General features: G+C 64.3%; 55 protein-coding genes (1 of these 55 cut by a window edge). 19 read left to right on the top strand and 36 right to left on the bottom strand.

The genetic code is table 11. The annotated features are described in order from the left end of the window. Window positions 1-59: 59 nt before the first annotated feature. A complete protein-coding gene (locus FJ867_RS05140; RefSeq protein WP_140665857.1) occupies window positions 60-1,856 on the top strand; it encodes a chloride channel protein in 1,797 nt (598 codons plus the stop codon). A gap of 96 nt (window positions 1,857-1,952) precedes the next feature. After that, window positions 1,953-2,690 carry a DUF4336 domain-containing protein gene (locus FJ867_RS05135; protein WP_140686016.1) on the top strand — a complete coding sequence of 246 codons (738 nt, stop codon included), beginning with the start codon at window positions 1,953-1,955 and terminating at the stop codon, window positions 2,688-2,690. Window positions 2,691-2,743: 53 nt separating this feature from the next. Here FJ867_RS05135 and FJ867_RS05130 read toward each other — a convergent pair whose 3' ends face one another. From FJ867_RS05130 to FJ867_RS04980, 31 genes are all read right to left on the bottom strand, one after another. Next, the gene (locus tag FJ867_RS05130; RefSeq protein ID WP_140522340.1) at window positions 2,744-4,387 is read right to left on the bottom strand and encodes an MFS transporter; all 1,644 of its coding nucleotides are present in this window, start codon (window positions 4,385-4,387) and stop codon (window positions 2,744-2,746) included. Window positions 4,388-4,661: 274 nt separating this feature from the next. Further along, window positions 4,662-4,928, bottom strand: coding sequence for a flagellar biosynthesis protein FliQ (gene fliQ, locus FJ867_RS05125; RefSeq protein ID WP_140496235.1), 267 nt, complete (start codon window positions 4,926-4,928; stop codon window positions 4,662-4,664). 21 nt (window positions 4,929-4,949) lie between these two features. Further along, complete coding sequence (gene flgD / locus FJ867_RS05120) at window positions 4,950-5,357, bottom strand: flagellar hook assembly protein FlgD (protein WP_140513649.1); 408 nt, start codon at window positions 5,355-5,357, stop codon at window positions 4,950-4,952. Continuing rightward, the gene (flbT, locus tag FJ867_RS05115; RefSeq protein WP_140496233.1) at window positions 5,357-5,797 is read right to left on the bottom strand and encodes a flagellar biosynthesis repressor FlbT; all 441 of its coding nucleotides are present in this window, start codon (window positions 5,795-5,797) and stop codon (window positions 5,357-5,359) included. Before flbT ends, flgD begins: the two co-directional genes overlap by 1 nt. Continuing rightward, window positions 5,794-6,141 carry a flagellar biosynthesis regulator FlaF gene (flaF, locus tag FJ867_RS05110; protein ID WP_140496232.1) on the bottom strand — a complete coding sequence of 116 codons (348 nt, stop codon included), beginning with the start codon at window positions 6,139-6,141 and terminating at the stop codon, window positions 5,794-5,796. Before flaF ends, flbT begins: the two co-directional genes overlap by 4 nt. A 30-nt stretch (window positions 6,142-6,171) precedes the next feature. Continuing rightward, window positions 6,172-7,215, bottom strand: coding sequence for a flagellar hook-associated family protein (locus FJ867_RS05105; protein ID WP_140496231.1), 1,044 nt, complete (start codon window positions 7,213-7,215; stop codon window positions 6,172-6,174). A 3-nt stretch (window positions 7,216-7,218) separates the two neighbouring features. Further along, the gene (gene flgK / locus FJ867_RS05100) at window positions 7,219-8,670 is read right to left on the bottom strand and encodes a flagellar hook-associated protein FlgK (protein ID WP_140522334.1); all 1,452 of its coding nucleotides are present in this window, start codon (window positions 8,668-8,670) and stop codon (window positions 7,219-7,221) included. A 28-nt stretch (window positions 8,671-8,698) separates the two neighbouring features. Continuing rightward, on the bottom strand, window positions 8,699-9,955 hold the full coding sequence (locus FJ867_RS05095; RefSeq protein WP_140522332.1) for a flagellar hook protein FlgE: 1,257 nt from the start codon (window positions 9,953-9,955) through the stop codon (window positions 8,699-8,701). Between the two features lie 79 nt (window positions 9,956-10,034). After that, window positions 10,035-10,703, bottom strand: a complete 669-nt coding sequence (locus FJ867_RS05090) for a response regulator transcription factor (protein ID WP_140496228.1) — start codon at window positions 10,701-10,703, stop codon at window positions 10,035-10,037. Window positions 10,704-10,925: 222 nt separating this feature from the next. Next, the gene (locus FJ867_RS05085) at window positions 10,926-11,513 is read right to left on the bottom strand and encodes a transglycosylase SLT domain-containing protein (RefSeq protein WP_181168329.1); all 588 of its coding nucleotides are present in this window, start codon (window positions 11,511-11,513) and stop codon (window positions 10,926-10,928) included. Beyond that, complete coding sequence (locus FJ867_RS05080; RefSeq protein WP_246674986.1) at window positions 11,443-12,441, bottom strand: flagellar hook-length control protein FliK; 999 nt, start codon at window positions 12,439-12,441, stop codon at window positions 11,443-11,445. The genes FJ867_RS05085 and FJ867_RS05080 overlap by 71 nt, the downstream gene beginning before the upstream one ends. A gap of 365 nt (window positions 12,442-12,806) precedes the next feature. After that, complete coding sequence (locus FJ867_RS05075) at window positions 12,807-14,171, bottom strand: chemotaxis protein MotC (RefSeq protein WP_140556607.1); 1,365 nt, start codon at window positions 14,169-14,171, stop codon at window positions 12,807-12,809. Further along, complete coding sequence (locus tag FJ867_RS05070) at window positions 14,168-15,502, bottom strand: MotB family protein (protein WP_140556609.1); 1,335 nt, start codon at window positions 15,500-15,502, stop codon at window positions 14,168-14,170. Before FJ867_RS05070 ends, FJ867_RS05075 begins: the two co-directional genes overlap by 4 nt. Further along, window positions 15,499-16,119, bottom strand: a complete 621-nt coding sequence (locus FJ867_RS05065; RefSeq protein ID WP_140556610.1) for a hypothetical protein — start codon at window positions 16,117-16,119, stop codon at window positions 15,499-15,501. Before FJ867_RS05065 ends, FJ867_RS05070 begins: the two co-directional genes overlap by 4 nt. 3 nt (window positions 16,120-16,122) lie before the next feature. Beyond that, on the bottom strand, window positions 16,123-17,772 hold the full coding sequence (gene fliF / locus FJ867_RS05060; RefSeq protein WP_140556612.1) for a flagellar basal-body MS-ring/collar protein FliF: 1,650 nt from the start codon (window positions 17,770-17,772) through the stop codon (window positions 16,123-16,125). A gap of 124 nt (window positions 17,773-17,896) precedes the next feature. Next, window positions 17,897-18,961: a flagellin gene (locus FJ867_RS05055; RefSeq protein WP_140513641.1), complete on the bottom strand. Its 1,065-nt coding sequence runs from the start codon at window positions 18,959-18,961 to the stop codon at window positions 17,897-17,899. 263 nt (window positions 18,962-19,224) lie between these two features. Beyond that, a complete protein-coding gene (locus FJ867_RS05050; protein WP_140496221.1) occupies window positions 19,225-20,223 on the bottom strand; it encodes a flagellin in 999 nt (332 codons plus the stop codon). Between the two features lie 213 nt (window positions 20,224-20,436). Next, a complete protein-coding gene (gene fliP / locus FJ867_RS05045; RefSeq protein WP_140513640.1) occupies window positions 20,437-21,168 on the bottom strand; it encodes a flagellar type III secretion system pore protein FliP in 732 nt (243 codons plus the stop codon). After that, window positions 21,165-21,659, bottom strand: coding sequence for a flagellar basal body-associated FliL family protein (locus tag FJ867_RS05040; protein ID WP_140556614.1), 495 nt, complete (start codon window positions 21,657-21,659; stop codon window positions 21,165-21,167). The genes fliP and FJ867_RS05040 overlap by 4 nt, the downstream gene beginning before the upstream one ends. A gap of 21 nt (window positions 21,660-21,680) precedes the next feature. After that, window positions 21,681-22,385 (bottom strand): flagellar basal body L-ring protein FlgH, encoded by a 705-nt coding sequence (flgH, locus tag FJ867_RS05035; RefSeq protein ID WP_140513639.1) that lies wholly within the window; start codon window positions 22,383-22,385, stop codon window positions 21,681-21,683. Then, window positions 22,382-22,960 carry a MotE family protein gene (locus FJ867_RS05030; RefSeq protein ID WP_181167714.1) on the bottom strand — a complete coding sequence of 193 codons (579 nt, stop codon included), beginning with the start codon at window positions 22,958-22,960 and terminating at the stop codon, window positions 22,382-22,384. Before FJ867_RS05030 ends, flgH begins: the two co-directional genes overlap by 4 nt. Before the next feature lie 3 nt (window positions 22,961-22,963). After that, entirely contained in the window at window positions 22,964-24,205 is a 1,242-nt protein-coding gene (locus tag FJ867_RS05025) for a flagellar basal body P-ring protein FlgI (protein WP_140522322.1), read from the bottom strand. Next, window positions 24,202-24,726 (bottom strand): flagellar basal body P-ring formation chaperone FlgA, encoded by a 525-nt coding sequence (flgA, locus tag FJ867_RS05020; protein ID WP_140496215.1) that lies wholly within the window; start codon window positions 24,724-24,726, stop codon window positions 24,202-24,204. Before flgA ends, FJ867_RS05025 begins: the two co-directional genes overlap by 4 nt. 5 nt (window positions 24,727-24,731) lie before the next feature. Next, a complete protein-coding gene (gene flgG / locus FJ867_RS05015) occupies window positions 24,732-25,520 on the bottom strand; it encodes a flagellar basal-body rod protein FlgG (protein ID WP_140513636.1) in 789 nt (262 codons plus the stop codon). An 11-nt stretch (window positions 25,521-25,531) separates the two neighbouring features. Further along, window positions 25,532-25,855: a flagellar hook-basal body complex protein FliE gene (locus FJ867_RS05010; RefSeq protein WP_181165227.1), complete on the bottom strand. Its 324-nt coding sequence runs from the start codon at window positions 25,853-25,855 to the stop codon at window positions 25,532-25,534. Continuing rightward, window positions 25,852-26,268: a flagellar basal body rod protein FlgC gene (gene flgC / locus FJ867_RS05005; RefSeq protein ID WP_140496213.1), complete on the bottom strand. Its 417-nt coding sequence runs from the start codon at window positions 26,266-26,268 to the stop codon at window positions 25,852-25,854. Before flgC ends, FJ867_RS05010 begins: the two co-directional genes overlap by 4 nt. Window positions 26,269-26,270: 2 nt before the next feature. Beyond that, a complete protein-coding gene (gene flgB / locus FJ867_RS05000; RefSeq protein WP_140496212.1) occupies window positions 26,271-26,651 on the bottom strand; it encodes a flagellar basal body rod protein FlgB in 381 nt (126 codons plus the stop codon). A gap of 86 nt (window positions 26,652-26,737) precedes the next feature. Next, the gene (locus FJ867_RS04995) at window positions 26,738-27,397 is read right to left on the bottom strand and encodes a hypothetical protein (RefSeq protein ID WP_140566247.1); all 660 of its coding nucleotides are present in this window, start codon (window positions 27,395-27,397) and stop codon (window positions 26,738-26,740) included. After that, window positions 27,378-28,775 carry a flagellar protein export ATPase FliI gene (gene fliI / locus FJ867_RS04990; protein WP_140513634.1) on the bottom strand — a complete coding sequence of 466 codons (1,398 nt, stop codon included), beginning with the start codon at window positions 28,773-28,775 and terminating at the stop codon, window positions 27,378-27,380. The genes FJ867_RS04995 and fliI overlap by 20 nt, the downstream gene beginning before the upstream one ends. Before the next feature lies 1 nt (window position 28,776). Beyond that, a complete protein-coding gene (flgF, locus tag FJ867_RS04985; RefSeq protein ID WP_140513633.1) occupies window positions 28,777-29,499 on the bottom strand; it encodes a flagellar basal-body rod protein FlgF in 723 nt (240 codons plus the stop codon). A 2-nt stretch (window positions 29,500-29,501) separates the two neighbouring features. Further along, entirely contained in the window at window positions 29,502-31,313 is a 1,812-nt protein-coding gene (locus tag FJ867_RS04980) for a DUF1217 domain-containing protein (RefSeq protein ID WP_140816706.1), read from the bottom strand. A gap of 157 nt (window positions 31,314-31,470) precedes the next feature. Between FJ867_RS04980 and motA the strand changes: the two genes are divergently transcribed. From motA to FJ867_RS04950, 6 genes are read left to right on the top strand one after another with little or no spacing between them, the layout of a single operon-like run. Then, complete coding sequence (gene motA / locus FJ867_RS04975; RefSeq protein WP_140496207.1) at window positions 31,471-32,346, top strand: flagellar motor stator protein MotA; 876 nt, start codon at window positions 31,471-31,473, stop codon at window positions 32,344-32,346. A 32-nt stretch (window positions 32,347-32,378) separates the two neighbouring features. Beyond that, on the top strand, window positions 32,379-33,326 hold the full coding sequence (locus tag FJ867_RS04970; RefSeq protein WP_140496206.1) for a FliM/FliN family flagellar motor switch protein: 948 nt from the start codon (window positions 32,379-32,381) through the stop codon (window positions 33,324-33,326). 17 nt (window positions 33,327-33,343) lie between these two features. Further along, window positions 33,344-33,730, top strand: coding sequence for a flagellar motor switch protein FliN (gene fliN, locus FJ867_RS04965; protein ID WP_140496205.1), 387 nt, complete (start codon window positions 33,344-33,346; stop codon window positions 33,728-33,730). A 43-nt stretch (window positions 33,731-33,773) separates the two neighbouring features. After that, the gene (locus tag FJ867_RS04960) at window positions 33,774-34,787 is read left to right on the top strand and encodes a flagellar motor switch protein FliG (protein ID WP_140816704.1); all 1,014 of its coding nucleotides are present in this window, start codon (window positions 33,774-33,776) and stop codon (window positions 34,785-34,787) included. A 9-nt stretch (window positions 34,788-34,796) separates the two neighbouring features. Beyond that, a complete protein-coding gene (gene flhB, locus FJ867_RS04955) occupies window positions 34,797-35,879 on the top strand; it encodes a flagellar biosynthesis protein FlhB (RefSeq protein WP_140816702.1) in 1,083 nt (360 codons plus the stop codon). Then, complete coding sequence (locus FJ867_RS04950) at window positions 35,876-36,310, top strand: hypothetical protein (RefSeq protein WP_140496202.1); 435 nt, start codon at window positions 35,876-35,878, stop codon at window positions 36,308-36,310. Before flhB ends, FJ867_RS04950 begins: the two co-directional genes overlap by 4 nt. Here the strand turns inward: FJ867_RS04950 and FJ867_RS04945 are convergent, their stop codons facing one another. The 4 genes from FJ867_RS04945 to FJ867_RS04930 all read right to left on the bottom strand — a co-directional run bounded on the left by FJ867_RS04945 (window position 36,311) and on the right by FJ867_RS04930 (window position 39,972). Then, on the bottom strand, window positions 36,311-37,081 hold the full coding sequence (locus FJ867_RS04945; RefSeq protein ID WP_140513628.1) for a helix-turn-helix transcriptional regulator: 771 nt from the start codon (window positions 37,079-37,081) through the stop codon (window positions 36,311-36,313). Beyond that, the gene (locus tag FJ867_RS04940) at window positions 37,078-37,788 is read right to left on the bottom strand and encodes a helix-turn-helix transcriptional regulator (protein ID WP_140496200.1); all 711 of its coding nucleotides are present in this window, start codon (window positions 37,786-37,788) and stop codon (window positions 37,078-37,080) included. Before FJ867_RS04940 ends, FJ867_RS04945 begins: the two co-directional genes overlap by 4 nt. Before the next feature lie 476 nt (window positions 37,789-38,264). Then, window positions 38,265-39,296 carry a histone deacetylase family protein gene (locus FJ867_RS04935; protein ID WP_140566261.1) on the bottom strand — a complete coding sequence of 344 codons (1,032 nt, stop codon included), beginning with the start codon at window positions 39,294-39,296 and terminating at the stop codon, window positions 38,265-38,267. Window positions 39,297-39,318: 22 nt separating this feature from the next. After that, window positions 39,319-39,972, bottom strand: coding sequence for a TetR/AcrR family transcriptional regulator (locus FJ867_RS04930; RefSeq protein WP_140560339.1), 654 nt, complete (start codon window positions 39,970-39,972; stop codon window positions 39,319-39,321). A 246-nt stretch (window positions 39,973-40,218) separates the two neighbouring features. Here FJ867_RS04930 and FJ867_RS04925 point away from each other — a divergent pair, with 246 nt between their 5' ends. The 8 genes from FJ867_RS04925 (at window position 40,219) to FJ867_RS04890 (ending at window position 50,833) form a co-directional block, all read left to right on the top strand. Further along, the gene (locus FJ867_RS04925) at window positions 40,219-41,898 is read left to right on the top strand and encodes an amidohydrolase (RefSeq protein WP_140816700.1); all 1,680 of its coding nucleotides are present in this window, start codon (window positions 40,219-40,221) and stop codon (window positions 41,896-41,898) included. A 153-nt stretch (window positions 41,899-42,051) separates the two neighbouring features. Continuing rightward, window positions 42,052-43,146 (top strand): ABC transporter ATP-binding protein, encoded by a 1,095-nt coding sequence (locus FJ867_RS04920; RefSeq protein WP_140816698.1) that lies wholly within the window; start codon window positions 42,052-42,054, stop codon window positions 43,144-43,146. After that, window positions 43,146-44,066 carry an ABC transporter permease gene (locus FJ867_RS04915; RefSeq protein WP_140522306.1) on the top strand — a complete coding sequence of 307 codons (921 nt, stop codon included), beginning with the start codon at window positions 43,146-43,148 and terminating at the stop codon, window positions 44,064-44,066. Before FJ867_RS04920 ends, FJ867_RS04915 begins: the two co-directional genes overlap by 1 nt. Beyond that, window positions 44,059-44,859, top strand: coding sequence for an ABC transporter permease (locus tag FJ867_RS04910; RefSeq protein WP_140496194.1), 801 nt, complete (start codon window positions 44,059-44,061; stop codon window positions 44,857-44,859). Before FJ867_RS04915 ends, FJ867_RS04910 begins: the two co-directional genes overlap by 8 nt. 23 nt (window positions 44,860-44,882) lie before the next feature. Then, window positions 44,883-45,917: an extracellular solute-binding protein gene (locus tag FJ867_RS04905; RefSeq protein WP_140496193.1), complete on the top strand. Its 1,035-nt coding sequence runs from the start codon at window positions 44,883-44,885 to the stop codon at window positions 45,915-45,917. Between the two features lie 64 nt (window positions 45,918-45,981). Continuing rightward, complete coding sequence (locus FJ867_RS04900; protein ID WP_140816696.1) at window positions 45,982-47,178, top strand: serine hydrolase; 1,197 nt, start codon at window positions 45,982-45,984, stop codon at window positions 47,176-47,178. 33 nt (window positions 47,179-47,211) lie between these two features. Further along, window positions 47,212-48,390 (top strand): serine hydrolase, encoded by a 1,179-nt coding sequence (locus FJ867_RS04895; RefSeq protein ID WP_140816694.1) that lies wholly within the window; start codon window positions 47,212-47,214, stop codon window positions 48,388-48,390. Window positions 48,391-48,511: 121 nt separating this feature from the next. Next, window positions 48,512-50,833, top strand: a complete 2,322-nt coding sequence (locus FJ867_RS04890; RefSeq protein ID WP_140816953.1) for a Tex family protein — start codon at window positions 48,512-48,514, stop codon at window positions 50,831-50,833. Here the strand turns inward: FJ867_RS04890 and FJ867_RS04885 are convergent, their stop codons facing one another. Next, a complete protein-coding gene (locus FJ867_RS04885) occupies window positions 50,834-51,745 on the bottom strand; it encodes a LysR family transcriptional regulator (RefSeq protein WP_140496190.1) in 912 nt (303 codons plus the stop codon). Between the two features lie 104 nt (window positions 51,746-51,849). Between FJ867_RS04885 and FJ867_RS04880 the strand changes: the two genes are divergently transcribed. The 3 genes from FJ867_RS04880 to FJ867_RS04870 all read left to right on the top strand — a co-directional run. Continuing rightward, window positions 51,850-53,046, top strand: coding sequence for an acyl-CoA dehydrogenase (locus FJ867_RS04880; protein WP_140496189.1), 1,197 nt, complete (start codon window positions 51,850-51,852; stop codon window positions 53,044-53,046). Window positions 53,047-53,150: 104 nt separating this feature from the next. Next, window positions 53,151-56,510 carry a transglutaminase family protein gene (locus tag FJ867_RS04875; RefSeq protein ID WP_140686577.1) on the top strand — a complete coding sequence of 1,120 codons (3,360 nt, stop codon included), beginning with the start codon at window positions 53,151-53,153 and terminating at the stop codon, window positions 56,508-56,510. A 6-nt stretch (window positions 56,511-56,516) separates the two neighbouring features. Next, window positions 56,517-56,717, top strand: partial view of a circularly permuted type 2 ATP-grasp protein gene (locus tag FJ867_RS04870; protein ID WP_140816692.1) — the start only. It continues 2,211 nt past the right edge of the window; 201 of the gene's 2,412 nt are visible here — the first part of the coding sequence; the start codon lies at window positions 56,517-56,519; its stop codon lies off the right edge, out of view.

Raw genomic sequence — 56,717 nt, 5'->3', positions numbered from 1 at the left:
CTCGGCGTATCAGCACGGCAGTGTTTTCAATGCCTTGCTGATGTCGGCGAGCCGCTCCGGTGCTTACCAAAAACCAATCGCCCAGGAATCAACCGCAAGTCTACGCTCGCCGGCTGCGCGCGGTGCTCATCAATTCGATCCCGCTGCTCGAAGCGCGAGGCATAGCGGTTGTCGTCCTTGCCGGCATCGTCGGCGTGATGGCGGGCATACTGGTCACCGCGATGAGCCAGATCGTGCAGGACCTGCACGGGCTGTTGTTCGGCGTGCAGCCCGGCGGCCGGCTTTCCGGCATGTTCTCCCTCGCCCACCCCATGCAGGCCCTGATCCCGGCGATCGGCGGCATCCTGCTCGGGCTGACGGTGATCTGGCTGAGAAAGCGGAGATTCCGCACGCCTGTCGACCCGATCGAGGCCAACGCGCTCTATGGCGGTCGCATGTCGCTGACCGATACGTTCATCATCGCCGGCCAGACCATGATCTCCAGCGGTTTCGGCGCCTCTGTCGGGCTGGAAGCCGGCTATACGCAGGTCGGTTCCGGCCTGGCTTCGCGGCTGGCGCGGCTTTTCAAGCTGCGCCGCAACGATGTCCGCATCCTGGTCGGCTGCGGCGCGGCCGGCGCCATCGCGGCGGCTTTCGACGCGCCGCTGACCGGCGCTTTCTATGGTTTCGAACTGGTCATCGGCATCTATTCGGTCGCCAATGTGGTGCCTGTCATGACCGCGGCGATCTCCGCCTCGCTCACCGCCGAGATGTTCGGCGGCGTGCCGTTCCCGCTGGAGCTTGCGGGCCTGCCGGCACTCACGGCCAGCCAGTACGTGCCCTTCCTGCTGCTTGGGCTTCTTGGCGGGGCCGCCTCGATCGCCATCATGCATCTGGTGACGCTGGTCGAGCGCGCCTTTGCCAAACTGTCGGTCGACGCCTCGCTGCGTCCCGTCATCGGCGGCGTCATCGTCGGCCTGCTTGGGCTGGTCACGCCACAGGTGCTGTCGAGCGGCCACGGCGCGCTGCATCGCGAATTCGCCATGAACTATGGGCTGAGCGTGGTGGCCAGCGTCTTCGTGCTGAAGCTGGCGGCTTCCGCGATCTCGCTGGGTTCGGGGTTTCGCGGCGGACTGTTCTTCGCTTCGCTGTTTCTTGGCGCCCTGCTAGGCAAGGCATTCGCCGATGTGATGGCTTTCATCTCGCCGTCGACCGGCATCGATTCCGCCGTCGCTGCCGTCGTCGGCATGACATCGCTGGCGGTCGGCGTCGTCGGCGGGCCGCTGACGATGACGTTCCTGGCGCTGGAATCGACCCGCGACCTGACGCTAACCGGCGTCGTCCTGGCGGCCTCGATCATGGCGGCGATCCTGGTGCGCGAGACCTTCGGCTACTCCTTCTCGACGTGGCGCTTTCATCTGCGCGGCGAAACGATCCGCAGCGCCCATGACGTCGGCTGGATGCGCAGCCTGACCGTCGGCTCGATGATGCGCAAGGACATCAAGACCATCAATGCCGACACGACGCTTGCGGCCTTCCGCAAGCAGGTACCGCTGGGCTCGGCCCAGCGCGTCATCGCCGTCGACGCGGGTGACCAGTATGTCGGCGTGCTGATCGTTGCCGAACTGCACAGCGACCTGTCCGACGGCGAGACGGCGGTGCGCGACCTCGCGCAATACAAGGATGCCGTCCTGGTGCCGAGCATGAACGTGCAGTCGGCCGCCGAGACCTTCCAGCGGGCCGGCGCCGAGGAGCTGGCCGTGGTCGAGGATTTCACCGACCACATCGTGCTCGGACTGCTGACCGAGGGCCATCTGATGCGGCGCTATGCCGAGGAGCTGGAAAAAGCGCGCCGGGACTTGTCGGGCGAAGGGTAGGTCGGGCGAAGGTAGGCTGCCGAGCCGGCCTGGCTGAGCTCGTGCAGGGCGAAGCTGCCGTGGCCAAGCTTGTTCTCCGCCCTACTTCAGCAGATCATGGCCGACCGCGCACCATATCCGCCGCTCAACACGTTAAAGCTGGTTTCGAAGGACATCTGGATCGTGGATGGCCCGGTCATCCGCTTCGGCATGCCTTGGCCGAAAATGCGGTTTCCGACGCGGATGACCGTCATCCGCGTCAACGATGGCGATTTGTTCGTCCATTCACCCACCTTGCTGACAGGGAGCCTCGAGGCCGAGATCGCTGGATTGGGCAAGGTCCGCCACATCATCGGGCCGAACCGGATCCACTATTGGTGGATTCCGATGTGGCGCAGGGCCTTTGCGGATGCGGGCATCTGGCTGGCACCGCGGATTCGCGAGCAGGCGGGCGACAGGATCGATTTCGAGGCGAACGAGCTTGGTGCCGAGAGCGGCTACCCGTGGGACGATGACCTCAAGTCGCTGCCGGTGGAAGGCAGCTTCATGACAGAGATGGTTTTCTTCCATTCCGTCAGCCGAACATTGATCCTGACAGACCTGATCGAGAACTTCGAACCGCGGAAGCTTGGCTGGCCGTGGCGCTGGCTTGCCAGGGCGGCTGGTGTCGTTGATCCCGATGGCAAGACGCCGCGCGATTTGCGATTGACCTTCCCCAGGGGGCAACTCAAGGCGGCAGTCGAAAAGATGATAGAATGGAATCCGGAACGCGTGATCATGGCGCACGGCCGTTGGTACGAACACGATGGCGTCGCCGAACTGAAGCGCGCGTTCCGCTGGCTGGGTCCGCTCTAACGCTTTGTCTGATGCAAGCCCGGACGAAAACGTCTTCGCGCTTTCCTGCACTCCTAATGCTCGATCGGCCCCTTTGCCATGACCAGCGCCGTGCCCGCGGTTGTCGGGCGCTCGATCACGCGGCGCACCCGCGGCGGCTCGTCGCCGCTGTGCAGTGCCCGCAGGCGCTCGCCGACCATGGCGTCGGCTTGGGTGATGCGGCCGTTGTGCCTGACATATTCGAGCCAGGTCGGCGTGTGGTAGTGCTCGATCCAGATCGCCGGATTTTCGAGATCGCGCGCCAGCGTCCAGTTGCGGGCACCGTCGCGGCGGCGGATGCGGCCGCGCTCGGCCATGGTGGCGAGGAACTCCGGCACGTCCTCGTCGCGGATGATGTATTCGATCATGATGGCGATGGGGCCGCTGCGCGGCTTCAGGTCGAGCGCGAGGTGCGGCTCCTTGAAGCGGTTGAGCGGATCGAGGTTCAGCACCTGCTGCTGCGGCAGCGGCAGCACGAGGCCGATGGCGCCGCCAGCCAGCATGGCGATGGCCGCCGCGATCAGCGCTGTCCCGGCGCCATGCGCGTCGGCGACGATGCCCCAGATCCAGCTGCCGAGCGCGATGCCGCCGAAGGTCGCGGTCTGATAGACCGACAGCACCCGGCCGACGACCCAGCGCGGCGTTGCCATCTGCACGGTGACGTTGAAGTGCGAAAGCGCGATCACCCAGCACGCGCCGCCGACCAGCAGGCCGAGCGATGTCTGCCAGGCGTTGTGGCTGACGGCGGCATTGAAGGCGCAGACGGCGAAGCCGGCGAAGGCCGAGCGCACCATGGTCTCGCTGGACAAAAGCTGGCGCAGCCGCACGCTGATCAGCGCGCCGCCGACCGCGCCGATGCCGAAGGCGCCCAGCATGATGCCGTAGGTCAGGGCGTCGCCCTTGACGACGTCGCGCGCCACCAGCGGCAGGAGCGCCAGCACCGCGCCGGCGCTGAAGCCGAAGGCGGAGCCCCTGACCAGCACCTTGCCGATGTTGGGCGACATGGCGACATAGCGCAGGCCTGCGCCCATGGCCGCGCCAAGCGATTCGCGCGGCAGCGTCGATGGCTGAACCTGCGGCTTCCAGCGCGCCAGCACGACGATGAGACCGATATAGCTCACCGCGTTGGCCGCGAAGGCGGCCGCCGCCCCGGCTGCGGCGACGATGATGCCGCCGATCGCCGGACCGACGCTGCGGGTCAGGTTGAAGCCCATCGAGTTCAACGCGACGGCGGCCGGCACCTTGTTGCGGGGCACGATGTCGCCGACGGAGGCTTGCCAGGACGGGCTGTTCAGGGCCGTGCCGCTGTCGATCAGGAAGGTGAAGGCAAGCAGCGTCCACGGCGTCATCAAGCCGGAATAGGTGAACAGGGTCAGAAGCACCGAGACGACCAGCATGAAGGTCTGGGCGACCAGCATAACCTTGCGCCGGTCGAAGCTGTCGGCGATGGCGCCGGCGACGAGCGCGAACAGCATGATCGGCAAGGTGGTCGAGGCCTGCACCAGCGCGACCTGATAGGGCGAGGTGGCGATCGTGGTCATCATCCAGGCGGCGCCGACGCCCTGGATGAGGCCGCCGAAATTCGACACGAGGCTGGCCGACCACACGGCGCGGAAGATGCCGTGCCGGAACGGCGCCAGCGCCGAAACGCTCTCGCTCTCCGGCTTTTCGTCAATCATAGGAAAGGCCCTGCCATGGCTTGCCGATCGTTGCGGTGATCCGTTTCCCCGGATGGTTTGCCGAAACTATGGCATCGTGCCGCAAAGAGCGACCGTCTCGAAAAAAAGATCATGGTCCAACAAGGGGATAGAGGAGGACCACGCAACCGTGCGGCTTTGCTTCGACGCCGCGCCGCGGATGCAGCCCTATGCCATACACGGTCCGCATCGGCGACAGCAGGCTGCTGCCGGTAAGTCGTCGGGACAGAACGGGCCGGCTCGCCGCAAGCTGCGGCTAGAACCCGTTTTCAATGCGCTCGAAGACGACGTTGGTGAAGGCCGATATCTGGCTGCCGATGAAGGGACCGGTCAGCGCCGCCACGAGCATGATGGCGACGATCTTCGGCACGAATGTCAAGGTGATCTCCTGGACCTGCGTCAGGGCCTGGATCAAGGCGATGCCGATACCCACCGCCATGGCGACCAGCACCACCGGCGCGGATGCGGTCAGCACCGTCCACACCGCGTACTGGACGATGTCGAGTGCGTCGGCCTCGTTCATGGGATCGGCCCGCCGGAGCCGTCAGCTTGCCGCCTTGACCGAGACGCCGGGGCCGACCGCGATCTCGGTGCCGTTGCCCAGCACGGCGATGAGGCCGCTGCTGGCAAGGCGCACGGACGCGACGGTGCCCGTCGTCTTGCCGTCGGCGGACGTTATCGAGCGCCCGATCAGCGCATCGGCCTGCGACAGCGCCGAGGACTGCATGATCTGGTCCAGCTTGGTATTGGTCTGCACAGACTGCTCGACCTGCGAGAAGGTGGCGAGCTGGGCGACGTACTGTGTCGAATCCATCGGCTTGGTCGGATCCTGGTTCTTCATCTCGGCGATCAGAAGCTTCAGGAAGGACTGGTAGTCGACAGCGGTCTTTGAGGTCTGCTGGCTGGCCTGATTAGTGCCAACCGGTATCGTCGTCGTCATGTCCACGGTCATCAGCGTGCTCCCACAGCCAGCGGACGCGAGGCGCCCGGAACGTCGTCATTGCCGCCCAGCGCGCGGCGTTCGAGCGGATAGAGCGACCGGATCGCCTTTAGCGCCTCGTAGATGTGGTCCTCGCCGACCATGCGGTCGATCTGTTTCAGCGCACTGCCGATCTCGGCGTCCTCGAAACTTGCAAGCAGCAGCGGCAGGGAGCGGCGGAACATTTCGCGCGCCTCGCCGGCGCCGGCCGGATTCATGAGCATCACCTGGAGGATGAAATACAGCTGCTTGAGCGGCGTCGAGGCGTCATCGGCCTGGATCACATGGCTTTCGAGCAGGAACTGCACGTCGTTCATCAGTTCGACGGTGACCTTGCGGTCGACGCGGATGACGGCACCGTTGATGTAGATCTTCTCGTTCGGCTTCAGCGATATCTTCAGCGTGTTGGTCATTGAATGCCGTCGCGGATGATCTGGGATACCTCGATCAGTCCCTCGAAATTCTGGGTGCGGCCCTGGCGGATGTCTTCCGCCTCGCGCAGCAGCCAAAGGCCGATCGAAATCAGGTTGGCGCGCAGTTCCTTGGGAAGCGCGTTGTCGTTGGAGCCGAGATCCTCGACAAAGGCGGTCCAGACGCGGTTGGTGAAATGCAGCGCCTCCACTGCCTCCATCGAAGCGGGGCCAAGGGCGGCGGCCGCCGCCAGCATGTCGATCGAGCGGGTCAACAGCTCCCGTTCACGGTCCTTCGCATCGGCGACAGAGGTGCTCTGGATGTCGGCGTAGGAGAATTGGTACATCGTTGGCTCTACCGTTCCGGTTCAGAGTTGTCAGGTCAGGTAATTCAACAGGCTGAGCTGCTGGAGCCGCGCCGTCAATGCGAAGGAGGTCTCGATGTGCTGCGTCAGGTCGGCGACGCGGGTCGCGGCTTCGGCCGGGTCGACCGCTTCAAGATCGAGAATGTGGCGCTCGAACAGGTCGACCTGCGTCTTCATGCGGTCGACAGCGTCGGACACGCGCTTCTGGACGATGCCGGTTTCGGACTGAACCTGGCCGATGCCGCTCAGCGCTTCGCCGACCAGCGACTGCGAGCGGCCGACGATGGTGTCCTTCGCCGCCTGGCTGATGTTGGTCGACATCAGGCTGGAGACCATGGCCGCCGCCATGGCGAGCTTCTTGATGCCGTCGCTGTTGGCGCTGGTCGAGGTCGCGGTGGTTTCGTTGAGCGCGATGCGGCTGACGATCTGCTGGTCGGTGGCGTTCGACCAGTTGGCCTGCCAGCCCGAACCGAAGAACTGCGGCTCGACGTCGTTGGTGATGAAATCGTCCATCTGGGCCGCGGTGATGTTTGCCGCGGCGGGGTCATCCGGCGTGAAACCGAAATTGGCGACAAAGGAGGCGTCGAAGGCAGCCTTGGCGGGTGATCCGGCCGCTGTGAAATCGTTGATCGGCTTGACGTCGGTGTTGGTGCCGGCAAACAGATACTCGCCGTTGACGCTGGTGTTGAGGATCGAGGCGAGCTGCTGGACGGCCGTCTTGCCGGCCGACTGGGTGAGGTTGGCGGAAGAATCGCCCGACGTTGAGGTGGTCAGGCTCGACAGCAAGGTCTGCGCGACGCTGGAGAGCTGGCCGAGCGAGGTCTGCGTCGAGGAGAGCCGGGCGGCCACCAGGCCGTTGGAATCGATAATGACATTGAGCCGGTCGAGATCGCGCGAGAAGGTGACGGACTGGGCGGTGCGTCCGCCCAGCGCCAGGCCGACATCGGCGACCCTGCCGGTCGAGGACTCCTTCGTGGCTTTGACGAGCTCGGCCTGCATGCGCATCTGCTGATAGCGCATGGCGTTCGAGAGAGCGGCCGAAGAGACTGAGGTCATGGATTATCCCACCGCGCTGAGCAGAGCCGCCAACATGTCGTCGACGGTTTTCATCATTCGGGCCGATGCCTGATAGGTGTGTTCGAGATCGAGAAGCAGCGACATTTCCTGGTCGACATTGACGCCGGTCGCGTTGGACAGCGCCTCGGCGCTGCGCGATGCCAGGGCTTGCTTGGCGTCGGCTGCGGTCGAAGCCTGCTGGCGCACGCCCTGGAGCCAACCGATCGAATTGGCGGCATAGTCGGCAACGCTCGACGTCGCCGAAATCCCGGCGGCGGGGTCGAATGTCATCGGCTGATCGAGCCGGTCGCCATACGCGACCAGAAGGCTGGAATAAGAGGCGCCGCCAGTGTTGACGACATAGGCCGCGCCGTTGGCGCCGCCGTCGCGCAGCAGTGCCGGATTGCCGCCGGCGCTTGGATCCATGGCGGCATTGACGCTGATCGTGCCGGCAAGGCCATTGACCAGCGTGCCAGCGGCCGGCACCGCCGGCGCGCCAGACCAGGTGAACAGCCCGGCGGCGTTGGGCATTGACGGCGCGGTCTCGGCGAAGGCCGTGATCAGGCCGCGCGCGGTCTCGTCGAGCTGGCTCTGCATGGTCGAGGCTACGCCATCGCGCAATTGCAGCAAACCGGCAAGCTTGCCGCTGGCGCTGGTGTTGCCGCCGGTTCCCGCCGAGATCGGCACATTGTCGATGTAGAGGGCATTGCCGACGGTACCGGCGCTGTAGCCGGAGGATGGGGCGAAGCTGACCGTTCGCGGGATGGTTTCGAACAGCGTCGTGCCGTCACCCGTGGTGATGACCATGTCATTGTCGCCGCGCGTGAAGGTGGAGACCGGAACATAGTCCGAGATCTTCTTCAAAAGCGCGTCGCGCTGGTCCAGCGCATCGGAAACGTCGGTGCCGGAGCGCGTGCCTGATATGACAGCCTGGTTGGCGTCCTGGAATTGGCTGAGCAGCGAGTTGAGATCGTCTACCGCCGTGGCGATCTGGCCGTCGGTCTGGGTGCGAAAGTCCTGAATGGCCCTGGAGCCTTCGTTCAGGGAGCGCACGACCTGCTTAGCCGCGTCGATAACGCTGGAGCCGAGATTCTGGTTGGACGGCGAGGTGGCATAGAGCTGCAGCGCCTGCTGCAAATTGCCGATCGCGGTCGAGGGAGAGGACGCATTGTCGACGCCATTGACCGAAACATCCAGCTGATCCAGGCCGCTATAGAGCGCGTTCTGGCCGCTGTATGCCGACAGGGCGCTGAGATTCTGGCGGAAGAGCAGGTCGTTGGCTACGCGCTGGATATCAACCGAGCGCGCGCCCGGCGCCGTGCTGGTGACGACGGCGATACGGCGCGTATAGTCCGGATTGGAAGCGTCGGCGACGTTGCGCGAGACAACGCTGGTCTGCCGAGCGGTGTTCATAAGCGCCGATTGGGCGATGCTCAATGCGGTGGAAAGCGACATGCGGGTCTTTCACGGGCGTTGCCCGGTTTTATCTCTTCAGGTTGACAAGGACGTCCATCAGGTCGGAACCCGTCTGGAAGACTTTCGAATTGGCGGTGTAGCTGCGCTGCGCCGCGATCATGTTGGTCAGTTCCTCGGCGATATCGACGTTCGAATTCTCGAGCGCGCCGGAGATGATGGAGCCGAGCTTGCCTTCATTGGCAAAGCCGACGCGGACCGCGCCGGATTCGGTGCCCTGCGAGTACACATTGCCGGGCAGCGCGGTGAGCTGGTCGGGACTCTGCACATCGGCCAGCGGGATCTTGTAGAGCGGCTTGGTGGAGCCGTCCTTGTACTGGGCGTAGATGGTGCCGTCCTTGCTGATCTGCACCTTGTCGATGGTGCTCGGCGCGTTGCCGTTGACCTGAGCGTCCGAAACCGTGAAGCCGGTGCCGAGCTGAGTCAATGCCGACAGATCCAGTGAAAAGGTGCTGCCGTTGGGCACGGTGAGCGAGACGCTGTCGACGGCGCCGGTGAGCTTGCCCGTGGTCGTGTCGAAGGTCAGGTTGGCCGAGCCAAGCGCGCCGCCGGTGTAGGGGAATGACGTTCCGGCGGTCGCCTTCGACTGGTCGAAGACCGACACCTGCCAGGTGCCGGCGCCGGTGTTGGTGAAATAGACGTCGAGCAGCTTCTTGTTGCCGAGATTGTCATAGGCGACCATCGAGGATTTCGAGGTGTACTGCGCGCCTGCGGCATTGGTGGTGGGCAGGTTGCCGGCCGCGACTGGCGTCGCGCCTGCGGGCAGGTTGCCGCTGTAGAGACCCTCGGTGCTCGGGGTCGCGGTCATTCCCTGGTCGGAGATGACGACCGGGACCAATCCTTCAAAACCGTTCACCGTCGCCGCCGGCACGCCATTTTCGTAGCTGTAGGCCATCAGCTGGAAGCCGGCCGAGTTGACCAGCCTGCCCTGCCCATCGGGAACGAAGGCGCCGGCGCGGGTCAGGAAAGGCGTGCCGCTCGGGTCCTGGACGACAAAGAAGCCGTCGCCGCTGACGGCAAGATCGGAGACAGAGGTAGTGTATTGGAGCACGCCGGGATCGCTGACCGCCTGCCGGATCGTGGTGGTGATGCCGCCGGAATTATAGGCGCCGCCCGTCGAGGGCATGACCAGCGTTGAAAATTCGGCGGAGGACCGCTTGTAGCCGGTGGTATCGGAATTGGCGATGTTGTCGGCTGTCGTCGACAGACGGTTGGCCTGCGCGTTCATGCCGGAAACGCCGGTCCGCATCATCCCGTAGAGGCTCATCGAAATGTCTCCGCAATGTCCATGCCATTGGCAGCGAGGCTACGCGTCCTGTCTTGCGCGAGGCTGGCGCGGCGGTGCATCAGAACACCAGCCGGTAACCGAGGAAGCGCTTGGAATCGATCGGATCGGTGCCCAGCTTCTCGCGCAGCTTCTTGCGCAGCTTGCTGATGTGGCTTTCCACCACGTTCTCCTCGACCTCTTCGTCGAAGATGCCGTAGATGGCGTTGAATACTTGGGTCTTGGTGACGCGGCGGCCGCGATTGCTTGCCAAATATTCGAGAATGCGGCGCTCACGGCGCGGCAAGGGAAGCGGCTGGCCATTGATTTCAGGGTCGCGGCCATCCATGAAGATGCGCATGGCGCCGATCTCGGTAAAGGCGGCATCCTCGTTGGCGCGGCGGCGGATGGCTGTTATGCGGGCCAGGATCTCGCGGATATGGACCGGCTTGCGGATGACGTCATCGACACCGCTCTCGAACAGCCGCAACGTGTTCTCCAGCGAATGCTGCTCGCTGAGAGCAATCACCGGGGCTCCGGTGCGGTCGCGGATCTGGCGCGGAGAGATCGCGCCTTCGCGGCAGTCGCCGATGAGGAAGGCCCGGACCGAGCGCAGATCGGCATCGGCGGCCGAGTTCACCCACTCGCCGAATTCGCCGGAAGCGAAGCCCGCGCAGGCGATGCCCTCGCGGTCAAAAAGTGAATTGTATCCGTCTGTCACGAGCTCTCGCTCGTCAACGATAACGATCATCGGCCCCGCCTCCGAATCAGCTCATCTGCCCCGTGGGGAAAGCCGTATCCGCTGGCAGGAATCCTGAACAACCGTCATTTCTTGTAACTAGTTTCTTGGGAGTCCGGAATCGCATCGGTTGCATTAGCGTGGGGTGAGATATGCTTCGTGCTCCAAGTCCCGGCCAAGTCGAAGCGCAACGCCGAGACTTTGCGACCGATTGCATGAGATGCAACAATACACTCATGGATTGCAGAACGTGCGAGCGTTGCCGGTCCATTTGCCGAAGCCTGTGGCCACCATGTTTGATATCACGCGGCAGACATAGACCTTCTGCGCCGGGTCGTTGTCGGGCCCCGCGTGATAGCGGGCGACAGCCATCGACCAGGTCACGTGACGGGCATGAAGGCTGGCCAGGAAACGCGCCGCATAGTCGACATTCTGACGCGGATCTAGCATGTCCTCGACGCTGCGAAAATGCGCGCCGTGGTAGCGGTGATTGATTTGCATGCAGCCGAGATCAATCAGCGTCTTGCCTTCGCGTCGGGCATTGGCGAAGGTGGCAAGAGCTTCGGCGCGGCTTGTCGGGAAGACCGCTTTTCCTTCTATATTCAATGCATTGGGCTGCAAGCTGCCCTTCTTCCCGGTCTCGGTCAAGCCGACGGCATAGAGGATGCCAGCCGGCACGCCGTAGCGGTCGGCGGCGCGCAGGATCTCCGGTTCGCAAGCATTGGCGGCGGCAGCGGCGGCGCTCGCAAGACTAGATAAAGATATCGCCGCCAGCGCGCTCGCGAGAAGGCGAAGCGGGGCGGCCGTGTGCTTGCGCGTCATCATTGTGTCTTCCGGCGGATTGCTGGCCCGGTTGCTGGCCGCCGGCGCCGCTGTTGCCGCCGCCGGAATTCCCGGGTTGAAAGGACGACTGGTCGCGGCCCGCCGCCGTCTGCAAGGATGCGGTCGCATCAGTGCGGGTCGTTGCGGGGGCCGCTACCGAAGGTTGTAGTATCGTGACCTTGTCAACCTCGAAGCCGAGTCCGCGCAGGGACTTGACGATGGCATCGCTATCAGAGGACAGCCGGTGGTAGGCGTCATGTGTTTGAGGCTTCAACTCAATCGAAAGTTGTTCTCCGGAGAGGCGAAGATTGGCGGTGACCATGCCAAGTTCGGCCGGATGAAGTTCGATCTTCAACACATGTGTCGCGGCGGCAACAGGGCCTGTCAGTTGCGCAGTTGCGGAGTGTGTCGAAAGCGTCGTTTTCGGGCCACCATCGGCTGTTATGGCGCCGATCACATTGAGGGCGGCCTGGCTCATCGGCGCCTGCGGCGGGGCAGGGAAGCTGCGCTCGGAAACCACGTCGATGCGTCCTGCCGCCGAAGGTTGTTTTCCGGGCTCGGACCGCAACGAGGACTGAACATCGGCGATGGACCTCAGCTGCGGTGCCGCGTGCTTCGGATCCACGCCCGGCACTTCGGCCGGCGCCGTCTGGGGCAGCGGCCCGGCCGCGATCGTATTATCGCGTTTTGGCGTGCCGGCGGCGTCGTTGACGGTCTGGCCATCGAGCTTGGTCAGCGCCCCATCGACGAGCGATGTCCGCTCGGGCTTCGACATCGGTTCGAGGTCATCATGCCCGGCGGCGGATTTCGGCCGGTAGGCCTTCGGCAGGAACTGCCCGTCGAGCGCCGGTTCCTGTCCGGTTTCGCTCGTATCGGCCGGTCTGGCCGATGTCGAGAAATGGCGCAGGTCATGGAACGCGATCAGCAACGGCAGATGGTCCTCGAGCGGCGTCGTACCTGTCTCGGCCGCTGCGCCATCGGCGTCCTTGTCCGTCTCGGCGGTCTTGTCGTCCCTGGCTGCTTTCGCGGCCAGCATTCCGCTGGATGGGATCCTTGCCTTGCCAGCCGGCAGTGGCTCGTCCTTCTGCCCGGCAGGACCGGCGGCAAGCCTGCTCCAGCGCTCATCGCGCGATTCGGCCCCGGCTGCCGGATGCTTGTCCGGGTGGGCCGGGCCGGCCTTGTCGTCCAGCATCTTGCCGAAACCCGTGTCGTCATTCTTTCCGGTCGCCGCCGGCTGTTCCGCCGTCGTGCGCGCGGTGGTGATTCCCGGCAGCGCCGGACCGAGGCTGGGGGTCATTTCGGAGCGGCTCCAAGCATCTGGTCGATCAGGTCGAGCTGTCGACGGGTTTTGACCATCGCGGCATCGGTCGGGTCTGACGTGTCGGTGCTGGCCGCGGCCGCCGGCGCCGATGCCGGCAGGACAGTTGCCGCATCGCCCGGAGCCGGCGGGTTCGGCGCAGCTGCCACTGTGTCGCCGGATGGCGCGACGGCCGGCTGTTCGGAGACAGCACCCTCGACGGGCGGCAATCCGGCGGCGTCGGTGGACTGCGCGGCGGCAGGCTCGGGCTCGTGCGATGGTATGACCTCTGCAGGTGCCGGGCTGGCGGTCGGAAGGGAAGCGGGCGGCGCCACCACTTCGCCGGCGATGGCCTCGGCGGCGTCGAGCAGCGCGCGGTCGCCGTCCGACAGCCGGCTGCGGTCGATCTTGCCCAGCTTGGCGCGCACGTCCTCGATGGTACCCGATGTCACGGTGGACAGGCTTGAGTAGAGCAGGGCGCGCGGATCGCCCTGATTGGTGTTGCCGTCGCGGCCTTGCTCGGCCCGCGCCGAGGCGAAGGCGGACAGTTCGTTCAGGCCGTCGATCGCGGCGCGGCGGGCGATGCGCAGATAAATGACCTTCTCGCGCTCGGGATCCATCATTGAGGTGATATCGGCCAATTTGTCCTGGCTGATCGACATGTGCAGCTCAATCACGCCCGAGACGAAGGAGTCGGCGAACTGGCTGGCATAGGGCGAATAGAGATAGCGCTCGACATATTGTGTGGAGGCAAGCGCAAAGCGCGCCGCGTCGCGCTGCGCGACCGCAATGCCGACCGAGCGGCGCAATGCCGCCTCCTCGACCAGTGTCCCGGGGCCGAGCAATTTCGCCTCGTCGAGCAGCACCAGCGCCGCGGCCGGCTGGTCGCTGGCGAGCAGCGAACCCTTGACCAGGGCAAGGAAGGCGGCGAGGTCGCTGGGCTCCGCCATCGGATCGACCGGCTTCAAGGCTTCGATGGCCTCGCCGGGGCGGCCGTTCAGGTAATCGATGACGCCCCTGGCAAGGGCTAGGTCCCGCGCATCGGCGGTGGCGCGCGACACGGCCGCCTCGACGGTCACCGGGTTGCCGCCGCTCATGCCGTAGACCAGCAGCGCGCGAAAATTCTTCGGATCCCTGAAATCGTCCTTGTCCGCCTCGCGCAAGCGCGTATCGATCATCTCCAGCAGCTTGGACTGCATCGGCAGCGCGGCGTGGTCGCCGACGGCGATACGGTCCTGAATAAGCTGCAGCGAGCGCACCAGCTGATAGGGTTGCAACGAATCCTGCGCGAGGGCGGCCGTAGGCTGGCCGGCCAACAGCAAAAGGCCCATCAAGCGGCTGGTGAAGACCGCCCGCCTCATCCGCCGGTCGCCATCAGTATCTCGATGCGGCGGTTCACCGCCGACAGCGGATCGGCGGGGTCCTTCGGCTGGCGGTCGGCGAAGCCGGCGACTTCGGTGATGCGGCGCTCGTCGACGCCGCCGCGCACCAGCATGTAGTACGCCGAATGCGCGCGCGCCGTCGACAGCCGCCAATTGTCGTAGCCGGCGCTGCGGAACGGCCGCGCGTCGGTGTGGCCGTTGATGCTGATCGTGCCCTTCTGGCTGTTGACGATGCGGCCGATCTTTTCCATCGCGAGCACCAGCTCACGGCGCGGCATCGCGGAGCCGACCTCGAACATGCCGAAGTCAAGCTGGTCGGTGATCGAGATGAGGACGCCCTTGTCGGTGGCTTCGACCGAGACGCCGTCGTGCAACTTGTCGCCAGGTTTGAAGGCCTCGGCCAGCTGCTGCCTGACATCGGCCGCAGCCTTAAGCGCGGCCGCGCCCGGCTTCTTTTCGCCGGCATCGGGCTTGGCCGCCTCGGCGACGGCGGCAACCTTGGCGTCCGCGAGCCCGGCAGCGCCGGCTTTCGCATCACCCGCCTCGGCGATTGCCGTTGTGGCCTTGCCGTCCTTTGCCAGAGGTTCAAGCGGCGCCGCGATGACCGGCGGCGCAGGCGGCACGGCCTTGACCTTGGCGACCTGCGCCTCGGCGGCCTTGTCGCCGGGCTTCACCGGATCACCTTCGATCCTGGCGCGCTGCGCGCTGGCCTCGGCGCCCGGCGAGGCCACCTGCTGAGACCAGAAATCAGGCTCGAACGGATCACGATAGGAGGCGCCGCCGGAAGCGCCCGTTGCCGGGCCGGCACTCTGCGCGCCGCCATCGCCCTTCTGGCTGACGTTCTGCATGATGCCGGTGTTGGTGGCGATTTCCGAAAGCACCGCGTAGGGATCGGCGAACAGGTGTTCGTCGGACTGCTCCGACTGCTGCGGCTCCTGCTTTTCCTTTTTGGGATCGGATGAACCCGCGCCGCCGGCTCCATCCTGTCCGGCCTTGGTGGCCGCCTCTTCCGGATTGTCGGCGGTCAGCCCGATGGCGCGCGGACCGTCGCCGAGATCCTCCAGGCCCTTGCGGCTCGAGGTGCGGTCGACCAGCTTGACCGGATTGAAATAGCTGGCGACCGCCGCCTTGGTCTGTTCGTTGGCGGCGTTGATCAGCCACATGACCAGGAAGAAGCACATCATGGCCGTCATGAAGTCGGCGAAGGCGATCTTCCAGACGCCACCGTGATGGCCCTCCTCGTGGTCGTCATGGCCGCGACGCACGATAATGATCTCGTGCCTGGCCTGATCGGCATCGGCGACGCTCATGCCAACACCTGAGAGAGCGTTGCCGACCATTCGGCCATGCGCGTCTCGAACACCGCTTCGTCGATGGAGACCGTGAGATCGAAGCCGGGAGCTTCGAGGAAGTCGAGATTGGCGGCGCGCGCTCCGAGCGACGCCTTCAGCGCTTCGAAAAGGGAAAGCGGGCCGCGAACGACTATGCGCACCGCTTCGCCATCGCCGACCGCTTCGCGGACCGCACCGGCAAGCGCTTCAAGCGAGCGCTTTTGCAGGTCGTCACTGACGATGCCGCCGATGATGCGGGCGACCGTGGCGGCGACGAGGTCCGTCACGCGCGCCTCCATGGCATCAATGCGCAGCGAGACCGCCTCGCCGACATCGCCGCCGAAGCTCTCGAGAAAGGCCTTCGCTTCCTCGGCATTCGCCCGGCGTTCAGCGTCCATCGCTGCTTCGTGGGCAGCCGAAAGCCGCTCGCCGAGCGCCGCCTCCGCCTGGGCGACCGCTTCGGCAATCAGCATGCCGATATCGGCCTGAGGCGCGGCTGCTTCCGGCTCGTGGTCGGCGGGAGCCTTCGGCTGGCTGACACGTTGCGGGCGCGTGCCGAAATCCGGCAGGAGATCGAAAAGGGCTAGGGAAGGCATGGACTACACCGCGATTTCCTGGGCCGCCCATTTGCGCAGGATCTGCGCTGTGCGCTCCTCGTTGAGGTCGACCATGCGGGCAAGCCGCTCCTGCGGCGCGGGCCTGATCTTCTGGCGCAGGTCGTCGAGCGGCGTGGAGCCGGCCCGCACGCCCGGCAAGGCGCCGACGGCCGAGCCGGCTTCGGCGGAAGCCGTGCCCTCCGGCGTCGGCAGCGAGCGCTGGACCTCGTCGAAATTGGGACCCGCTATGGACGGCGTCGCCTTTGCTGTCAGGGCCGCCGCCATCGGGCGCAGGCCGAAGAAGGCCACCAGGAACACGACGACGATGAAAGCGCCGGCATTGATCAGCGTGCCGGCGTGCTGGCCGACGGAATCGAGCATTCCGGCCTGCGGGATCGCCTCGCCGTCGAGCCCGTCGATGAACTCGACCGCCGAGACGTCGATGACATCGCCGCGCTTGTCGTCGAAGCCGGTGGCAGAGGTCACCATCTTCTGGATGTCGGCGACGCGCTTGGCGATCTGTTCGGGCGTGGCGTCCTTGCCCAGGATCGCCTTCAGCCGATCCTGGTTGACGACCACGGCGATAGACATCTTGGTGACGCTGTAGCCGTTGGAGACGGTGGCGATCTTCTTGGAGTTGATCTCGTAGTTGGTGATCTCTTCCCTGCGGTCGTTCTGCGAGGAGGATTGCGGACCCTCGGTGGCGGTCGTCTGCGTCTCGGGGAGGTTCTGCTCGACGCTGGCCGGGGTGGAGGCCTGCTTCTGGTTGTTGTTCTCGTTGGCGCGCACCGACTGCACCGAACGCTCGACGCGCGACTCCGGATCGAAGATCGTCTCCTCGGTTTGGCGGGTATCGGTGTTGACGTCGGCCTTGACGCTGGCGCGGAAATTGTCCGGGCCAAGATACGGGGTGAGGGCGCGCCGGATGTTGTCACCGATCTGCGCCTCGACGGTCTGCTCGACGCCCAGCGTGCGGGCGGCACTTGTGTTGGAGGGATCATCTCCCGCCGCCAGCAGATTGCCGTTGGAATCGAGCACCGTCACCTTGTCGGCCGACAGGCCGGGAACGGCGGCGGCGACGAGATGGCGGATCGACATGGCGCTTTTCTCGGCGTCGATGCCGGCGTAGCGGATGACGACCGACGCGGAGGGCTGCTGCTCGTCGCGGCGGAAATTGGCACGCTCGGACATAACGATATGGACGCGCGCAGCCTTGACGCCCGCGATCGACTGGATGGTGCGCGATATTTCGCCCTCCAGCGCGCGCACACGCGTGATCTGCTGCATGAAGGAGGTCAGGCCGAGCGAGCCGACATTGTCGAACAGTTCATAGCCGGCATTGGCGCTGGTCGGCAGGCCCTTTTCGGCAAGCAGCATGCGGGCCTGCGCGGTGGTGCCGGCCGGGACCAGGACCGAGGTTCCGTCGGAGCCGACGTCGAAGCCGATGCCGGCCTCGCCCAGCACGAGGCCGATCTGGTTCACGTCGGCGCGGTCGAGCCCGACATAGAGCGTGTCGTAGGCCGGACGGTTGAGATAGACGGAAGCGACACCGATGACGCTCATCACCAATGCGGCGATGCCCGCCAGCATGGCCAGGCGCTTCACGCCAAACCCGCGGAGATTCGCGATGATGCTCTGGATCTGTTCCGGCACGGTCGACTACTCCCAGCATGACTGTCCGCTGGAACACTAGCCCTCGAAGCTTGTGCGAAAATGAAATCGGGCCGCGCTCGGCGCGCGGCCCGTCAACCTTGAGGTGAAGACGTCGAGTGGGCGGTCAGCTCTTGAACAGCGACAGGATCGACTGCGAGGAACTGTTGGCGATCGACAGCGACTGGATGCCAAGCTGCTGCTGCACCTGGAGCGCCTGAAGGCGGGTCGATTCCTTGTTCATGTCGGCGTCGACGAGCTGGCCGACACCGCGGTCGATGGAGTCCATCAGGCTCTGCGTGAAGGTCTTCTGCAGGTCGATGCTGCTCTTGGCCGAACCGAGGATGGTGGCGGAATCGGTCAGCTGGCTCATGACGTTGTCGATCTTGGTGATCATCTGGGTGATGATGTCGTCGGTCACGCCTGCCGCAGTGATGTCGAGATTGTAGGCGGAAATATTGTCGACCTTGGTAACCGCCCCCGCCGCTGTCTGGCCGGCGGTGTTGGCTGCGATATCCGTTGATCCACCCGCGATCGATGCCGCATAGGCGGTGTCATACAGGGTCTGCGCGGCCGCGGTCGAATAGACCGATGTCTTGCGGTCGAGAATGCCCTGGTTCTTGACCTCGCCGGCAAGACCGGAATCGAAAAGCTTGGTGCTCTCGACATCGATGTCAATCGTCCCGAGCTGGACGGCGCCGGACGAGGTGCGGTTGAACGAGGACACGATCTTGGAGTCGGGCTGGACGCCGTCATTGGCGGCCGACACCTGCTTGGAGATCACCGACAGGAAATTCGAACCGGAGAAGGTGGCGGCGTCGGCAAAGGATTTCATCTGCGCCTGAAGCGCCGTGATTTCGGTCTGCGTCTTTGCCTTGGCGGCATCCGTCTGGCCGACGGTCGAAAGCAGCTTGGTTTTGATCTTGCCGATCGTGTCCAGCACATTGTTCATGCCGGTATAGGCGGTGTCGACCTTCGAGGCGCCGAGGCCGAGCGCATCCTGCACGGTCGAGAGCGCCTGGTTGTCGGAGCGCATGGTGGTGGCGATCGACCAGTAGGCGGCGTTGTCGGAGGCCTCGGAGACGCGATAGCCCGTCGAGACGCGGGCCTGTGTCTGCTCGAGCGACTTGTTGGTGGCGTTGAGGCTTTGAAGTGCAGTCAACGCCGCAGCGTTCGTCATGATGCTCGCCAAGAAACTCGCTCCTTCTCTAAGCCGGCATGCCCACAGGCCTGGTCGGCCTGCCCATCGGCTGCGATCGTGCCGGTCGGGCCGATTCGACAACCTGTCGTAAGCTATTGGTTAACCATAGCTAGCGCGATATGGTTAACGCCCTGTTAAAAGTCAGCTTTCGACAGTTAAGGAACGAGGATTGCGCGGGGCTGGAGCAAACGCAATCAGGCCGCGCTTTTGGCGCGGCCCGATATCTTGGTGCTGTTCGTGGATGGTGAAGGCGATCAGCCGCGGAAGAGCGACAGGATCGACTGCGACGAACCGTTGGCGATCGACAGCGCCTGGATGCCGAGCTGCTGCTGAACCTGCAGGGCCTGGAGGCGGGTCGATTCCTTGTTCATGTCGGCATCGACGAGCTGGCCGACGCCGCGGTCGATGGAGTCCATCAGGCTCTGCGTGAAGGTCTTCTGCAGGTCGATGGAGCTCTTGGCGGCGCCGAGCGTGGTGGCGGCGTTCGTCATGTCCTTGAGCGCAGCGTCGACGACGTTCATCATCCCCGAGATCTGGTCGTCGCTGAAGCCCTTGCCCGTTGCGGAGTCGAAGATCTTCAGGCTGGCGACCGAATAGGTGTCGCCGGCCGCAACGGTAGCACCAGCAGCCGGAGTAGCCGCCGTGGCGGTGACGCTGCCGTCGGTGCCCAGACGCGCGGCGTCGAGGATGCCCTTCGCGGTGCCGGCCGTGGTACCCGCCTCGTACAGCTTGGTGCTTTCCACGTTGACGTCGATCGTCGAGATCGATACCGCGCCGGAAGCGTCACGGTTGAAGGCCGAAACGATCTTGATGTCCGCCACGGACGTGCCCGTGCCGCTGTCCACGGACAGCATGTTGGTGCCGGAGAAGCTGGCGCCATCGGCATAGGCCTTCAGTTGCTTCTGAAGGGCGGCGATTTCGGTCTGGGTCTTTTCCTTGTCGGCATCCGTCTGGCCGTAAGAGGCGGTCAGCTTGGTCTTGATCTGGTTGATGGTGTCGATCGCGCTGTTCATGCCGGTGTAAGCGGTATCGACCTTCGAGGCGCCGAGGCCGAGCGCGTCCGAAACGGTCGACATCTGCTGGTTGTCGGAACGCATCGTGGTGGCGATCGACCAGTAAGCGGCGTTGTCCGAAGCCTGGGAAACGCGATAGCCCGTCGAGATGCGGGCCTGGGTGGTTTCGAGGTTCTTGTTGGTGGCGTTCAAGCTCTGCAGCGCGGTCAGCGCCGAGGCATTGGTCATGATACTGGCCATGTCTACTCGTACCTTACTTTTTACAGGTGTTTTTTGACATACCGGATTGGCCGGTATGACGGAGCGGCATCATGCCAATGATCTGTCTGAGACCCGATCACCCGCCATCTGCGGGGAATATGGCGGCAAGTCCCTACCAAAGGACTAAACCGGACGGTTAATCGAAAAATATTGTCGAAAAAACGGGAGGGCGCGGTTCGGCGCCGGGCGCGATCAGTTGAAGGAGCGCACCAGGCTGCCGACAAGCAGGTTCCAGCCGTCGATCAGCACGAAGAACAGGATCTTGAACGGCAGCGACACCACCGTCGGCGGCAGCATCATCATGCCCATCGCCATGGTGATGGTGGCGACGATCAGGTCGATGACCAGGAACGGCAGCACGATCAGGAAGCCGATCTCGAAGCCGCGCCTGATCTCGGAGATCATGAAGGCGGGCACCAGGATGCGCAGGTCGACGGTTTCCTTCGCAACGGTCTGGCCGCGTTCGCGCGCGAGGTCGGCGAACAGGTCGAAGTCCTTGTCGCGCACATTGTGCAGCATGAAGGTGCGGAAGGGATCGGAAATCTTCTCGAAAGCCTCGGTTTGGCTGATCTGGTTGTCCATCAGCGGCTTGACGCCGGTATTCCAGGCCTGGTCGAAGGTCGGCGCCATGACATAGAAGGTCATGAACAGCGACAGCGAAATGAGGATAAGGTTCGCCGGCGTCGACTGCAGGCCGATGCCGGCGCGCAGGATCGAGAAGGCGATGACGAAACGGGTGAAGCTTGTCACCATGATCAGCAGGCCCGGCGCCACCGAAAGCACGGTGAGCAGGCCGAACATCTGGATGATGTAGCCAACGGTGGTGCCGTCGGCCTTGCCGATGCCGCCGAGGTCCAGTTGCTGGGCCGTCGCGATCGATGTGGCGGCGCCGAGCAGCGCCGCGGCGAGAAGAAATTTCTTCATTCGAGCAGCAACGTCCTGATGAGTACCTCCTTGGCATGCCCCTGGCTGCGGATCGAGGCGCGCTCCTCGATATCGGCCTTCAGGTGCTGATAGCCGCTGGCGCCTTCTATCTGGTGCATCTTCAGGGTGCGCACGAAGGCCAGAAGATCCTGATGGATCTCATCCGACATTGCCGGCGGCTGCGGCGCGTCGTAGACCACCGACACTTCCATCCTGATCCAGGTCTCGGCGGGCGAGGCGATGTTGGTGGTGATCGGCGCCAGCGCGACGAGTGACGGTCCCGTGCCGGGCTCTTGCGCGTCGGCGGGCTTGGGCACCTTGCCCTCGTTTTCCGGCGCGACGGGTACCGATGCCGGTGCCCCCACACCCTTGAGATAGCCGCCGGACAGCCAGCCCATGCCGATGGCGGCAGCCGTCACCAGGAGCAGCATGGCGCCCTGGACGGCAAGGGAAGGACCCTTGCGAGACGGAACCTGTTCGACGCTGGCCACGGTGCTGCGGTCTCCAATGCCCTAGAATGGAAGAACCTGGTCGAGGATCTGCTGGCCGTAGGCCGGCTGCTGGACCTCGCTGACGCGGCCGCGGCCGCCATAGGAGATGCGCGCCTCGGCGATGCGTTCATAGGAGATGGTGTTCTCCGCGCCGATATCCGACGGGCGCACCATGCCGGCGATGGTGAGCACCCTGAGCTCATAGTTAACACGCACTTCCTGCGAGCCCCTGATCATCAAATTGCCATTGGGCAGGACTTCGGTGACGACGGCAGCAACGTTGAGCTCCAGGTTCTCCGAGCGCTTGATCTCGCCGTCCGCATTGGTTTCGGTGCTGGAGCTCAGGCCGGCGTCGCCCTTGCCGCTCGTGCTCTTGTCTTCCCATCCGAGCGTGACGTCGTAACCCAGCTTGCGCGAGGCGGTGCGGCTCCTGTCGTTCTGGTTCTTGAAGTTGGCCTTGTCGTTGAGCTTGATCCTGACGGTGAGAATGTCGCCTTCGCGCAACGCCCTGGGGTCGGTGAACAGCCGGCTCTGGCGATCGTCCCACAGCGAGAATTTCTTGACCGGCGCGGCAGGCGGCTCAGGATAGCTGTAGGGCGAAGCTCCTTCACTGCCGATGCCGGAACCGACCGGCGACAGTGAAGGCTCCCTGCCGATCTCCTTGAGATTGGTGCCGCAGCCGGACAAAGCTGCGACCGCGCACAGGATGAGCGTTCTGCGGATCATGACGGATCTACCCTTCGGGCTGCGCTGGCCATGATGCCGGTGAGCGTCGCCGCCGCCTTCTGGTCCATTTCGTTGAGGATGACGCCGGCCTTGCGCGAATCCAGCTTCATCAGGATGGCCGCGGCGAGATCGGCATTGACGATGGCCAGGCGCTCGGCCGCCGCGTCGGGCTTCATGCCGGCATAGATCTTGACGACGCTGTCCTCGGCCCGGGCCAGGAACACCTCGCGCCGCTTCAGCCAGGTCTCGTATTCGGCCCGCTTTTCGTCCAGTGCCTTCATGCGTTGGTCGATGCCGGCCTGGAGCTGTTTCAACTCCTCCGCCTGCAACACGTAGCGGCGGTCGCGGGCGGCGTCGGCTATGTTGGAGCAGAAGCGCTCGATCTCGCTTTGGTCGGGAGCCTTCTCCCGGGCCAACAGCTGCGGCGCGGGTGCGGGCGGCGCCCCCGGCAGGACCTGGCGGACGGCTTCCTCGGCATGCACGCCGCTGGAAAAGGCCGCCAGAGCGCAGGCCGCGAACAGGATCGCGGCGGGGCGGCATCCTTGATGGAATGAGGGGAAGAAGATCATCGGCATCGCCTATTGGAGAACCAGATCGGCTTGCAGGGCGCCGGCCGACTTGATGCCTTGCAGGATGGCAATGATGCCGTCGGGCTTCACGCCGAGGCGGTTGAGGCCGGAAACAAGGGTTTGCAGGTCCGGGCCGTCGAGCACGGCGACGCGCGCGTCGGGCCGGCTGGCGTCGATGGCGGTGAACGGCTCGACGGCGGTTTCGCCCTTGGAGAATGGTTCGGGCTGCACGACGCGCGGCGCTTCGGTGATGCGCACCGTCAGCGTGCCGTGGCTGATGGCCACGCGTGAGATCTTGACGTCGTTGCCGATGACTATGGTGCCGGTGCGCTCATCGATGACGACGCGGGCCGGCGTATCGGATTCGACCACGAGGTTCTCGATCTCGGCGTAGAAGCGGGCCGCCGATACGCTTTTCGGCCGTCTGATTTGCACGGTGCGGGAATCGCGCTCGGCCGCCACGCGCATGCCGAAGCGCTGGCTGGTGTAGTCATTGATCGCGTCGGCGATGCGAATGGCGGTCGAGAAATCGGGATTGCGCAGCTGCAGCGTCAGTATCGGCTGGTCATCGAACTCGGCCTTCACGGCACGCTCGATGATGGCGCCGTTCGGCACGCGGCCCGCGGTCGGGACGCCTTGCGTCAACTGCTCGGCCTGACCCTGGGCGGTGAAGCCCGAAACGATGACCGCGCCCTGGCCGACGGCATAGATTTCGCCGTCCGCCGCCTTCAGCGGCGTCATGATCAGCGTGCCGCCGGCGAGCGAGGTGGCGTCGCCCATCGAGGAGACGTCGATGTCGATGCGCGCGCCCGACTGTACGTAGGGCGGCATGTTGGCGGTGACGATGACGGCGGCGACGTTCTTGGCGCGCGCTCTGCCGCCTTCGGTGGCGATGCCGAGATTCTCCAGCATGGCGCGGATCGACTGTTCGGTGAACGGCGAGTTGCGCAAGCTGTCGCCCGATCCGGCGAGGCCGATGACCAGGCCGTAGCCGACGAGCTGGTTGTCGCGCGAACTCTGCAGCTGCGCGATGTCCTTGATGCGCGAGGCGACCTGGCCCGGCGGCAGCGAGCTTGGCCCGGGCGAGACGCGGAACATGCGCGTGGTGGTGGCCGGATCATATTCAGGATCGTCATAGACGCCGCCATTCCTGGCGGCGAGTTCGCGCTTGGCCTTGGGCGTGAGGCCGTCGGCCAAGGCAGGCTGCAGGCCGAGCGCGGCCGCAAGCAGAAGAGCAAGCGGACGCATCATGAAGCGCTGACCTGGATGGTTCCGTCAGCCATCACCGTGCCGGAGAGAATTTTCCCGCTGTCGCTGTTGCGAACCTTGATGAGATCGCCGGCCGAGCCTGGCTGCAAGGTCACGGCGGTGGCCGATATCGTCAATCCGCCGGCGATGAAGAAGACCTGCACGGCTGCGCCCTGCTCGACCAGCCAGGCGTCGCGAATGGCGGCGGCGGGGATGTAGCGGCCGGGCAGCAGCGTGCGCTTGGCGATCTTGCCCTGGAGTTCCTCGGCAAGGGTGGCCACCGCGTCGGGCTTGTGCTTGCCGGGGATGAGGGTCACCTGCTTGAGGGCCGCGAGCTCGATGGTCTCGCCGGGATAAATGACCCGGTTTGGGATCAGCACGACCTCGCCGGCAGGCTGGCTGCTGGCGATCTGCGTTGCCGACCGGTTGGCCGCGTCCTGCGCGAAAGCCGGCATGCCGCCGGTCACCAGCGCAAGGACGAGCGCGGTGCGGCGGAACGCGGAGCAGGAGACCGGACCGGCCATTGTCGTTACCTGATGTTCTTGGAGACGACCGAGGCCATGTCGTCGGCGGCCTGGATGACCTTGGAATTCATCTCATAAGCGCGCTGCGCCGAGATCAGTTCGGTGATTTCCTTGACCGGGTCGACGTTGGAGGCCTCGAGATAGCCTTGCTGGATGGTAGCGAAGCCGGGATCGCCCGGCACGCCGGCATTGGCGGGGCCGGAAGCGGTGGTTTCCTGGAACAGATTGTCGCCGAGCGGCGCCAGTCCCGCTTCGTTGGCGAAGTTGACGATCTGGAGTTGGCCGAGATTCTGCAGATCGGTCTGGCCGTCGATGCGGGCGAAGACCTGGCCCGTCTTGTTGACGATGACCTCGACGGCGTCGACCGGGACGTTGATCGCTGGAATGACGCTGGCGCCGTCCACCGTCACCAGCTGGCCTGTGGCGTTGGTGTTGAAGGCGCCGGCGCGGGTATAGAGCGTGCCGCCATCGGCGCCTTCGATCTGGAACCAGCCCCTGCCGGTGAGCGCCATGTCGAAACTGTTGCCGGTGCTGGTCAGTTCGCCCTGGGTGTGGACGTTGCGCACGGCGGTGGTCTTGACGCCGAGGCCGATCGAGACGCCCTCCGGCACCAGCGAAGCGTTGGAGCGGTTGGGCACGCCTTGCGTGCGGTCGACCTGGTAGAGCAGGTCGGAGAATTCGGCCCGCGCCCGCTTGTAGCCGGTGGTGTTGATGTTGGCGATATTGTTGGCGATGACTTCCAGATTGGTCTGCTGGGCGTTCATGCCGGTGGCGGCGATGGCGAGTGCTTTCATGGCCGAACTCCTCAGATGCCCATGCGGCTGACTTCGAGATAGGCCGAAACGACCTTGTCGCGGATGGCGACGGCGGTCTGCAGCGCCTGCTGGGCGCTCATCACGGCATCGACGACCTGACGGGTGTCGGCGTCGCCCTTGAGCGCCTGGACCGAGACCTGCTCGGCGTTCTGCAGCGTGTTGACGGTCTTTGTGGCCGCCTGGCTCAGCGCCTCGGCGAAGGAGGTGCCGAGGTTGCCTGCGCTCGCGGGCGCAACGCCGCCCTGAAGCAGCTCAGTCGCCGTGTCGCCAAGTCCAGGCTTCAGGTTTAGCGCGCCGATGCCGTTCACGATCATTGGTTCCTCATCAGGTCGATGGTCATTGAAATGAGATCGCGCGCCTGCTTCACGACTTGCAGGTTGGCCTCGTAGGAGCGGTTGGCCTCGGTCATGTCGGCCATTTCGATCAGCACGTTGACGTTGGGCATCTTGACGTAGCCCTTGTCGTCGGCGGCCTCGTTGCCGGGTTGGAATTCCACGGGAAAATCGCTGGGATCGCGGTCGATCGAGTTCACTTCGACCGTTGAGCTGCCAGTGGTCCGGTCGAGCTCCGAGACGAAGCTGATGGTCTTGCGGCGATAGGGGTCGGAGCCGGGGGTGGTGCCGGTCGACTGGGCATTGGCGAGGTTTTCGGAAACCACGCGCAGCCGCTCCGACTGGGCGCCGAGGCCGGAGGCTGCTACTTTGAGGGCTGCTGTGAGCGCGTCCATGGTCAGCTCTTCACCGCCATCATCATCATCGAATGGAATGCCTTGACGATTGCCGTGTTGAGCTCGAAGGAGCGGCGCACCTCACCGGCCTTGAGAAGCTGGTCCTCGAGCACGACGGTGTTTTTGGACGGCATGACGACGCCGTCGTCTTCCTGTGGCTTGATCGCGAAACCGGCATTGGTCGCGGCGCTGCCGAGGTGTCCGGCCTGTGTCGTCTGCAACGACACCGCCGCGCGGTCGAGCACCTTTTCGAACGGCTCGACATCGTTTGCCGTATAGCCCGGCGTGTTGGCGTTGGCGATGTTGCCGGCGACCGCCGACTGACGCACGGCCAGCCATTGCGCCTGCTTGGCGGCGAGATCGAAAAGAGAAACGGGCTCCATGGGAATCTCCGGGCGTGTGCCCAAAGACTAAGCCGCCAGTCTTGCGCGGACCTTGCGGGCGGACGCAACCGGCAAGCGCGGCGAACTTATCTGGAAAGCTCGATCACCTGGTTGGCGCTGGTGACCATCACCCATTTGCCGTTGCGTTGCTCGATCGACGACACCTTGTTGGAATCCGGCAGTATCGAGCCGCGCTGGACCATCCACAGCCCGGTGTCGTCCTCGATCATGGCGCGGCCATTGGCGACGTGGACCATGCGGAATTTGGTGACGTCGGCCGGAAAGGGCTGGTCATCTGGTGCCGGGGCGGCGCTGGGATCGTCCTGCACGGTTCCGGTGGCAAGCAGGTCGATATTGGCATTCGGAACGTCCTTGGCCGTCAGCGGCGCGCTGCGCTCGGCAACCATGCCGCCGCCCTCGCGTCCAGAATTGGTGCCGGTGCCGCCGAACTTGATTGCCTGGACGCCGAACTGTTCCTGATTGAAGAAGATATACCAGGGGAACAGCGCGCAGATCAGGCCGAGCGTGATGCCGAGCGCGGCGATGACGAAATCGCTGCGCCGGCCGGCCTTCTTGCCCAGCCTGGGAAACGCGGCCTTGGGCGGCTGCGGCCATTGCGGCGCCGCGAAGAGCCCGTCGATGGCCGAGTTGCGGCTGGCTTCGATCTCTTCTTCGGCTTTCGCCTCAGCGATCATTTCGCGCAGGATACGCTCGGTATGCTGGAGCTCAGTCCCCTTGTTCGGCATTCTGCTTTCCCTTGAGATGGCGGGCGAGATCGGAGAACGGATCAGCGGACGGGCGGTCCTTCGGCGATTGCATCAGCGCCTCGTAGATCAGGGGTACCTGGCGCACCGCCATATCGAGTTCCACGTCGGCGCCGCCCTGGTAGGCGCCGAGCAGGCGGATGTCGCGCGTGTCCTCGAAGCGGGAGATCATCGACTTCAGCCGCGTCACCAGCGCGCGCTGCTCGACGCTCCAGGCCTTGCCGGCCAGGCGTGATATGGACGACAGCGGATTGACCGGCGGATAGCGGCCCTGTTCGGCGATCGCGCGGTCGAGCACGACATGGCCGTCAAGGATGCCGCGCACGGAATCGGCCACTGGATCGTTGTGGTCGTCGCCGTCGACCAGCACGGAAATGATCGCGGTGATCGATCCTTTCCCTTCCACTCCCGGCCCGGCGCGTTCGAGCAGCTTCGGCAGCTCGGTGAAAACCGAAGCGGGATAGCCGCGCGCGACCGGCGGCTCACCCGTTCCCGTCGCAACTTCGCGCAGGGCGTGGGCAAAGCGGGTGATCGAATCCAGCACCAGAAGCACGCGGTGGCCCTGGTCGCGAAAATGTTCGGCGACACGCATCGCGGTGTCCGGCGCCCGCCGGCGCATCATGGCGCTTTCGTCGCTGGTGGCGACGACGGCTACGGTCTTGGCCATGCTGTCGCCGATCGTGTCCTCGAGGAATTCGCGGACCTCGCGGCCGCGTTCGCCGATCAGCGCCACGACCACGGTGTCGAAGGCGTCTGCGCCGGCGAGCATGGCCAGCAGCGTCGACTTGCCGACACCGGAACCGGCAAAGACGCCCATGCGCTGGCCGAAACAGAGCGGCGTGAAAATGTCGATGATCTTGACCCCGGTCATGAAGGCGGTGCCGACGCGCTGGCGCGCCATGGCGCCGGGCGTGGCGGCCCCGGACATGCCGTCGCCCCTGATCAATGGCGGGCCACCGTCGATCGCCCGGGTGAGCGCGTCGATCGTGCGGCCGCGCCACGAGGCATGCGGCGCCACGGCGAGCGGACCGCGACGGAAAACGGCGTCGCCTATGCCGGCATCGGCACTGCGTTCGAAGGGGGCCACGACAATCTCGTCGCGGCTGATCTTGACGATCTCGCCGCGGCGCGTGCCGGCATGGCCGCGCTGTTCGACAAGATCGCCCAGCCTGGCGAAATCCGAAAGGCCGCGCACCTTGTAATGCGTCGATGTGACTTCGGTGACGAGGCCGCCGCGTTTGAGCAGTCCCTCGGCATCGCTGAAGCGCCGCCATATCCGCTCCAGCGCGGCAAGCCGGTCTTCCGGCGTTGGCTGGGGCAGTCTTTCGGGTGCGCGCAGGGTTGGCTGGTCGAGCGACATGCTACTTCGAGCCGAGCGTCTTGATCGCCTCGTCGGTGGAGGAATCAGTCTGCCGCATCAGGGCGGCGGTGTTCTCGAAAGCGCGCTGGACCATGATCAGCCGCGTCATCTCCAGCACCGGATTGACGTTGGATTCCTCGACGAAGCCCTGGGCGACGCCGATATCGGCGCGATCGGTCACCGGCTCGGGCGTGCGCGCCGGCACGATACCGGAATTGCCGTAGCGCACGAAATTCTCACCCGGATCGAAATTGTACAGGCCGATGGAGCCTACCAGCTGATCGTTCTGGCGCAACGATCCGTCGGCTCCGGCCTTGGGCGGGCCGTTGCGGGGGTCGAGCTGGATCGGTGCGCCGCCGGCGTCGAGCACGGGATGGCCCTCGACCGACATCAGCTCGCCATTCTCGTTCATCGAGAAGCGGCCATCGCGGGTCATGACGGTGCCGACCGGCGTCTCGATGGCGAACCAGGCGTCGCCCTGTATGGCGAAATCGAACGGATTGCCGGTCTCGGTCAGAGAGCCATGGGCGCCGGAAAGGTAGGTCTTGCCCGAGGAGGCGAAGGACACGGATTTCGGCCCGGTGCCGGACACCACGTCCTCGAACTTCACGCCGGTGGCGCGAAAGCCGACGGTCGAGGCGTTGGCGACATTGTCGGCGATCGTGTCGAGCCGACGCTCGAGCGCGATCTGCGAGGAAAGGGCGACGTAGAGACTGTCCCGCATGGTCAGAACTTCAACTTCTGCATGGCCATCATCAGGTCGGTGGAGATCCCCGCCGTGACCGGCTTGGCGAAGAGCACGCTGATCGACGACACGGCTGACGAGGTCGGGTGGTTGATCTCGTACATGGAGGTGAAGCGGGTCAGGAACTTGCCGAGCTTTTCGGGGTCGGAGAAATCGGAAATGTCGAGCTTCTGCTCGAACAGCTGCGCCTGCTTGTCGACGTCGGCGGTGGCGAAGGAATCGGGCAAGCCGAGCACTGTGCGCACCACACTGGCAAGAGCGGTGTCGGCGAGCACATTATACCAGCTGGTGATATCAGGCGCCTTGCGCTGGAAATAGAGCGCCAGCCGTACGCCCTCGTTTGTTTGGCCGGCATCCTCCTCCAGCGTCTGGCGCATGTATTTGTCGACGGTCGGCTGCTGTGCCGGATTGGTCGCGGTGGCCGCTTCGCCGTATTGTTCGAAGTTGAAGGCGGAGGCGAGCCCGGCATAGGCTTTGTTGGTCATCTTGTTGGCGACGCTGTCGGGGTCGCGGACGCCACCGGCCAGAACGCTGCGGATGAGATCCTTCCTCTCTGTCGCCGGATCGAGCGCGTAGGCCGAGAGGGCATAATTGTACAAGCGGCTGTTGGCCATCAGATCGTCGATGGATTTCACGTTCGTGATGTTGGCCAGATAATATGCGGTCTCCGACTTGATGTAGTCCGCATTTGGCTTGATCAGGCCAAGCGCCGACCCTGTCGTGTAGATTTTCGGCGTATCTTTCAGCACTGCGTCGCGCGTGGTCGTCTGATCGCCATATTGGGCAAAATCGAAGGCCGTGACGAAGTTGGCGTATCGTTTATCGGTCAGCTTGTTTGCAGGGCTGTTGGGATCGCTCACGCCGCCCTCGAGCATGGCGCGGATCTGCCGCGGGGTTTCGGTTGACGCATCCAGTCCATAGGACGCCATGGCGAATGTAAGCAGGCGCTTGTCCGCCATGAGGTCGTCAATCGACTTCACCTTGGAAATGTTTGCCGCGTAGTAGTCGGCCTCGCCCTTGACGTACTGCGCGCTCGGCTTGACCAACGTCAGCCCGGCTCCGGCCATGTAGCCCTTAGGCACCGCCTGCTGGACGTTGTCGCGCGTGGTCGTCTGATCGCCATACTGGGCGAAGTCGAACGCCGAGACGAAGTTGGCGTAACTCTTGTCGGTCAGCTTGTTGGCGGGACTGTTGGTATCGCTGACGCCACCTTCGAGCATCGCCCTGACCGTTGCGGCCGGTTCGGTTTCGGCGTCGAGCCCGAATGCGGCCATCGCGTATGTCAGCAGGCGGCTGTCGCCCATCAGGTCGTCGATCGACTTAACCTTGGAGATGTTGGTGACATAATAGGCGGTTTCGCTCTGATAGTAAGAGAAGCCCGCCTGCGAGGCGCCGATCTGGACTTGCAGCGCATAGTTGCCGGTCACCAGCTGCTGCGCCTTGTTGTAAACCGTGGTATTGGCGCCGTTGGCTGCGAAGTTGAAGGCGCTGACAAATTCGGCGTAGCGCTTGTCGGTCAGCTTGTTGGCGAAACTGTCGGGGTCGGAAACGCCTTCCTTGAGCGCCTTGACCATGAACGCCTTGGCGTAAGCCATGTCCTCCAGGCCGTAGGCCTTCATGGCATATTTGAACAAACGGTCATTGTTGACGAAATCGTCGATCGATTTCACCTTGGTGATGTTGTCCAGATAATATTTGGTGTCGCGATCGACCGTCGGCTGCTTTTCGATGCGGTCGATCGACTTGTCGATGTCCCTGGTGATCAACTGGTAGCTGGTATAGGTACTGAGCAAGGACGCGCCTCCGGCCGAAGCTATGCCAGCACAATAGACTCACTTCCTTGCGCGAAACTGAATCGCGCCGATCGGCTCGATACCGCTCCGATTCAAGCCTCACACAAGGCACGGGGACTATCCCTTGCACCTGACTTGAAATGCGGAAGGACCTCTCGTGGGCATTCTGATTGGACTGGTGGTGACGCTCGGCTGCGTCCTTGGCGGCTTCATGGCCATGGGCGGGCATCTGCATGTGCTGATGCAGCCCTGGGAAGCGGTGGTCATCTGCGGCGCCGCACTCGGCACCTTCCTCGTCGCCAATCCGATGAAAACGGTCAAGGACACCGGCAGGGGCATCCTCGAAGCCTTCAAGCAGGCCGTGCCGAAGGAGCAGGATTATCTGGAAACGCTCGGCGTGCTGCACAGCCTGATGCGTGAACTGCGTTCGAAGTCGCGCAGCGAGGTCGAGGCGCATATCGACAATCCCGAGGAATCGGCGATCTTCCAGGCATTCCCCACCGTGCTGAAGAACCACGACCTGACGCATTTCATCTGCGACTATTGCCGTATCATCATCATCGGCAACGCCCGTTCGCACGAGATCGAGGCGCTGATGGATGAGGAAATCCAGACCATCAAGTCCGACAAGATGAAAGCCTACCACGCGCTGGTGGCGGTCGGCGACGGCCTGCCGGCGCTCGGCATCGTCGCCGCCGTGCTCGGCGTGGTCAAGGCGATGGGCGCGCTCGACCAGTCGCCGGAAATCCTTGGCGGCCTGATCGGCGCCGCCCTCGTCGGTACCTTCCTCGGCATCTTCCTGTCTTACGCGGTGGTCGGGCCCGTCGCCACCAAGATCAAGACGGTGCGCGAGAAGAAGAACCGGCTCTACATCATCGTCAAGCAGACGTTGCTCGCCTACATGAACGGCGCCCTGCCGCAGGTGGCGATCGAGTTCGGCCGCAAGACCATATCGTCCTATGAACGGCCGACCATCGACGCCGTCGAGCAGAGCACGATGAACACCGGCTCCGCCGAGAAAAGGGCCGCCTGAGCGATGCGCGACAGATCGGTGCCGACATTGTCATGACCAGTCCCGGCAGTCCCTCACAAGCGCGCTCCCTGATCATCGAGCGCCTGGTCGGCGACAGCGGCGAGGCCGCCCAGGTCATCGGCGCCGGCCGGGGCATGGCAGAGCGCGCTGCGCCGCTGCTGCAGAAGAGCCTGACCAGTGAGCTTGGAGTTCCGGTCACCGTCGATCTCAGGGGGGTCGAGGTCAGCCGCGTCGCGGAGGCCCGCTCCCGTGCCGGCGATACGTTTGCCATGACCATCGTTTCGTCAGCCACGTCCTCCGATGCCATGACCCTGGTGATCGATGCGCCGGCGATCGCGGTCACGCTTTGCACGCTGTTCGGCGGCGACCCGGAGATGCCGGCATCGCCGATAGAGCGTGATCTGTCGCAGATCGAGGTCGATGTTTCGACCATGATGTTCCAGCAGGTCGCGCAGGCACTGAACGGATCGGGACGACGGTCGCTCGACCTGCGCCTGCCAGTGCCGCGGGCGATGTCGGGCACCGAAGCCAAACGACACGTGTTGCGCGACGGCGCTGCAATCCGCATCGTCTTCGGCATCTCGACGCCGGCCGACAGCGGCACCGTCACGGTGACGATGCCGCAGCGTGTCGTGCTGGCCAGCCGGGACAGCGCTGCTGCCGGCGGCGAGAACGATCAGGGCGCCAGCTGGCGCGCGCGCTTTTCGGAAGAAGTGATGCGCTCCACGGTAGCGCTCGAGGCGACCATGCCGCTGGCCCGACTGACGCTCGGCGATCTTGCCGATTTCGAAATTGGCCAGATCATCGAATTCGAGGAAACGGCGCAATCGCAAGCGCGTCTCGGCGCGCGCGGCAAGACGCTGTTCGTATGCGAGTTCGGCAAGCTGGGACAGAATTACACCGTCCGGATCAAGCATCCCTATGATGCCGGACAGGATTTTATCGACGGGCTCATGCCGGCTGGTGCCGGGCACGCCTGAGCTTTTGGAGACGATGCATGGCCAAGACCAAGGCAGAAGCCGAAATCGACCAGCCGGACGAGCAGCTCGACCGCGCCATCGAGGAATTGCGCGGGGTTCTGCATGAAGAGGAACAGCGCCCCGATATCGCGTTCAAGGCCGCGTCCGCGGCCAATTCGAGCGTCATCATGAACATCCCAGTCGACGTCCAGATCATTCTCGGCAGCACCGAGATGCCGGTGTCCGACCTGATGGCGCTGCAGAAGGGCTCCACGGTGGCGCTCAACCGCCGCATCGGCGAACCGGTCGACGTGGTGGTCAACGGCCGCAGAATAGCGCGCGGCGAGATCACCGTGCTCGAAAGCGACCCGTCGCGCTTCGGCATCAGGCTGACCGAAATCATCGCCGGCACGAAGGGCGCGTGAAGATGCGTCGCGGGTCTTGCCGGCGGCAGCGGGAGCGAAAGGCATGACAACGTCCCTTTCCCTGACGCGTCCGCAGAAGGCGGCCGCCATACTGGTGGCGATGGGCAAGCCGTCGGCCAGCCGCCTCTTGAAATTCTTCAAGCAGGAGGAATTGAAGGCGCTCATCGAGGGCGCCCGGCTGCTCAGGACCATTCCGCAAGGCGATCTCGAGCGCATCGTCGCCGAGTTCGAGGCGGAGTTCACCGAAGGGGCGGGACTGCTCGATTCCGCCGACAGGATGGACACCATCCTCAATGAATCGCTGTCACCCGAAGAGATGAGCGCGATCATGGGTGACAAGAAATTCGAGGTTGCGCCGGAAGGTCCGCCGCCGATCTGGCCCGAGCTCGAGAAGCTCGAGCCGGTGCGGCTTGGTACTTTCCTGGCCGGTGAACATCCGCAGACTGCGGCCATGGTGCTGTCGAAGCTGGCGCCGCAGGCGGCGGCGAGCGTGCTGTTGACGTTGAGCAAGCCGACGCGCGGCGAGATCATCAAGCGCATGGTGACGATGGCCAATGTTCCCGACGCCGCCAGCAGGATCGTCGAAAATCGGCTGCGCACCAGCGTGCTGGCGGAAACCGCGACCAAGGATACATCGGCCGGACAGGCGCGCGTCGCCAGCGTTCTCAACGAATTGGACAAGCCGCTACTCGAGGAGATCATGCAGGACCTGGAGGCCGCCGGCACGCCCGATCTCGACGGCGTCCGGGCTCGGCTGTTCTCCTTCGACGATTTGCCGCTGCTTACCCAGAAAGCGCGCGTGCTTCTATTCGACGGGCTGTCGACCGAACTGGTCACGCTGGCGCTGCGCGGCACTTCGGCGATCCTTGCCGAAGCGGCGCTGTCGGCGATCGGCGCGCGCTCGCGGCGCATGATCGAAGCCGAACTCGGACAAGGATCCGAAGGGGTTCCCCTCGCCGACATCATGGCGGCGCGCAAGACGATCGTGACGACGACAATCCGGCTGGCGCGCGAAGGCGCGTTCGAGCTTCCCGCGACCCAGAACGCCGCCGCCTAAGGCCGGATCATGGCAGAGGCGGTCGACAAGGATTCCAAAACCGAAGAAGCGACGGAAAAGAAGATCCGCGACACCATCGAACAGGGCAAGCTGCCCCATTCGAGGGAGACCGCGCTCCTGGCCTCCTTCGTCGCCATACTGGTGTTCACCGTCTTCTACGCCAAGGATGCCATTGTCGATCTCGGCATGTTCCTGTCGATGTTCCTGGAGAAGCCGGAAGCCTGGCCGATGGACACCGAGACCGACGTCATCGCGCTCTACAAGATCGTCATGCTGGAGGTGGGCCGTGCCATCCTCAGCCTGCTGGTGCTCCTGACCATCGCCGGCATCGGCGCCTCGGTGTTCCAGAACATGCCGCAGTTCGTCGGCGAACGCATCAGGCCGCAGCTGTCGCGCATCTCGATCGTCAAGGGCTGGAACAGGCTGTTCGGGGTGCAGGGCTGGGTCGAGTTCCTGAAGGCGCTCGGCAAGGTGGGCTTCGCCATCGTCGTGCTCGCCTTCACGCTGTCCGAGGATCACCGCAAGCTGCTCGGCGGCATGATCACCAATCCCGTCGCCTTCGGCCTCGTCATCCGCGGCATCGCGGTCGACATACTGGTGGCGATCGTCTTCGTCATGGGCCTGATCGCGGCGATCGACATCGTCTGGTCGCGCTTCCACTGGAAGCAGGACCTGCGCATGAGCAAGCAGGAGGTCAAGGACGAGTTCAAGCAGTCCGAGGGTGACCCGATCGTTAAGTCGCGGCTGCGCTCGCTGGCGCGCGACCGCGCTCGCAAGCGGATGATGACGGCGGTGCCGCGCGCGACGTTGATCATCGCCAACCCGACGCACTTCTCGATCGCGCTTAAATATGTGCGCGACGAGGATTCGGCACCGCTGGTGCTGGCCAAGGGGCAGGATCTGGTGGCGCTCAAGATCCGCGAAATCGCGCGCGAGCACAACATCCCGATCTTCGAGGACGTGGCGCTCGCCCGCTCCATGTACAAGCAAGTTTCGGTCGATAGTGTGATCCCGTCGCAATTCTACCAGGCCGTCGCCGAACTGGTGCGGATCGTCTACTCGAAAAAGGCTGAGCGCAGACAGATTTCATGAACCGCCAACCGCACGCCAACTCCCGCGAGATCATCGTCGCCAGCGCCATCGAGCAAGTCGTGGCGGAGCTCAGGCTGATCGATGTCGCCGATTATATCGCCTTCATCCGGCTGGAGCATTTCGCCTGCCTGTCGGACCTGGTCGATTCCGCGGCGGAGCTGTTCTTCAAGCCGGGCACGCTGAGGCTCGGCCATGGCGGCGAGGCGCATGTCGACTGGAGCGGCAGCCCGCGCATCGTGCTCGATCTCGAGCTTCGGCCGCCCGGCGTCACCGTCTATTTCCAGCTGACGCTGAGCGAAAAAGGCGCCTCGGTCGCGGTCAACTACGTGTCGTTCGAAAAGCCCGGCGAGGACCCCGAGCACAACACCGCCCTGCTTGAGGCGGTGGTCGAACAGGCGCGTATCCGCAAGGTCGAGCCGCTGGCGTTCTAACTATTCGATCAGGCCGAGCCGCAGCGCCTTGGCGACCGCCTGGTTGCGGTTGACGGCGTTGAGCTTCTGGGTCGACTGGGTGAGATACTGGTTGGCGGTATGCACCGACAGTTTCAGCAGCCGCGCTATCTCCTCGCTGGTATTGCCGTTGGCGGTCAGCTTCAGGCATTCGAGCTCGCGCTTGGAGATCGCGCGCGTCTTGCCGACATCGCCCGGCCGCATGCGGGCGACAGCGGCGAACAGCGAAAAGCAACGGGCGTGGATTTCATAGAGCGCGTCCTGCGGCAGGGCGATCTCCGAGCCGAGGAAGACGACGAGGCCGCATTGGCCGCGATCGGCGTGGACGGGAAAGGCGATGCCGCTGCTGCCGGGCGCCAGCGGCGCCATCTGCTCGGTCCAAGCAAGGCCGCCGAACATCTCGCTCATGGCCGCCACACCGTCATCCGTCCACCAGCGCGGTTCGGTCGAGATCCTGCTATGGCGCACGATCTCCTCGCCATTGGCGCCCGAGATGAACTTGGTCGCCACCGATATGCCGGGATAGTCGGAATCGAAGCACGGCACCAGCCGCGCCCGCTCGAGCGACGGGCTGACGAAGAACAGGCCGAAGGCCGAGGCATTGATGTCGACGGCGATCCACCGGCAGCGCCGCACAGCATCGGGAATGGTCACGGCGTGATGCGTTTCGGAGCCGAGCGAGAAGGCACCGAACGGATTGCGCTGGTCGTTAAAAAGGGCCTCGGCGGCCTGCTTGACGTCGGCCTGTTTCAAATGATGCCGCTCCTGATCGCCGTGGCGATGGCCATCGCGCGGTTGCTGGCCGCGAATTTCTGGATGGCGTGGGTGATGTAGCTGTTGACGGTGTTGGAGGACACGCCAAGGATGACGGCAACCTCGTCCGTGGTCTTGCCTTCCGAGACCCAGAACAGGCATTCGCGCTCGCGGTCCGACAGCGGATCCTGCATGGCGGCGGCGGCGATCAGTTGCGGAATATGCGAGAGCGCGTAGCAGCACTTCAACTGCGCCTTCATCAGCGCCGGTTGGTCGATCCGACCGGCGGCTGCCGCCGAGAACAGCGCGAACAGGCGTTGGCGGCCGACATTCAGCCTGAGCGAATAGATCTCGGCATGGCCGAGCACGTCGAGCAGACGTGCCTCTTCGCCGGAGACCAGCCCCTCGGCCTGTGGTGCCTGCGCCGACACCAGCGGCCTTGGACGCATGCCCGGCGCGACGGTGAGCGCGCCCTGGGCAAGGCCAGCGATTAGCCGCTTGCCGATCAGTTCGATGGCGTCGAAAATCCAGTTGGACGAGACGATGCGCGCGTCGTTGCGGTCCTGATCGTGGACGATGGCGACCAGCATATAGCTGTCGGCACCGATCTCGGCGGTCAACTCCATGAAAAAGCTGGTGAGATCGCCGCGCGACGTCAGGCGCGAGCCCAATGTGTCGGATTGAAGAAGCGCGGCGGGACTGCTCATTTGCTGTTTTTGGCCGGAATCGATGCTGATGTCCGGATGCTGGAGAGCCAGCCGCCGAACCGGAAAACGCGTTACATTTACGAGACACACACAAGCGCGGGGTCGCGCCCGATCAGACGGAATCCATTCAGGGAACGCGAAGCCGTCCGCGTCTGGCGCCGGAATATTCCGGCACGTGAGACTTTGGGTGGTCGCCGTGCCCCCCGAGGACCGGCTGATTCGGGTCTAATCTACCCGTAGATGAATCTGACATCAAACGCGATTTGACAAAATCGAATCGAGTGGACTCAAGCCGCGACTCAGGAGCCGATTTTCGCGCGTTTCGGTGCGTGGAAATACCCGAGCCATGCAAGCCGGTCATCTCGGCCGGGCTGTTTCGGTCGCGCCCACCAAGGGGCTAGAGGATGTCAAAGAGCGGCTGACGCCGCCCTTTTTCGTGGTTTCCCTGAGAGCTGCCGCGCTTCGGGCAGCCGGTGTCACCGGCCCTCGAAGCCGGTCAGCACGCCGACGGCATTGATGCCGATTTCCTCGACGGCGTAGCCGCCTTCCATGACGAACAGCGTCGGCAGGCCGAGCCTGGCGATGCGGCGGCCGATCATGGGATAGTCCGACGACTTCAGCTTGAACTGGCTGATAGGATCCTTCTCGAACGTGTCGACGCCGAGCGAGACGATGACGACGTCTGGCGCGTAGGCGGCGAGCCTGGCGCAGGCGTCTTCCAGCGAGGCGCTCCAGGCGTCCCAGCCGGTGCCGAACGGCATGGGATAGTTGATGTTGAAACCTTCGCCCGCGCCGGCGCCACGCTCGTCGGCATGGCCGAGGAAGAACGGATATTCGACCATCGGGTCGCCGTGCAAATTGAGGACCTGCACGTCGGCGCGGTCGTAGAAGATCTCCTGTGTGCCGTTGCCGTGATGATAGTCGACATCGAGGATCGAGATGCGGCTGGCCCCCTGGTCGCGGAACCACTGCGCGGCAACGGCCGCGTTGTTGATGTAGCAATAGCCGCCCATGAAGCCGGCTCCGGCATGGTGGCCGGGCGGACGGCAGAGCGCGAAGGCGGAGGCTTCGCCGGCCTTGACCAGGCCCGCGGCGGTCAGCGCGACGTCGTAGGAGGACTTGATCGCATCCCATGTTCCTTCGACGAAGGTGGCGCCGCCGTCGAAGGAATAATAGCCGAGCAGGGCGTCGACGCGCTTGGGCGGCACGTCGCCGCGCAGGCCGCGTGTCGGCCAGGTGAAGGGCATGGCTGTGCCTGTGTGGCCCTCGGCGATCCATTGCGGCCAGACCGTCGGCAGGAAATCGACGTAGTCGGCCCTGTGGATGCGCTTGGCGGCGGCAAGATCATGCTCGGCCGGCGCGATGATCGCTCCGAGTTTCTCGCTCTCGATCCGCGCCTTGATGAACTCGGCGCGCGAGGGTTTTTCGAAACCCGGCACGATCGCCGATGTGACCAGTTCCATCTGGCCGGCGTGGCCGGCGTGAAGCGGCGAATAGACAGTCTTCATGAAATTCCTCTCGAATGCGAAATCAGTCAAGGTTGAGATAGGGGGTCACCAGAGCGAGCCACATGGTTTCGACATCGTCCTCGATGAGGTCGTATGTCCGGCGATCCCTTTTCAGGCCGACAAGACGGCAGGCGTGCCCGACCTCCATCATCAGCAGGCCGAGCCGGCTGGCGACCTTGTCTTCGAGAGCCGGGTTCACGTGCCGCAGCCATGCCGCATAGAGGGCGATGATCTGGTCGTCATATTCGTTCTGGATCGGCCTCAGGTCGGCGTTGCCTGAAATCGCTTCGATCACCGGCATCAGGCTGGCATTGTCGAGATAAAGCCTGGAGGTGTCCGTGAAAAGCCTGCGTACCTCCCGCCGAAACTCCTCCCGGTTGGTGGGCGGGTCGACCCTGATGCGCCTCGCGATCACTTCGGGAAAGGATGACAGCCAGCGCCGGGCGAGGTCCAGGAGAATGGCTTCCTTGTTGGGGAAGTACTGGTAGACCGAACCAACCGACAGGCCCGCGCGCTGCGCTATGGCGAGCGTGGTCGGCGTCCTTGTGCCTTGCTCGCGGGTCAGGATCAGCGCCGCGTCGAGGATCCGGTCCACCACCTTGCTCGACCGTTGTTGGCGCGGCTGCTTGCGCGGTTCGAGCGCTATCCTGGTTTTGCGATCGAGACTGCGCTTCACGGCTTGACGTCCTCGTTCCCCGCCCAGTCCCAACATCGGCGCAGAGTGTTGTCCACAATACATTGCAAATTCCGCATGTTGACAAACGCGAATGATTAGTCGCATTCTTTTATCCACGCTGCCTTGGGGATAACAAGGGGAATTTCGAAGACAGCGCGCCGGCATCATCTTTCCCCATCGCCCCTCCTGCGGAGCGGCAGCTCGTGGGCAGTGGTTGTCGGTCTCAGTCAAAAGCGCGGAGTCGCGATGTCGGTCACGGGTGCGGGTCACAAGGCGGATCTGATCGTCATCAATGGTCGTGTGTTGACCATGGACGATGACAATCCGACCGCCGAAGCCGTTGCCGTCAAGGATGGCGCCATCGTCGCTCTCGGCAGCCACGCCTCCATCGAAGAGTTCAAGGGGCCGGCCACCAGGGTCATCGACGCCAGGGGCGGTTCGGTGATCCCGGGTTTCATCGAAGCCCACATGCATCTGTTTTCAGGCGCGGCCGAGCTTGCCCATCTCCAGTTGTCGGGCGTCCACGGTTTCGAGGCGCTGCAAAAGGCGATCCGCGACTACGCGTCGACGCACCCCGATGCCAAGATGCTGGTCGGACAGGGCGTCGACTACACCGTGCTCGGCGACGAGCGGGTGACGCGGCACCATCTCGACGCGATCCTGCCGGACCGGCCCTTCGTCATGGCCGCGCCCGATCACCATACGATGTGGGCCAACACCAACGCGCTGGACTTGGCTGGCATCCTGAATGGGCGCACGCTTGGCCCCGGCAACGAAATCGTCATGGGCGACGATGGCCTGGCCAATGGCGAATTGCGCGAGGGCGAGGCTTTCGGCCCGGTGCTCGATCTTGCCGGGGAGGGCCGGGTGCGGCTCGGGCTGGCGACGGGCGGCGAGCCAAACCCGATGCCATCGGCGGAAGAACGCGCCGCCGACCGCGACATCATGCGGCGAGGCCTCGCCTGGTGCGCGCGCCACGGCATCACCTCGATCCAGAACATGGACGGCAATCTCTACCAGCTCGAACTGCTGGCCGAGATCGAGGCCGAGGAGGGGCTGCCCTGCCGGGTGCAGATACCCTTCCATTACAAGAATTTCATGACGCTCGACATGCTCGACAAGGCGTCGGCGATGGCCGAGCGCTACAATGGCGAGTGGCTGTCGTCGGGCATGGTCAAGGTGTTCTACGACGGCGTGCTCGATTCCTGGACGGCCGTCATGATCGAGCCCTATGCCGACCGTCCCGACTGGGTGGGCGAACCCCTGTTCACGCCCCAGCAATTCATCGATCTCGCCGTCGCCGTCGACAGGCGCGGCCTGCAGATCGCCGTGCATTCGATCGGCGACGGCGCGGTGCGCGCCGTGCTCGACGGCTACGAGGCGGCGCAAAAGGCCAATGGCAAGCGCGACAGCCGGCATCGTGTCGAACATATAGAGGTCATCGCCGCATCTGATGTGCCGCGTTTCGCCGAACTCGGCGTCATCGCCTCCATGCAGCCGCCGCATCCGCCCGGCGCCATGGATTTTCCGCTGGAGCCGACCGTCTCGCGCATCGGGCCGGCGCGCTGGCCGCTGAGCTATGCCTGGCGCACCCTGAAGAATGCCGGCGCGCATGTCGTGTTCGCGTCGGACTGGCCGGTGTCGCCGATCGATCCGATCCTGGGCATCCAGGCGGCAGTAATGCGCAAACCATGGGCATCAAGCGATCCGGACCAGAGCTTCTCGCTGCGTGAATCGCTTGCCGCCTACACGGTCGAGGGCGCCTATGCCGAATTCGCCGAGCACCGCAAGGGCACGCTGAAGCCAGGCTATATGGCCGATCTGGTGGTTTTGTCGGCCGACATCGAAAAAACGGCACCGGCCGACCTGCACAAGGTGCGCCCGGTAACGACGATCTGCGGCGGCAAAGTCACCTACCAGGCCTGACATGGCATGCGGCCTGCCTGCTGAAATGGCGGACTGAAATGACCGACTGAACTGTGATTCAATGCCGGACTTGCCAACCCACCGGCCGTGTGGTCACATCCAACAGGGGAAAAGCTCCGCCAGCAAGAGCGGGGTCAACAGTGAGGCGTAATCGTGCCGGACAAACCGGATCGGAATGCGATTGAAGTAGTAAACGTCAGCAAAATTTTCGGATCGGGTGAGGGGCAGGTCGCTGCCCTCGACACAGTCTCGGTATCCATCCGCGAAAACGAATTCTTCACACTGCTGGGACCATCCGGCTGCGGCAAGACCACCTTGCTGCGGCTGATCGCCGGCTTCGACTTTCCAACCGCCGGCGAAATCCTGCTTTACGGCCAGGACATCGCGCCATTGCCGCCCTTCAAGCGGCCGGTCAACACCGTCTTCCAGTCCTATGCGCTGTTCCCTCACATGACGGTGGCAGACAATATCGGCTTCGGCCTGGAGATGCTGGGCAAGCCCAAGGCGCAGATCAAGGCGCGCGTTACCGAGATGCTGAAGCTGGTCAAGATGGAGGCGCTGGCGGGCCGGCGCACCGGCCAGATTTCCGGCGGCCAGCAGCAGCGCGTGGCGCTGGCCCGGGCGCTCGCGCCGCAACCGAAGGTGCTGCTGCTCGACGAGCCGCTCTCCGCCCTCGACTACAAGCTGCGCAAGGAGATGCAGATCGAGTTGAAGCGGCTGCAGCACGAGACCGGCATAACCTTCATCTTCGTCACCCATGACCAGGAAGAGGCGCTGACGATGTCGGACCGCATCGCGGTGATGTCGTCGGGCAAGATCCTGCAAGTCGGCTCGCCGTGGGATATCTACGACAAGCCTGCCGAACGCTTCGTCGCCGACTTCATCGGCGAGACCAATTTTCTCACCGCGGCCATATCAGGCACCGGCAACGGCAAGGCGCGCGCGACGCTCAAATCCGGCACAACCATCGAGGCGACCGTTGCCGAAGGCTTCCAGCCGAAGGACAACGCCACCGTGGTGGTGAGGCCGGAGCATGCCAAGCTGACCAGGAGCAAGGGCGACCTGGCGGGCACGGTCGACAACATCGTCTATTTCGGCACCGACACGCATATCCATGTCCAGCTCGACAGCGGCGAAGCCTTCACCGTGCGCCAGCAGAACACGCGCAGCGCCGGCTGCGGTTTCGAGCGCGGCGACAAGGTCGGCATCCTGATCGGCAACGACGCCGCGCAAGTGCTGAGGGACTGATGGCCACCGCCGAAGAAGTCGCCAAGGCAGCGGAGCGGCGCGACGTCCGCGCCCGCTGGTTGCTGTCAGCGCCGGCGCTGCTGGTCATTCTGCTCGCCGCGACCGGCCCGTTGCTAATCGTGCTCGTCTATTCGTTCCTGACGCCCGGCGCCTATGGCGACGTGAAGTGGCAATTTTCGCCGGAAGCCTGGGTGTCGGTGTTCATGGAACGCGACATTTTCGACGACACGCTGTCGCTGGCGGCCGCCCACGTCACCATCTTCCTGCGCTCGATCAAGCTCGCGGTGGTGACGACGCTGGCGACTTTGGCGCTCGGCTTCCCGACCGCCTATTTCATGGCGACGCGCAGTGAAAAGACCAGGGATCTCTGGCTGTTCCTGATCACCATCCCGTTCTGGACCAACCTTCTGATCCGCACTTTCGCTGTTCTGCAGATCATCCGCAACGAAGGCATCGTCAATACCATCCTTCTGAAGCTCGGCATCGTCTCGGCGCCGGTGCAGATCCTCTACACCGACACGGCGATCCTGATCGGCATGGCCTATGTCTACCTGCCGCTGATGGTGCTGCCGATCTATGCCAGCATGGAAAAACTCGATTTCCGGCTGGTCGAGGCCGGCTACGATCTCTACGCGACACGCTTCAAGGTGCTGCGCAAGATCATTTTCCCGCTGGTCAAACCCGGCGTCATCGCCGGCTCCATCCTGGTCTTCATTCCGGCCCTCGGCGCCTATGTGACGCCGAGCGTGCTTGGCGGCGGCAAGAACATGATGCTGTCCAACCTGATCGAATTGCAGTTCGGACAGGGCCGCAACTGGCCGCTTGGCTCGGCGCTGTCGATCACGGTCATGATCATCGTCATGGTGGCGCTGCTGGCCTATGTGCGCAACGCCGGCAAGTCGGGGGTGCGTCATGGCTAGCAATTTCTCCATCAAGCACCAGCCTGGCTTCACCGCCATCGCGGCAACCTGTTTCGTCGTGCTCTATTTGCCGATCATCGTGCTGGTCATCTACGCCTTCAACGCGGCGAGCTCGACCTCGGAATGGGGCGGGTTTTCGCTCAAATGGTTCCAGTCGGCCTGGCAGAACACGCAGGTCATCGATGCGACGATGCGTTCCTTCCAGATCGGCGCCATAGCGGCGGCCCTTGCCACCATCTTCGCCACCATGGCCGCGCTCGCCACCACGCGCACACCGCCCTATCCCGGGCTGACCTTCAAATACGCGGCCATCAACCAGCCGCTGATGGTGCCCGAAATCGTCACCGGCGTGGCGCTGCTGATCTTCTTCTCGCGCATCAAGATCTTCACCGGCTATTCCGGCCTTGGCTACCTGATCGCCGCGCATACGGCGTTCTGCATCCCGTTTGCCTACCTGCCGATCCGGGCGCGGCTGGAGAATATGGACCTGACGCTGGAACGCGCCGCCGCCGACCTCTATGCGACGCCGTGGAAGACCTTCCGCCGCATCACGCTGCCGCTTTTGTGGCCCGGCATCCTCGCCGGCCTGATGCTGGCTTTCGTCATCTCGCTCGATGACGTCGTCATCACCGAATTCGTCAAGTCGGGCGGCCAGGACACGCTGCCCACCTACATGCTCGGCCAGATCCGCCGCGGCATCACACCCGAGATCAACGCGATATCGACCGCCTTCCTGCTGCTTTCGGTCGCGATCGTCACGTTGTTTTTCTTTGTCAGCAGGAAACGAGACTGAAACCGATAATGGGAGTTAAAACGATGAACTGGAAGACAACGGCGTCCGCCATGGGGTTGGCGTTGCTCGCTTCGACGGGCCTTGCCCGCGCCGACGGCGTGCTCAACATCTACAATTGGGGCAATTACACCAGCCCCGACGTGATCAAGAAGTTCGAAGCCAAATACAACGTCAAGGTGACCATCACCGACTACGATTCCAACGATACCGCGCTTGCCAAGGTGCGCCAGGGCGGCACCGGTTTCGACATTGCCGTGCCTTCGCAGACCTATGTACCGATCTGGATCAAGGAAGGCCTCGTTCAGGAAACCGATCCGGGCAAGATGGAGAACTTCAAAAACGTGGCGCCGGAATGGGCCAATCCTGAGTTCGATCCGGGCCGCAAATACACGGTTCCGTGGGCCTGGGGCACGATCGGCGTCGTCGTCAACACCGACGCCTACAAGGGCCCGGCCAACACGTGGGGCATCATCTTCAACACGCCCGACGAGTTGAAGGGTAAGGTCAACGTCGTACCGGAGATGGGCGACGTGATGTTCGCCGCGATCAAATATGTCGGCGGCCAGCAATGCACCAACGACAAGACGGTGCTGAAGAAAGTACGTGACCTGCTGGTGGCGGCGAAGCCGAACTGGATCGCCATGGAATACAACACCATAGAGAAGATGGGCGCCGGCGACTTCAAGGCAACCAGCGACTGGAATGGCTCGGCTTTGCGTCAGCGCCTCGCCAACCCGGCCATCCACTTCAATTATCCGAAGGAAGGCTATGGCCTGTGGAGCGACAACGTCGTCGTCCTGAAAGAGGCCAAGAACGTCGAGAACGCCAAGCTGTTCCAGAACTTCATCATGGATCCGGAAAACGCGGCCGGCCTCTCGGCCTTCCATCGTTACGCCAATGCCATCGCCGGTTCGGACAAATACATGCCGGCCGACATGAAGGACGCGCCGGAAGTCGTCATTCCGGCCGACGCCAAGCCGCTTGGCGAACTGCAGCAGATGTGCGCGCCAGAGACGCAGGAACTTTACACCAAGATCTGGACCGAACTGCAGAAGTAATCGCCGCATGACGGACCCGGCGGCACATGCCGCCGGGTCTTTTCCGTTTCCGGGAATAGCTTTCATGGACTCCTATCGCAACAGCGATCCGCGGCCGCCGATCATGCAGGGCTCGCCGCCCGCCATGGTGCCACCAAGGCTCGACTGGGACAGGCCGCCCTGGAACCGCTGGGCTTTCCAGCACATCAGGGAAATTCTGCCGACCGTCGAAGTCTGGCGCGGCAATGGCCACCGTCACCGCCTCGAACGCGCAGAGGTCGATCTCGACGGGCTGCCGGTCGAGGGCAGCGATGGCAAGGCCTCGACGCTCGCGGGCCTGCTCGACGAGACCTACACGGATGGTTTCCTGGTGCTCAAGGACGGCAAGATAGCCTATGAGCGTTACTTCAACGGCATGGACGAGCGCACGCTGCATCTGTCGCAGTCGATGGCCAAATCGGTCACCGGCTCGGTGTTCGGCATACTGGCCGGGCGCGGGCTGGTCGATCCGACAAAACCGCTTACCGACTACCTGCCGGAGCTGAAGGCAACCGGGTGGGCCGGCGCCAGCGTCCAGCACGTGCTCGACATGACGAGCGGAGTGCGCTTTTCCGAGGAATATACCGATCGCTATTCCGATATCGGCCAGGTCGATGTCGCCACCGGCTGGAAGCCGGTGCCGCCGGGCAGCGACCCGGACTTTCGCTGGCCCGCGCACATGTTCGAGCTGATCCTGGGCTTGAAGGACATTGTTCGGCCACATGGGGCGGCATTCGAGTACCGCTCGGTCGAAACCGATGTGCTCGCGTTCATCCTGGAGCGGGTGACCGGCAAGCGGCTGGCGCAACTGGTCTCGGAAGAACTCTGGCAAAAGCTCGGCGCCGATGAAAGCGCCTGCTTCACCGTCGACAGCGCCGGCTACGCGCTGGCCGATGGCGGCTTCAACGCGACGCTACGCGATTACGCCCGCTTCGGCCAGCTGATCCTCGATAATGGCGGCGGCATCGTGCCGGCCGACTGGATCGAGGCGACGCGCAGCGGCAGCCACGGACCGGGCTTCAGTCCAAGCCTGCCGGAGGGCAGCTACCGCAACCAGTTCTGGATCGAGAATCCCCATTCGCGCGCGCTGATGTGCCGGGGCGTGTTCGGGCAGATGATCCACATCGACTGGAATACGCGGATGGTCGTGGTGAAGCTTTCGACCTGGCCGGATTTCAGCAATGTCGCCTATTCCATGGCCACGCTGAAGGCCGTGCATGCCATCGCCGCCGCGCTGAGCTGAACCCCCACAAGACACGACCTGGAAGGAAATGCCATGACCGGCAAGACCGCGTTCGAGACCCGTTACGGCTTCCGCCGCAACCAGGTGCTGCTCGCCAACTGGCGGGAAAATCCGTTCAACCGATGGTCATTCCAGAACGTCGGCGAGCTGGTTCCGAGCGCGCGTGTCGCCGCCCTGCCGGTCAACGAGGCGCCGGCCGAGGATTTCGGCGGATTGCTCGACGAAAAGATCGCGGTGGCGAGCACGCCGGAAACCGTCGCGGCTTTTCTCAGCCGCTCGCACACGGATGCGCTGACCGTCATGAGAGGCGGCAGGATCGTCGGCGACTGGTTTGCGCCGCATATGGATTTCGGCGCCCGCCACATCATCTTTTCGATCAGCAAGTCGGTGACCGCGATCATGGCCGGCATATTGGAAGGCGAGGGCGTGTTCGATCCGGAAGCGCCGGTGACGGCCTACATGCCGGAAGCCGGCGGTTCGGCCTATGGCGAGGCTACCGTGCGGCATGTGCTCGATATGAGTGTCAGCCTCGATTTCGAAGAAGTCTATCTCGATCCCGAAAGCGCCTTTGCTCGTTACCGTCGGGCCACCTTGTGGAACCCCGGCGGCGGCACGGAAAGCCTGCGTGAATTCCTCCTGACGCTGCAGCGTCTCGCCGAGCCGCATGGCCAGACCTTCCGCTACCGGTCGCCCAATTCCGACCTGCTTGGCCTGCTACTCGAACGGGCGTCCGGCCAGCGCTTCGCCGACCTGATGTGCGAGAAACTGTGGCTGCCGCTGGGCGCCGCCAGCGAAGCTTCGGTGGCGGTCGACATGGAGGGCACGGCGCGCACTGCCGGCGGCATCTCGGTGACGCCGCGCGATCTGGCGCGCGTCGGCGATATGATGCGGCAAGGAGGCACTGCGAATGGCCGCCGCATCGTGCCCGAGGCCTGGGTGCGCGACACCACGGTAACCGGCGGCAGTTCTGAAGCCTGGCAGCGTGGCGCCATGCTGCCGCTGTTTCCCAAGGGCCGCTACCGCAACAAATGGTACCAGACAGGACATGAGAACGGGGCCTATTGCGGCATCGGGATCCATGGCCAGTGGCTCTATGTCGACCCCCGGACGGAAGTGGTGATCGCCAAGATGTCGTCGCAGCCCGAGCCGGTCGACGATCCGCTCGATCTCGAGATCGTCGCATTCTTCGAAGCGCTGAGCCGGATGGTCTGAGCGGCCGCAACATTAGGGCGCGCTTTCCTGTGGACCTCTGTCGCCGGCGAAACCGCGAAGGTTGGCGGGCAGGATATCTGCGCCTATGGTCGCCGCTCTTTTCGAGAAGAGCAGGAACGGCATGGCATCCGACATCAAGCGCATCGCAGCCATTATCGCGACCGAGATTACAGCGCGGCCCGAACAGGCTGCCGCTGCCATCGGGCTGCTCGACGAAGGCGCGACCGTGCCGTTCGTGGCGCGCTACCGCAAAGAGGTGACGGGCGGGCTCGACGACACGCAACTGCGCCTGCTGTCGGAGCGTCTTGCCTATCTGCGCGAGCTCGACGCGCGGCGTGACACCATCCTTGGCTCGATCCGGGAGCAGGGCAAGCTGACCGACGAGCTTGAAACCAAGCTCGCCGCCGCCGTCACCAAGGCCGAGCTGGAGGACATCTACCTGCCCTACAAGCCCAAGCGCCGCACCAGGGCGGAGATCGCCCGGGAGCGTGGGCTGGGACCCCTGGCGGAAGCCATCCTGGCCGACCGTTCGCTGGTGCCGGCGGAACTCGCACTGGCCTATCTGACCGAGGACGTGGCCGACGCCAAGGCGGCACTTGAGGGCGCGCGCGACATAGTGTCGGAGCAGTTCGCCGAGAATGCCGACCTGGTCGGCAAGCTGCGAAGCTACATGAAGGAACGCGCCTTCATGCGCGCCAGGGTGGTCGACGGCAAGCAGCAGGCGGGTGCGAAATTCTCCGATTATTTCGACCATGTCGAGCGCTGGGCCACCGTGCCGAGTCACCGCGCGCTGGCGATGCTGCGCGGCCGCAACGAGGAGGTGCTGTCGCTCGACATCGAGGTCGATGCCGACGACTCTTCACCGGTGAAGCCGGTAGAGCGGATGATCGCCAATGCCTACGCCATCGGCGGCAGCCTGCCGGGCGATCGCTGGCTGATGGAGGTCGCAGGCTGGACCTGGCGCATAAAACTATCCCTGCACCTGACGCTCGATCTGATGCGCGACCTGCGCGAACGGGCCGAGGAAGAGGCGATCCACGTCTTCGCCCGCAATTTGAAGGATCTGCTGCTCGCCGCCCCCGCCGGATCGCGGCCGACGATGGGGCTCGACCCTGGCATCCGCACCGGCGTCAAGGTCGCGGTGGTCGACGGCACCGGCAAGCTGGTGGCGACGACAACGGTCTATCCGTTCCCGCCCAGGAACGATGTGCGTGGCACGCAGGCGGAGCTCGCCAAGCTCGTTCGCCTGCACAAGGTCGAGCTGATCTCGATCGGCAATGGCACCGGCAGCCGCGAAACCGAGAAGCTGGTGGCCGACATGCTGTCCGACATGCCTTCCGACGGCGGGCCGAAGCCGCTCAAGGTGATCGTCAGCGAGGCCGGCGCTTCGGTCTATTCGGCTTCGGCGACGGCGGCGGCGGAATTCCCCGGTCTCGACGTATCATTGCGCGGTGCGGTGTCGATCGCGCGCCGCTTGCAGGATCCGCTGGCCGAACTGGTCAAGATCGAGCCGAAATCGATCGGCGTCGGCCAGTATCAGCACGATGTCGACCAGTACCGGCTTGGCCGCTCGCTGGAGGCGGTGGTCGAGGACGCCGTCAACGCGGTTGGCGTCGATCTCAACACCGCCTCGGCGCCGCTTCTGGCCCGCGTGTCAGGCCTCGGCGCGTCGCTGGCCGACGCCATCGTCGCGCACCGCGATGCCACCGGCCCGTTCGCCAGCCGCAAGGACCTGCTCAAGGTTTCCCGCCTCGGGCCGCGCGCGTTCGAGCAATGCGCCGGCTTCCTGCGCATCCCGAACGGCTCCGAGCCGCTCGACGCCTCGGCCGTGCATCCGGAAGCCTACGGCGTGGCCAAAAAGATCGTCGCCGCCTGCGGACGCGATGTGCGTTCGCTGATGGGCGACAGTGCGGCGCTGAAGGCGCTCGATCCGCGCGTTTTCGTGGACGAGCGGTTCGGCCTGCCGACGGTGCGCGACATTTTGGCTGAGCTGGAAAAGCCCGGCCGCGATCCGCGCCCCGGCTTCAAGACGGCAACCTTCGCCGATGGCATCGATGACATCAAGGATCTGAAGCCCGGCATGCTGCTGGAAGGCACCGTCACCAATGTCGCCGCCTTCGGCGCCTTCGTCGACATCGGCGTCCACCAGGACGGGCTGGTGCACGTTTCGCAACTGGCCGACCGTTTCATCAAGGACGCGCATGAGGTGGTCAAGGCCGGCGACGTGGTCAAGGTGCGGGTCGTCGACGTCGACATCAAGCGCAAGCGGATCGCGCTTTCCATGCGCAGGGATGGTGGCGAGGGCGGCGCATCGCGCGGCCCGCGCGACAATGGCGGCGGCAGGCCGGCGCCACGCTCGCCAGCGCCGCAGCGCCAGCCGGAGCGACCGGCGCAGCAAGGTGCGTTCGGCGCGGCGTTGGCGGATGCGCTGAAACGGAAGTAGCTACCACGCCAGAACAGCCGGGTCCTTTTCAACCTGGCTCGTCAGCCAATCTCGAAAACTCGCGACCGGCGGATGGCCGCGCTTGTCGTGCGGGACGACTAGATAATAGGCGCTGCGGCTGTGCATAGGCTGGCCGGGCGCGGGCACTAGCTGGCCGCGCTGCAACTCGCCTGAGATGAGGATTTGCGGCAGCAGAGCCACGCCCAGACCCGCCATGCAGGCCTGGGCGGCGGTGCCGAACTGTTCGAACTGCATACCCGGTCCGGTCGGCGCGCTCAGGCCCTGATGCTCAAACCATTCTGTCCAGGCGCCAGGCCGCGTCGCCATGTGCAGCAGCGGCAGACGGCCGATGTCGGCCGGCGTGGCGATGGAGCGCTCGGCGAGAAATTCGGGCGACACCACCGGGGCCACCACCTCCCGCACCAGCAGCGTCGAGTCTGCCTCGGGCCAGTCCGGCAGGCCATAATGGATGGCGGCGTCCAGCCGCTCTCTGGCGAAGTCGAAGCGGCCGACGCGGGTGACGAAGTTGATGGTGATGTCGGGATTGTTGTCGACGAAGTCTGGGATCATCGGCATCAGCCAGCGCGTGCCGAAGGTCGGCAGGATTGCGAGGTTCAGGATGCCGCTATGCCGATTACTCATCAATCCAAGCGCTGCGTCGCGCAATTGGCCAAGTGCCGAACGGACCACTTCGGCGTAGGTTTCGCCCGCCGCCGACAGCCGGACATTGCGGCTGTCGCGCTCGAACAGCCGGCGGCCAAACTGGTCCTCGATCAGCCTGATCTGCCGACTGACGGCGCCCTGGGTTAAATCCAGCTCCTGGGCTGCAGCGGTGAAACTGCCAAGCCGGGCCACCGCTTCGAAGGCGGCAAGCGCGTTGATGTTAGGCAAAAGACGACGTTGGACGCTCATGATCTATTCCTAACGCTCATTGATCGGTGAAGCAATTTCGTTTGATTTTTTCAGGCCGTGGGCCGATAAGCCGGGCTTCACCCGTTTTTAAGGATCGAGACGCCATGGCTGCCGACAAGAATGCATTCGTCTGGGAAGACCCGTTCCTGATCGAGGACCAGCTTTCGGAAGACGAGCGCATGGTGCGGGACGGGGCGGCGGCCTTCGCCGCCGACAAGCTCGCGCCGCGCATCGAGGAGGCCTATCTCAACGAAACCTTCGACACGGCGATTTTTCGCGAGATGGGCGAGGCCGGCCTGCTCGGCATCAACATTCCGGAAGAATTCGGCGGCCTCGGCGCCAACTATGTCACCTACGGCCTGGTCGCCCGCGAAGTGGAGCGCGTCGATTCCGGCTATCGTTCGATGATGTCGGTGCAGTCGTCGCTGGTGATGTATCCCATTTATGCCTATGGCTCGGACGAACAGCGCAGGAAGTATCTACCCAAGCTCGCCAGCGGCGAGTGGATAGGCTGTTTCGGCCTGACCGAACCGGATGCCGGCTCCGACCCCGGCGGCATGAAGACGCGCGCCGAGAAGACCGCCAATGGTTACAAGCTTACCGGCTCCAAGATGTGGATCTCCAATGCGCCCGTCGCCGACGTGTTCGTCGTCTGGGCGAAGCTGAAGGGCGAGAACGGCAAGGATGAGATCCGTGGCTTCGTCCTGGAAAAGGGCATGAAGGGGCTTTCGGCGCCGAAGATCGGCGGCAAGCTGTCGCTGCGGGCGTCGATCACCGGCGAGGTGGTTATGGAAGGCGTCGAGGTCGGCGAGGATGCTCTGCTGCCCAACGTGTCGGGGCTGAAGGGGCCGTTCGGCTGCCTCAACCGGGCTCGCTACGGCATTTCCTGGGGCTCGATGGGCGCGGCCGAAGATTGCTGGCATCGCGCGCGCCAGTATGGCCTCGACCGCAAGCAGTTCGGCAAGCCGCTGGCCAGCACGCAGCTCTACCAGAAGAAGCTCGCCGACATGCAGACCGAGATCGCGCTCGGGCTGCAGGCCTCGTTGCGCGTCGGGCGGCTGCTCGACGAAGGCAAGATGGCGCCGGAGATGATCTCGATCGTCAAGCGCAACAATTGCGGCAAGGCGCTCGACATCGCCCGCCAGGCGCGCGACATGCATGGCGGCAACGGCATCCAGATCGGCTATCACGTGATGCGCCATGCGCAGAATCTGGAGACGGTCAACACCTATGAGGGCACGCATGACGTGCACGCGCTGATCCTGGGACGGGCGCAGACGGGGATCCAAGCGTTTTTCTGAGGTTCGGTAGCCGTTTAAGTTAGGTGCAGCGCAACATCCGCTTGGAGAATGACGGCCAGATGTGTCAGGGTTCGGCCAGCTAAACGCCGATCTTCCGGGGCTCCATGGCAATTCTGGCCGCCGTCTATCACCTGACCCATTACAAATACGACCGGCCGGTGGTTCTTGGTCCCCAGGTGATCAGGCTCCAGCCGGCGCCACATTCGCGCACCAAAGTGCTCAGCCATTCGTTGAAGGTCGAGCCGGCGAACCACTTCGTCAATCTCCAGCAGGACCCCTACGGCAATTTCCTCGCCCGTTTCGTCTTTCCCGACCCGGTGAGCGAACTCAAGATCGAGGTCGACCTCGTCGCCGACATGACGGTCTACAACCCGTTCGATTTCTTCGTCGAGGAGACGGCGGAAAATTTCCCGTTCGAGTATCCGGAAGAGACACGCAACGACCTCGCCATCTATCGCACACCGGAACCGGCAGGCCCGCTGCTGTCGGCGTTCCTGAAAACCATCGATACCAGCCCGAAAAACACGGTCAATTTTCTCGTCGACCTCAATGCCCGGCTGCAGCGCGAAATCGCCTATATCGTGCGCATGGAGACCGGCGTGTTCTCGCCGGAGGAAACGCTGGCGGCCGCCAAAGGGTCGTGCCGCGATTCGAGCTGGCTGCTGGTGCAGATCCTGCGCAATCTAGGCATCGCCGCGCGCTTTGTCTCGGGCTATCTGATCCAGCTCAAGCCCGACCTCGTCGCGCTCGATGGGCCGGCCGGTACATCAGTGGATTTCACTGACCTGCACGCCTGGTGCGAGGTCTATCTTCCCGGCGCTGGCTGGATCGGTTTCGACCCGACTTCGGGCCTGCTTACCGGCGAGAGCCATGTACCGCTTGCCGCCACCCCGCATTTTCGCAATGCAGCGCCCATTTCCGGCATGGCGAGCTTTGCCAATGTCGAGTTCGGCTTCGACATGCGGGTCGACCGCATCGCGGAGCATCCGCGCATCACCAAGCCGTTCTCGGATGAAAGCTGGCATGCGCTTGATGCGCTCGGCAACAAGGTCGATGCGGCGCTGGCGGACGGGGATGTACGGCTGACCATGGGCGGCGAGCCGACCTTCGTGTCGATCGACGATTTCGAGTCCGCCGAGTGGAACACCGCCGCCGTCGGCCCGACAAAACGCGAAAAGGCCGATGCGCTGATCCGGAGGCTGCGCGAGCGCTTCACGCCTGGCGGCTTCCTCCATTATGGCCAAGGCAAATGGTACCCCGGCGAAAGCTTACCGCGCTGGACCTTTTCGCTCTACTGGCGCACCGACGGCCAGCCGGTGTGGAGCGACCCGTCGCTGATCGCGCGGGAGAAAAGCGAAGCCGATATCGGTCCGAAGCAGGCCGAGAGCCTGCTGACCGCGATCGCCGGCGAGCTCGGCATCGAAACGTCCATGGTCAGCGAAGCCTATGAGGATCCGGCCGAGTGGCTACTCAAGGAAGGCAAGCTGCCGGAGAATGTCGATCCGTCCAATTCGAAGCTGGAGGATCCCGAAGAGCGCAGCCGCATGGCGACGGTGTTCGAACGCGGGCTAACCAAGCCGTCGGGCTATGTGCTGCCGGTGCAGCGCTGGAACAGCCAGGCGTCGGGCCAGCGCTGGCGCTCGGAAAAATGGACGACGCGGCGCGGGCGGCTGTTCCTGGTGCCGGGCGATTCACCGGTCGGCTACCGCCTGCCGCTCGGCACGCTGCCTCACGTGCCGCCGGAGCAGTTTCCCTATATCGTTCCGGTCGATCCGTCGCAGCCGCGCGGTGCGCTGCCCGTGCGGGAGGCGATCTTGCCCATGGCGGCTCCGGCCGAACCTCAGGGCGCCGATGAAATGGCACGCCGCCAGCAGGCGGCATCGTTCACGGCCGCGACCGCCCAGCAGGACCGGGTCGAGCAGGAGATCACCGAGATCGGCGGCGCGGTGCGTACCGCGCTTTCGGTCGAGCCGCGCGAGGGACGGCTCTGCGTGTTCATGCCGCCGGTCGAGGCGCTGGAGGATTATCTTGAGTTGGTGGCGGCAGCCGAGAACGCGGCCAAGGCGATCGGGTTGCCAGTGCATATCGAGGGCTACGGCCCGCCGCATGATCCGCGCCTCAACGTCATCCGCGTCGCGCCGGACCCTGGCGTCATCGAGGTCAACATCCACCCGGCTGCCAACTGGCAGGACTGCGTGGCGACGACCACGGCGATCTACGAGGAGGCGCGGCAAACGCGGCTTGGCGCGGATAAATTCATGATCGACGGCCGCCACACCGGCACCGGCGGCGGCAACCATGTTGTGGTCGGCGGCGCGACGCCCAATGACAGCCCGTTTCTGCGCCGCCCCGATCTTTTGAAGAGCCTGGTGCTGCAATGGCAGCGGCATCCCTCGCTGTCTTATCTCTTCTCCGGCCTGTTCATCGGCCCGACCAGCCAGGCGCCGCGCTTCGACGAGGCGCGCCACGATTCGCTCTACGAGCTTGAAATCGCCATGGCGCAGGTGCCGCGTCCGGACCAGGGCAGCCTGCCTTTGCCATGGCTGGTCGACCGGCTGTTCCGCAACCTTTTGACCGACGTCACAGGGAACACGCATCGCTCGGAAATCTGCATCGACAAGCTGTTTTCGCCTGATGGACCGACCGGACGGCTGGGCCTGGTGGAATTCCGCGGCTTCGAGATGCCGCCCAATGCGCGCATGAGCCTGGCGCAGCAACTGCTGGTCAGGGCGATCATCGCCCGTGCCTGGAAGAACCCGCTCGACGGCCGTTTCGTGCGCTGGGGCACGTCGCTGCACGACCGCTTCATGCTGCCGCATCATGTCTGGGCGGATTTTCTCGGCGTTCTCGACGACCTCAAGCTCAACGGTTTCACGTTCCGCCCCGAATGGTTCGACGCGCAGCTCGAGTTCCGCTTTCCCTTCTGCGGCGAGGTCCAATATGCGGGCGTCAAGCTGGAACTGCGGCAGGCCCTGGAGCCGTGGCATGTCATGGGCGAGCAGGGGGCCATCGGCGGCACCGTGCGCTTCGTCGATTCCTCGGTCGAAAGGTTGCAGGTCAAGACCGAAGGGCTCAATCCGGAGCGCCATGCCGTCGTCTGCAACGGCCGCATCGTGCCGATGAAGGTTACCGACAACAGGGAGGTCGCGGTGGCGGGCGTGCGCTTCAAGGCGTGGCAGCCCGCTTCGGGCCTGCATCCGGCACTGCCGGTCAATACGCCGCTGGTGTTCGATATCTACGACCGTTGGTCGGGTCGGGCGGTTGGCGGCTGCGTCTATCATGTCGCGCATCCGGGCGGGCGCAGCTACGACACTTTTCCGGTCAACGGCAACGAGGCGGAAGCGCGCCGGCTCGCCCGCTTCGAAGCGCGCGGCCACACGCCGTCGGCCTATGTGTTGCGCGAGGAACAACCCACGGAAGATTTCCCCATGACGCTTGACCTTCGGCGTCCACCAAGATTCTGATCTGACATGGCAAAGGGGAATCACAAGCGGGTACGCGGCAAGGCGCAGATCCATCGCCTGCTGGAGCACTACCAGCCGATCGACGGCGTCGTCGACGAGATGGTCGACGCTTCGGGCAATCCCCGTCCGGCCTGGAAGCATTTCATCGAGGCGCTCGACGATCTCGGCGCCGAAGAACTCGCCCAGCGTTTTGCCCGTGCCGACCAG

This window comes from Mesorhizobium sp. B2-5-3 (genome assembly GCF_006441005.1).
GTDB lineage: Bacteria > Pseudomonadota > Alphaproteobacteria > Rhizobiales > Rhizobiaceae > Mesorhizobium.
This window is presented reverse-complemented; position numbering and strand designations above follow the sequence as displayed.

Excerpts from the sequence above, each read along its gene's own strand:
- FJ867_RS05135 (WP_140686016.1), top strand. The coding sequence starts at position 1,953 with ATGGCCGACCGCGCACCATATCCGCCGCTCAACACGTTAAAGCTGGTT.
- FJ867_RS05130 (WP_140522340.1), bottom strand. The coding sequence starts at position 4,387 with ATGATTGACGAAAAGCCGGAGAGCGAGAGCGTTTCGGCGCTGGCGCCG.
- fliQ (WP_140496235.1), bottom strand. The coding sequence starts at position 4,928 with ATGAACGAGGCCGACGCACTCGACATCGTCCAGTACGCGGTGTGGACG.
- flgD (WP_140513649.1), bottom strand. The coding sequence starts at position 5,357 with ATGACCGTGGACATGACGACGACGATACCGGTTGGCACTAATCAGGCC.
- flbT (WP_140496233.1), bottom strand. The coding sequence starts at position 5,797 with ATGACCAACACGCTGAAGATATCGCTGAAGCCGAACGAGAAGATCTAC.
- flaF (WP_140496232.1), bottom strand. The coding sequence starts at position 6,141 with ATGTACCAATTCTCCTACGCCGACATCCAGAGCACCTCTGTCGCCGAT.
- FJ867_RS05105 (WP_140496231.1), bottom strand. The coding sequence starts at position 7,215 with ATGACCTCAGTCTCTTCGGCCGCTCTCTCGAACGCCATGCGCTATCAG.
- flgK (WP_140522334.1), bottom strand. The coding sequence starts at position 8,670 with ATGTCGCTTTCCACCGCATTGAGCATCGCCCAATCGGCGCTTATGAAC.
- FJ867_RS05095 (WP_140522332.1), bottom strand. The coding sequence starts at position 9,955 with ATGAGCCTCTACGGGATGATGCGGACCGGCGTTTCCGGCATGAACGCG.
- FJ867_RS05090 (WP_140496228.1), bottom strand. The coding sequence starts at position 10,703 with ATGATCGTTATCGTTGACGAGCGAGAGCTCGTGACAGACGGATACAAT.
- FJ867_RS05085 (WP_181168329.1), bottom strand. The coding sequence starts at position 11,513 with ATGACGCGCAAGCACACGGCCGCCCCGCTTCGCCTTCTCGCGAGCGCG.
- FJ867_RS05075 (WP_140556607.1), bottom strand. The coding sequence starts at position 14,171 with ATGAGGCGGGCGGTCTTCACCAGCCGCTTGATGGGCCTTTTGCTGTTG.
- FJ867_RS05070 (WP_140556609.1), bottom strand. The coding sequence starts at position 15,502 with ATGAGCGTCGCCGATGCCGATCAGGCCAGGCACGAGATCATTATCGTG.
- FJ867_RS05065 (WP_140556610.1), bottom strand. The coding sequence starts at position 16,119 with ATGCCTTCCCTAGCCCTTTTCGATCTCCTGCCGGATTTCGGCACGCGC.
- FJ867_RS05050 (WP_140496221.1), bottom strand. The coding sequence starts at position 20,223 with ATGGCCAGTATCATGACCAATGCCTCGGCGCTGACCGCGCTGCAGAGC.
- fliP (WP_140513640.1), bottom strand. The coding sequence starts at position 21,168 with ATGAAGAAATTTCTTCTCGCCGCGGCGCTGCTCGGCGCCGCCACATCG.
- flgH (WP_140513639.1), bottom strand. The coding sequence starts at position 22,385 with ATGATCCGCAGAACGCTCATCCTGTGCGCGGTCGCAGCTTTGTCCGGC.
- FJ867_RS05030 (WP_181167714.1), bottom strand. The coding sequence starts at position 22,960 with ATGCCGATGATCTTCTTCCCCTCATTCCATCAAGGATGCCGCCCCGCC.
- FJ867_RS05025 (WP_140522322.1), bottom strand. The coding sequence starts at position 24,205 with ATGATGCGTCCGCTTGCTCTTCTGCTTGCGGCCGCGCTCGGCCTGCAG.
- flgA (WP_140496215.1), bottom strand. The coding sequence starts at position 24,726 with ATGGCCGGTCCGGTCTCCTGCTCCGCGTTCCGCCGCACCGCGCTCGTC.
- flgG (WP_140513636.1), bottom strand. The coding sequence starts at position 25,520 with ATGAAAGCACTCGCCATCGCCGCCACCGGCATGAACGCCCAGCAGACC.
- FJ867_RS05010 (WP_181165227.1), bottom strand. The coding sequence starts at position 25,855 with ATGATCGTGAACGGCATCGGCGCGCTAAACCTGAAGCCTGGACTTGGC.
- flgC (WP_140496213.1), bottom strand. The coding sequence starts at position 26,268 with ATGGACGCGCTCACAGCAGCCCTCAAAGTAGCAGCCTCCGGCCTCGGC.
- flgB (WP_140496212.1), bottom strand. The coding sequence starts at position 26,651 with ATGGAGCCCGTTTCTCTTTTCGATCTCGCCGCCAAGCAGGCGCAATGG.
- FJ867_RS04995 (WP_140566247.1), bottom strand. The coding sequence starts at position 27,397 with ATGCCGAACAAGGGGACTGAGCTCCAGCATACCGAGCGTATCCTGCGC.
- fliI (WP_140513634.1), bottom strand. The coding sequence starts at position 28,775 with ATGTCGCTCGACCAGCCAACCCTGCGCGCACCCGAAAGACTGCCCCAG.
- flgF (WP_140513633.1), bottom strand. The coding sequence starts at position 29,499 with ATGCGGGACAGTCTCTACGTCGCCCTTTCCTCGCAGATCGCGCTCGAG.
- FJ867_RS04970 (WP_140496206.1), top strand. The coding sequence starts at position 32,379 with ATGACCAGTCCCGGCAGTCCCTCACAAGCGCGCTCCCTGATCATCGAG.
- fliN (WP_140496205.1), top strand. The coding sequence starts at position 33,344 with ATGGCCAAGACCAAGGCAGAAGCCGAAATCGACCAGCCGGACGAGCAG.
- FJ867_RS04960 (WP_140816704.1), top strand. The coding sequence starts at position 33,774 with ATGACAACGTCCCTTTCCCTGACGCGTCCGCAGAAGGCGGCCGCCATA.
- flhB (WP_140816702.1), top strand. The coding sequence starts at position 34,797 with ATGGCAGAGGCGGTCGACAAGGATTCCAAAACCGAAGAAGCGACGGAA.
- FJ867_RS04950 (WP_140496202.1), top strand. The coding sequence starts at position 35,876 with ATGAACCGCCAACCGCACGCCAACTCCCGCGAGATCATCGTCGCCAGC.
- FJ867_RS04940 (WP_140496200.1), bottom strand. The coding sequence starts at position 37,788 with ATGAGCAGTCCCGCCGCGCTTCTTCAATCCGACACATTGGGCTCGCGC.
- FJ867_RS04935 (WP_140566261.1), bottom strand. The coding sequence starts at position 39,296 with ATGAAGACTGTCTATTCGCCGCTTCACGCCGGCCACGCCGGCCAGATG.
- FJ867_RS04925 (WP_140816700.1), top strand. The coding sequence starts at position 40,219 with ATGTCGGTCACGGGTGCGGGTCACAAGGCGGATCTGATCGTCATCAAT.
- FJ867_RS04915 (WP_140522306.1), top strand. The coding sequence starts at position 43,146 with ATGGCCACCGCCGAAGAAGTCGCCAAGGCAGCGGAGCGGCGCGACGTC.
- FJ867_RS04910 (WP_140496194.1), top strand. The coding sequence starts at position 44,059 with ATGGCTAGCAATTTCTCCATCAAGCACCAGCCTGGCTTCACCGCCATC.
- FJ867_RS04905 (WP_140496193.1), top strand. The coding sequence starts at position 44,883 with ATGAACTGGAAGACAACGGCGTCCGCCATGGGGTTGGCGTTGCTCGCT.
- FJ867_RS04900 (WP_140816696.1), top strand. The coding sequence starts at position 45,982 with ATGGACTCCTATCGCAACAGCGATCCGCGGCCGCCGATCATGCAGGGC.
- FJ867_RS04895 (WP_140816694.1), top strand. The coding sequence starts at position 47,212 with ATGACCGGCAAGACCGCGTTCGAGACCCGTTACGGCTTCCGCCGCAAC.
- FJ867_RS04890 (WP_140816953.1), top strand. The coding sequence starts at position 48,512 with ATGGCATCCGACATCAAGCGCATCGCAGCCATTATCGCGACCGAGATT.
- FJ867_RS04885 (WP_140496190.1), bottom strand. The coding sequence starts at position 51,745 with ATGAGCGTCCAACGTCGTCTTTTGCCTAACATCAACGCGCTTGCCGCC.
- FJ867_RS04880 (WP_140496189.1), top strand. The coding sequence starts at position 51,850 with ATGGCTGCCGACAAGAATGCATTCGTCTGGGAAGACCCGTTCCTGATC.
- FJ867_RS04875 (WP_140686577.1), top strand. The coding sequence starts at position 53,151 with ATGGCAATTCTGGCCGCCGTCTATCACCTGACCCATTACAAATACGAC.